Here is a 55,071-nt window from a genome sequence, read left to right on the forward strand (position 1 = left end):
CGCGCCGCCGGCCGGCACGGAGAACGCCCGGTGCCGCCCCGGGGTGCCGCAGACCGCGCAGGCGGTCAACGCCGGCGCCCAGCCGGCGAAGGCCATGCCGCGCAGCAGGTAGGCGTCGAGCACCAGGGTGGTGGCGTGGTCGCCGGTGGCCAGCGAGCGCAGCGCGCCGAGGGTGAGCTGGAACAGCCGCAGCGACGGCTCCCGCTCGATCGGGGTGAGCCGCTCGGCGGTCTCGGCGATCGCGCTGGCCGCCGTGTAGCGGGGGTAGTCGCCGAGGAACCGCTTGCCGTAGAGGTCGATCCCCTCGGCCTGGCTGATGGTGTGCAGCGAGCTGCCGTGGTTGCCCTTGGGGTCACCGGCCAGCTGGAGGTCGACGTGCCCGAACGGCTCCAGCCGGGCGCCGAACTTGCTGGTGGTCCGCCGGACGCCCCGGGCCACCGCGCGCAGCCGGCCGTGCCGGCGGGTGAGCAGGGTGATGATCCGGTCGGACTCCCCCAGCTTCTGCACGCGCAGCACCACCGCGTCGTCGCGGTAGAGCTGTCGGCGGTATCCGGCCATCGGGCCATTCTCCCTCGGGGTGCGATCTCAGGGTCTCCTCGGGGTGGATCGGCGGCCGAACCCCGATGCGCCGCCCGCCCGGTCGGCCGTAGCGTCCTGGCCATGGCTCTGCACCGGACCGCCGTCGCCGCCGCCGCGGCCGCCACCCTGATCGTCCTCGCCGGGTGCGACACCCTGTCGTTCCGCCGCCTCGACTACGACCAGACCGAGAGCGTGAAGATCACCCGGATCACCGTCCCGGCCGGCGGCGCGGGCGACGTGACGATCCGGGCCACCGGTGCGGCCGACCAGGTGCGGATCAAGCGGATCGTCCGCTACCAGGGCGGCGAGCCGGACAGCCGGTACGAGATCAAGGGCGACGAGCTGGTGCTGCCCAGCGACTGCGGCTCCCGGTGCACGGTCTCCTGGGAGGTGACCGCACCGGAGGGGGTGACGGTGCGCGGGGAGGCCAGCTCCGGGAACGTGATGCTGCACCGGGTCGGCCCGGTGGACTTCACCCTCCGCTCCGGCGACATCAACGTGACCGAGGCCCGCGGCGAGGTCCGCGCCACCACCACCTCGGGAAACATCGAGGTGGTCGACGCGACCGGCCCGGTCCGGCTGCGCGCCTCCTCCGGCGACATCAGCGCGCGCCGGCTCGCCGCCGGGGTGGACGCGGAGGCCACCTCGGGCAACGTCCGAGTCGAGCTCGACCAGCCCGCCGCGGCCCGGTTGCACGCCAGCAGCGGCGACGTCGACCTGACCGTGCCCGAGGGCCGGTACCGGGTGCGGGCGGACGCCAAGTCCGGCGACACCAACCTGGCCGTCCCGAACGACCCGGGCGCGTCACTGCTGCTCGACGTCTCGGCCAACAGCGGCAACGTGACGCTCAACGTCCGCTGAGACGTCCGCCGGTCAGCCCGGGGCGAGGTCGGACCGCTCGGGCGCCCGGCGCGGGGCCGGCACGCGGGCGCCGACGGCCGCCAGTTCGGTCCCCGCACCCGCGGGCGCCGGGCTGGCCGGTGCGGCCGCCGCCCGCTCGGCCGGGGTCCGCCGGGTTCGGCCGGGCACCAGTTCCGGGGTACGCCGGGCGGCCAGGTCCTCGACCCAGCCGACCAGCAGGGTGACCACGCCGACCAGCGCGAACACCAGCGCCACCCGGATCGCCAGCCCGAGCGGGTCCTGGTGCGACCAGCCGACCACGTCCACCAGCGGGGTGAGCGCCACCACGAACGGCATGTGCCAGAGGTAGACGGTCAGCGCCCGCCGGTTCAGCACGGTGACGACCCGGCCCAGCGCCGGGTAGCGGTCGACCCAGGGCGCGGCGGCCGGCGCCCGGCCGATCGCCACCAGGATGAACGCCGCCGACCAGAGCGCGTTGCCCAGGTGGATGTCGTTCAGGTCGTGACCGCGCGGGCCGGGATGGGTGAGGATCCAGCCCAGCCCGGCCGCGCCGAGTGCGACCGCGAGCGGGACGAGCACCCGGTTGGCCGTGCGCCGCAGCAGGCCGTCGTGGTGGGCGAAGCCGAGCAGCCAGGCGCCGAAGTACAGGCCGAACTCGCGCAGCACGGCCGGCGGGTTCGCCAGCACGCCGAACTCGATCGCCGCGAGCAGCGCGTACGGGGCCAGCAGGGTGGGCAGCGGCGCCCGGCGGAAGAGCCAGAGGGCCACCGGCGAGGCGAGCACGAACCAGAGGTAGTCCCGCAGGTACCAGATGGGGCTCAGCGCGAGGGCACCCCAGTGGTTGGCCGGCGGGTCGCTGACCGGGAAGAGCCACACCAGCACCTTCGGCGTGAGCGGCAGCCCGGTGAGCAGCATGGCCGGCACGAAGACCGCGGCGAGCACCCAGAGCGACGGCAGCAACCGGCGCAGCCGGCGCGCCACGGCGGGCACGCCGCCGCGGTCCAGCGACGCGGCCATCAGCGAGCCCGCGAGGGCGAACATCACCGACATCGCCGGGAAGATCAGGGTCAGCGTCGCCCATCCGGTGACGTGATAGACGACGACGCGCACGATGGCCAGGAAGCGGAGCAGGTCGAGATAGCGGTTTCGCATCAGCTCGCGGGGGCGTCGGGGGCAGGGAGCAACGCCTCCCTACCCTCCGACCCGGCCCTACGAAACGGTGCGCTGGCCCGGGTCAAAAGTGAAACATCCCATAAAGCCGACCGATCCGGACCAGCCCGGCATGTGTCGGAACGCGAACCGCCGGCCCCGGGAATCCGGGACCGGCGGTCGGGCGTACGGGGTCAGAAGCCGAGCTTGCGCAGCTGCTTCGGGTCGCGCTGCCAGTCCTTGGCGACCCGGACGTGCAGGTCCAGGTAGACGCGGGTGCCGAGCAGCTCCTCGATCTGCCGGCGGGCGGTGGTGCCGACGTGCTTGAGCCGGCTGCCCCGGTGACCGATCACGATCGCCTTCTGGCTCGGTCGCTCCACGTACACGTCCGCGTAGATCTTGGTGACGTTGCCCTCGGGGATCATCTCCTCGACCACCACGGCGATCGAGTGCGGCAGCTCGTCGCGGACCCCCTCCAGGGCGGCCTCGCGGACCAGCTCGGCGACGAGCACCTGCTCGGGGTCGTCGGTGAGCATGTCGTCCGGGTAGAGCTGCGGCGACTCCGGCAGGTAGCCGGTCATCACGTCGACCAGGGTGTCCACCTGGTGCCCGGAGACCGCGCTCACCGGCACCACGTCGGCGAACTCGCCCAGCTCGCTCACCGCCAGCAGCTGCTCGGCCAGCCGCTTCTTGTCCACCAGGTCGGTCTTGGTGACCACGGCCAGCACGGTGGCCCGCAGGCTGGCCAGCTCGCCGGTGATGAACCGGTCGCCCCGGCCGATCGGCTCGTTCGCGGGGATGCAGAGGCCGATCACGTCGACCTCGCTCCAGGTCTCCCGGACCAGGTCGTTCAACCGCTCGCCGAGCAGCGTGCGGGGGCGGTGCAGGCCCGGGGTGTCGACCAGCACGAGCTGCGACTCCGGCCGGTGCAGCACGGCCCGGATGACGTGCCGGGTGGTCTGCGGCTTGTTCGAGGTGATTGCGATCTTGGTGCCGACGATCGCGTTGGTCAGCGTCGACTTGCCGGCGTTCGGCCGCCCGACGAAGCAGGCGAAACCGGCCCGGTAGGGACGCTCCGCGATGTCGCTCACTCGACCACCGTGCCGAGGACGGTGCCGTCCGGCGCGGCCACGTGGATCGGCGCGTCGGCGGAGAGGTCGCGGACCGCGGCGTGCCCCGCGCCGTCCAGCGTTGAGGCCTCGGTAACCACCACGGCCGCCTCCAGCCGCATCGCGCCGGCGGCCGCCGCCGAGGCGACCGCGAGCTGGAGCGCGGTCAGGGTCAGCGACGGCAGCGCCACGCTGGCCGCCGCGTACGTCCGGCCGTCCTGGTCGCGGACCGCCGCGCCCTCCACGGCGCCGACCCGGCCGCGCGCCCCCCGGGCCAGGACGACCAGCTTGCCGTCCTCGGCGCTCAGCTCGGCCGGGTCGGACGGGGTGGGCCGGGCGGCCGGCACGGCGGGTGACTCAGGCATCGGCGGGTTGCCTCTCCTCGGAACGGTTGTTGTTGCCACGGGTGTCGGCCTGCTCGCCGCGCCCCATGCTGTCCGGCGCGTCGCCCGGCTCGACCCGGCTGACCAGCACGGAGTCGATCCGGTTGCGCCGCCCCGTGGTGCCCTCGGCGATCAGCCGGAGCCCGGCCACCTCGGCCTCGGCGCCCGGGATCGGCACCCGGCCGAGCGCCTGGGCGAGCAGGCCACCGACCGTCTCCACCTCGTCGGTGGGCAGCTCGGTGTCGAACAGCTCGCCCAGATTCTCCACCGGCAGCCGGGCGGTCACCCGCACGGCCCCGTCCGCCAGGCGCTCGACCGGCGGGCGCTCGACATCGTACTCGTCGGTGATCTCGCCGACGATCTCCTCCAGGATGTCCTCGATGGTGACCAGGCCGCCGGTGCCGCCGTACTCGTCGACGACGATGACCAGGTGGTTGCGGGCCGCCTGCATCTCCGAGAGCAGGTCGTCGACCGGCTTCGACTCGGGCACGAAGGTCGCCGGGCGCATCAGCTCGGCCACCGGCATCTGCCGGGCCTCCGGGGCGCCCTGGATCCGCCGGATCAGGTCCTTGAGGTAGAGCACGCCGAGCACGTCGTCGACGTTCTCGCCGATCACCGGGATGCGGGAGAAGCCGGAGCGCAGGAAGAGCGCCAGCGCCTGCGCGAGCGTCTTGGAATCCTCTATCCACACCATCTCGGTCCGGGGCACCATCACCTCGCGGGCGATGGTGTCGCCGAGCGCGAACACCGAGTGGATCATCTGCCGCTCGCCGTGCTCGACCACGCCGCGCTGCTCGGCCAGGTCGACCAGCTCGCGCAGCTCGACCTGGGTGGCGAACGGCCCCTCCCGGAAGCCGCGCCCCGGGGTGACCGCGTTGCCGATCAGGATCAGCAGCGACGCGAGCGGGTTGAGCGCCCGGCCCAGCCAGCGCACCAGCGGCGCGACGGCGCGGCCGACCGCGTAGGCGTGCTGCCGGCCCAGGGTGCGCGGCGCGACGCCGACGACCACGAAGCTGACCACGGTCATCGCCCCGGCGGTGACCAGGGCGGCCCGCCAGCCGGCACCGAAGGTGTCCACCGCCACCAGCGCGACAAGCGTGGTGGCGGTCAGCTCGGCCAGCAGCCGGAGCAGGAGCAGCAGGTTGAGGTGGCGGACCACGTCGCCGGCGACCGCCTGGAGGGTACGCGCGCCGCGCGCGCCGTCCCGGGCCAGCTCGGCGGCCCGGGCCGGGGAGACGGCGGCCAGCGCGGCCTCGGTCATCGCGATCAGGCCGGCGAGGACCACCAGCCCCGCCGCGACGGCGAGGAGCGGGAGATCGGGCAGGCCGGCGGGCGCGCCGCCGGCCGCCAGGGTGGCTGTCACTGGGATCGGGTCGACCGCCAGCTGGCCAGCAGTCGGGCCTGGAGACCGAACATCTCCCGCTCCTCCTCCGGCTCGGCGTGGTCGTAGCCGAGCAGGTGCAGCACGCCGTGCACGGTGAGCAGGTGCAGCTCGTCGGCGGTGGAGTGCCCGGCGGTGGCCGCCTGCTTGGCCGCCACCTCCGGGCAGAGCACGATGTCGCCGAGCAGGGCGGGCTCACCGCCGGCCGGGGCGCTCTCCCCCGGGCCGTGGTCGACGCTGCCCTCGTCCATGGGGAAGGCGAGCACGTCGGTCGGGCCGTCGCCACCCATCCAGCGGTGGTTCAGCTCCGACATGTATTCGATGTCGACCAGCAGCACGGAGAGCTCGGCGAGGGGGTTGACCCCCATCTCGTCGAGGGCGTGCCGGGCGACGGCGAGCACGGCGTCGGTGTCGACGTCGACACCGGACTCGTTGGCGATCTCGATGGACAACTGTCTTCCTCTGGTGGATTAGCGGCGCCGGCCGGCCCGGCCGCCCTGGGCGGTCCGCCCGGGTACGGCGTGCACGCTCTGCGCCTGCTGGTTCTCCCGCTCGTCCCAGCGGGCGTACGCGTCGACGATCTCGCCGACCAGCTTGTGGCGGACCACGTCGGAGCTGGAGAGCTGGGCGAAGTGCACGTCCTCGACGTTGCTCAGGATCTCCCGCACCACCCGCAGGCCGCTGGTCGTCCCGCCGGGCAGGTCGACCTGCGTGACGTCACCGGTCACCACGATCTTGGAACCGAAACCGAGCCGGGTGAGGAACATCTTCATCTGCTCGGGCGTGGTGTTCTGCGCCTCGTCGAGGATGATGAACGCGTCGTTGAGGGTCCGGCCCCGCATGTACGCCAGCGGCGCCACCTCGATCGTGCCGGCGGCCATCAGCTTCGGGATCGACTCCGGGTCGAGCATGTCGTGCAGCGCGTCGTAGAGCGGGCGCAGGTAGGGGTCGATCTTCTCGTTCAGGGTGCCGGGCAGGAAGCCCAGCCGCTCCCCCGCCTCGACCGCCGGCCGGGTCAGGATGATCCGGTTGACCTGCTTGGCCTGGAGCGCCTGGACGGCCTTCGCCATGGCCAGGTAGGTCTTGCCCGTGCCCGCCGGGCCGATGCCGAAGACGATGGTGTGCGCGTCGATGGCGTCGACGTAGCGCTTCTGCCCCAGGGTCTTGGGACGGATGGTGCGACCGCGCCGGGAGAGGATGTTGAGCGTCAGGACCTCGGCGGGCCGCTCGGCGCTGCCCTGCTCGAGCATGCCGACGGTACGCCGGACGGCGTCAGTGGTCAGGGTCTCGCCTTTCTCGATCAGTTCGAGCAGCTCGCTGAAGAGACGCTCGGCGAGGGCGTTGTCGGCGGGCGCGCCGGTGATGGTGATCTCGTTGCCCCGCACGTGGACGTCACTGTTGACCGAGCGTTCGACGAGTCGCAGGATCTCGTCGCCCGCGCCGAGCAGATTCACCATGATCTTCTGGTCGGGGACCGTGATCCTGGTCTGCACCCGGGGCGGGTCGGGAGGTGGGGTGCCGGTCATAGGTCGGGCCGTCGGGCCCTACGCCACCTGCTCTCGAACTCGGCGCCGGGCCCTGCTGGCGCGGCGGTCGTGACTCCCATCGTATCGGGTCAACACCGCCCGCACCTCGCCCATTTCCGGCGGTAGGAGATCAACTGCCGGCGCGGAAGTCGTACCTCTCGAAGGTCTCCTGGTGCCGGGAGAAGCGGTAGGTGGCCCAGTGCATCCGGACCACCGCCCCGCGCTCGTCCCGGGTAAGCCGGAGCAGCTCGCCCACCTCCCGGCCGGAGACCGTGCGGAACACGTCCGGACGGTCCGGCAGCGGCGCGAACACCGCGGGCGGCTTGCCGGCCGGATCGTCCGCGCCCCGGGCCCGCAGCGTCCCGTCGTGCCAGGAGAAGACGTACTCGAAACCCTCGCCCCACCAGCGGCCCAGCAGGCCGCGCAGGTGCTCCGGGGCGGGCGCGCCGGGCCGCCACGGCTCGATGTCGGCCGGGTCGTGCTCGGCGGCCGCGGCCAGCAGGCGGTGCGGCAGCTCGAAGACCGGCACGCCGGTGCCGGAGGAGCCGAGGACCGCGCAGCCCATCGCGCCGGCGGTGCCGTCCCCGCCACGCCGGCCGTAGACCGCGGCCAGGAAACCGGGCATGGCCCCGTCGTGCCCCACGTGCATCACCCGCCCCGGCTGCGGCACCAGGATCAGCCCGAGACCGAAGCCACCGGCCCAGAGCGTCTCGTCGGTGGTGGTCAGCGGCCAGCGCATCTCGTCGAGGGTGGCCGGCGCGAGCACCGCGCCCGCCGGGTCCAGCGCGGCCGGGTCGGCCAGGAAGGCCGCCCAGCGCGCCATGTCCGGCGCCGTGCTCCAGAGCTGCGCCGCCGGGGCCACCGCGCCGAAGTCCGTGTCCGGCTCCGGCCGGGCCTCGTCGGAGTACGCGTCGACCAGGTACCCGGTGGCCGCCCGGTCGCCCGGGGTCGGGCCGGTGGCGGTCAGCCCGAGCGGGGCGAGCACCCGCTCGGCCAGCACCTCGGCCCAGGTGCCGCCACGCAGCTGGGCGACCAGCTCGCCGAGCAGCGCCATACCGAGGTTGGAGTAGTGGAAACGCCTCCCGGTGGGCAGCACCCGCTCCACCCGGGCCAGGTCGGCGAGCAGCTCGGTGACGTCGGGCGCGCGCAGGCTGTCCCAGACGTCACCGTGCGGCTCGCGCTGCAGGCCCGCGGTGTGCGACAGCAGCCGGCGTACGGTCAGTTCGCCGTGCGCCGGCAGGTCGAGGTGCCGCCCGATCGGGTCGTCCAGGTCGAGCAGCCCCTCGTCCCGGCACTGCATGACCAGCACGGCGGTGAAGGTCTTGGTGACCGAGCCGATCCGGAAGACCGTCTCCGGCCCGAGCGGGGTGTCGTTGCCGGTCCCGCCGACCGTGCAGGTCCAGAGCGGCCGGTCGGCCCGGTGGAGGGCCGCCGAGACCGCCGGGATCCGCCCGTCGACCTGCGCCTGCCGCACCATCCGGCCGAGCCGGTCATGCACCGTGATCATGAGGGCAGTCTAGGCAGCGCCTCAGCGGCAGAGCATCGGGCCGAGCGGCGCGCCGCCGAGCAGGTGCGCGTGCACGTGGAAGACCTCCTGGCCGCCGTACGGGCCGGTGTTGAACATCAGCCGGAAGCCGTCCACCGTCAGCCCCTCCTCCTCGGCCACCACGGCGGCGGTGCCCAGCACCTCGGCGGCCAGCCCCGGGTCGCCCTGGGCCAGGGTGGCCACGTCCGCGTAGTGCTCCTTCGGGATCACCAGCACGTGGGTCGGCGCCTTCGGGTCGATGTCCCGGAAGGCCAGGGTGGTGGCGGTCTCGCGGACGATGGTGGCCGGGATCTCCCCGGCGACGATCCGGCAGAACAGGCAGTCGGTTCCCATCGGGGCATGGTAAGTCGTCCCGTACCGGCTCAGGCATGATGTGCCGCGTGACTTCTCGGGCGGTACTGGTGACGGGGGCCTCGCGCGGCATCGGCCGCGCGGTGGCGCAGGCGTTCGCGGCGGGCGGGGACCGGGTGGCGATCCACCACCGGGACTCCGCGGAGCTGGCCGAGGCGCTGCGGGCGGAGCTGCCCGGCGACGGGCATGTGGTGGTCCGCGCCGACCTGGCCGACCCGGACGCGGTCCGGGCCGTGGTGGACGAGGCGGCGCAGCGCCTGGGCGGTCTCGACGTCCTGGTCAACAACGCCGGGGTGTTCGGCCCGGCCGACCCGCCGCACCCGGTCTTCGAGAGCAGCTACGAGCAGTGGCGGCAGCGCTGGCGCGAGGTGCTGGACACCAACCTGTTCGGCGCGGCGAACGCCGCCTGGTGCGCCGCCCAGCACATGCGCGAGCGGGGTGGCCGGATCATCAACGTCTCCTCCCGGGGCGCGTTCCGGGGCGAGCCGGCGAACCCGGCGTACGGGGCCAGCAAGGCGGGGATGAACGCGATGGCCCAGTCCCTGGCGGTGGCCCTGGCCCCCTACGGCATCGCGGTGGCGAGCGTGGCCCCCGGGTTCGTCGAGACCGACATGACCAACGAGCACCTGAAGAGCCCCCGGGGGGACGCCGTCCGCGCCCAGTCCCCGTTCCACCGGGTGGCCCGCCCCGAGGAGATCGCCGCCGCCGTGCACTGGCTGGCGAGCCCCGAGGCCGAGTGGGCCTCCGGCACCATCATCGACCTCAACGGCGCCTCCTACCTCCGCACCTGACCCCACCCACCCACCAAGAGTTGATCAAGGGTGGGCGGCCCGCCCGGTTACCAGCGGGACAGGCGGGCGGACAGGACGCTGAGGGCGGCCACGCCGGCCGTGGACGTGCGGAGGACCGACGAACCCAGCCGGACCGGGTGGGCGCCGGCCTCCTGGAAGGCGGTCAGTTCGGTGGGGGCGATGCCACCCTCCGGGCCGACCACCAGGACGATCTCGCCGGCGTCGGGCAGCTCGGCGGTGGCCAGCCGCTCCTCGGCCTCCTCGTGCAGGACGAACGCGGCGGCCGCGCCGGCGATCCGCCGGGCCACCGTGGTGGTGGACTCGTCGGGCGAGCCGGCCACCACCGGCAGCCACGGGCGGCGGGCCTGCTTGGCGGCCTCCCGGGCGGTGGCCGCCCACTTGTCCCGGGCCCGTACGCCCCGGTCACCGCGCCACTGGGACACCGAGCGGGACGCCGCCCAGGGGACGATCTCGTCGACCCCCACCTCGGTCATCGCCTGCACGGCCAGCTCGCCCCGGTCGCCCTTGGCGATGCCCTGCACCACGACCAGCCGGGGCACGGACGCGTCGACGTACCCCCGGGAGGTGACCCGGAGGTCGAGGGTGCCCTTGCCGACGGCGGTGACCAGCGCGGCCGCCGTGCCGCCCCGCCCGTCGGCGAGCAGCAGTTCCTCGCCGGCGCGCAGCCGCTGCACGGTGGCCGCGTGGTGCCCCTCGGGGCCGTCCAGCGTCAGCGTGTCACCGGCGGGCAGCGCCTCGACCAGGAACAGCGGCGCCGACACCTCAGGCGTGCCCGTTGAAGGCGTCGCGCATCCGGGAGAAGAAGCCGCCCTGCTTGGTCAGCTCGGCGACCTCCTCGCCGCGGGTCTTGGCGAAGTCGCGGAGCATCCGCTCCTGGTCGGCGTCGAGCTTGGTCGGGGTCCGCACGTCGAGGTGGACGTAGAGGTCGCCCCGGCCGGTGCCGCGCAGGTGCGGTACGCCCCGGGCGCGCAGCCGCAGCGTGCTGCCCGGCTGGGTGCCCGGCTTGACGTCCACGGTCTCCTCGCTGTCGAGGGTCTTGATGGTCAGCCGGGTGCCGAGGGCGGCGGCCGTCATCGGCACGGTGACCCGGCAGTGCAGGTCGTCGCCCTTGCGCGAGTAGACGTCGTGCGGCCGCTCGTGGATCTCCACGTAGAGGTCGCCGGCGGTGCCACCGCCCGGACCCACCTCGCCCTGCTGGGCCAGCCGGATCCGCATGCCGTCCTCGACACCCGCCGGGATCTTGACGGTGAGCGAGCGCCGGGTGCGCACCCGGCCGTCGCCGGCGCAGGTCGGGCAGGGGTGCGGGATGGTCGTGCCGTAGCCCTGGCAGACCGTGCACGGGCGGGCGGAGACCACCTGGCCGAGGAAGGTCCGCTGCACCGACTGCACCTCGCCCCGGCCGCCGCACGCCTCGCAGGTGGCCAGGTGGGTGCCGGCCGCGGTGCCGGCGCCGGAGCAGGTGGTGCAGAGCACCGCGGTGTCGACGGTGATCGGCGCCTCGACGCCGAACGCCGTCTCGTTCAGGTCGAGCTCCAGCCGCAGGATCGCGTCGGCACCCGGCCGGGTACGCGGCCGCGGGCCCCGGCTGCCGCCCGCGGCGCCGCCGAAGAACGCGTCCATGATGTCCTGGAACCCGACGAACGGGCCGGTGCCGCCCGGACCACCCGGGCCCGCGCCCCCGCCGCCCGGGGCGAGCGGGTCGCCACCCAGGTCGACGATCTGCCGTTTCCGATCGTCCGAGAGGACCTCGTACGCGGCGTTGATGTCCTTGAACTTCTCCTGTGCCTCCGGGTCCGGATTCACGTCCGGGTGGAACTGCCGCGCCAGCTTGCGGTAGGCGCGCTTGATCTCGTCGTCGGAGGCGTCCCGGCTCACGCCGAGAATGCCGTAGTAGTCCCTGGCCACTGCGTTCGGTGTCCTCATGTTTCGTCTCGCGTTGCGCCGGTCGTCGGCCGGAGCCGGCCGTCGGCCCTGACTGGTCAGTTCTGGGCCAGCAGTTCGCCCACGTAGCGTGCCACGGCCCTCACCGTGGCGATGGTGCCGGGGTAGTCCATCCGGGTCGGGCCGAGCACGCCGAGACCACCCACGATGGTGCTGCCCGGGCCGTACCCGGTGCTGACCACCGAGGCGGCGCGCAGGTTGTCGATCTCGTTCTCGTCGCCGATGAGCACGCGGGTGGTGCTCGGCTCGGCCTCCCCGATCAGCTTGAGCAGCACGACCTCCTCCTCGAGCGCCTCGAGGATCGGGCGCAGCGAGCCCTGGAAGTCGAGCAGGCCGCCGCGGGTGAGGTTGGCCGTGCCGGCCAGCGCGATGCGCTCCTCGTGCCGCTCGACAAGCGTCTCCAGCAGCACGCTGGAGAGCGTGGCCATGGCCGGGCGCAGCTGCGGCGTGGACTCGTCGACCAGGGCCTGCACGAGCGGCGGGGTGTCGGACAGCCGGCTGCCGACCAGCTTCTCGTTGACCAGCCGGCGCAGGTCGGTCACGTCGTCGGCGGGGACCGGGCCCGGCAGCTCGACCAGCCGCTGCTCGACCCGCCCGGTGTCGGCGATCATGACGACCATCAGCCGGGTGGTGGAGATCGGCACCAGCTCCAGGTGGCGCACCTTGGAGCGGGCCAGGCTGGGATACTGCACCACGGCGACCTGCCGGGTGAGCTGGGCCAGCAGCCGGACGGTGCGGTGCACCACGTCGTCGAGGTCGACCGCGCCGACCAGGAAGCGCTCGATGGCCCGGCGCTCGGCCGGGCTGAGCGGCTTGACCCGGGAGAGCCGGTCGACGAAGAGCCGGTAGCCGCGGTCGGTGGGCACCCGGCCGGCGCTGGTGTGCGGCTGCCGGATGTAGCCCTCCTCCTCCAGCACCGCCATGTCGTTGCGGACGGTCGCCGGGGAGACGCCCAACTGGTGGCGCTCGACCAGGGCCTTGCTGCCGACCGGCTCCTGCGTGGCGACGTAGTCCTCGACGATCGCGCGCAGCACGGCGAGCTTGCGGTCGTCGAGACCCATCTCCCCACCTCCTGACGCACTTCGTCGCACCCGGCGCGCGGCGTCGGCCGGGCATCTGGCACTCGACTGTAGCGAGTGCCAGTCTACGTCGGCGGGCCCGCCGACGCGATGATCAGCGACGCACCTCCGGTGCGGCCCGCCGCACATCCGACCCACCAGGGCCGAACAGCCGGACATCCCGGGCGATCTCGCTCTGGTGCGCCCTTGTCCCCGGGACCTACCGTGACGTCCATGACTGAACCTCCTCGCCCTCCCGGAGCGGGGGACTCCGGCGCCCCGTCGCCGGAGCCGACCCCGCCGTCGGCACCGTACGGTTCGTCGCCGGCCGACGAGCCCCCCACCGCACCACTGTCCGGGGCACCGGCGCCGGGCGGCTATCCCCCGCCCGGTGGCTATCCGCCGCCTCCCGGCGGCCAGCCGCCGTCGGGCGGTTACCCACCCCCGGGCGGCTACCCCCCGCCGGGCGGCTACGCCCCCTCGGGCGCCGGCTACCCGGGTGGCGGCGCCTACGGGCCGCCCGCCGGCTACGCCAACAACGACGACAAGACCTGGGCCCTGGTCGCGCACTTCGGCGGGGCCGCCGGGATGTTCGTCGGCGGCGGCGTGCTGGGCTGGGTGGCCCCGCTGATCGCCCTGCTCGCCCGCGGCAACCAGTCGCCGACCGTCCGCGCGCACGCGGTCGCCGCGCTGAACTTCCAGCTCATCTGGTCGATCATCGCGCTGGTCGGCTGGATCCTCGTCTGCATCCTGATCGGCTTCGTGGTCGCTCTCGGCGCGATGCTCGTCGGCATCATCTTCGGCGTCCTGGCCGGGGTGAAGGCCAACGAGGGGCAGCTCTACCGCTACCCGATGTCGGCCAGCCTGATCAAGTGACCCGTCCCGGCCGGCTCCCTTCCCGGAGCCGGCCGGTCCGGTCAGGGCAGCAGGTCGCGGACGACCGCGTCGGCGAGCAGCCGGCCGCGCAGGGTGAGCACCGCCCGGCCGGCGGCGTACGCCCCGGCGTCCAGCAGGCCGTCGGCCCGGGCCCGTTCGGCGCCCGCCCGGCCCGCCTCGTCGAGCCCGGACAGGGGCAGCCCGGCGGCGAGCCGCAGCCGCAGCATGACGTCCTCCATGTGCGCCTCGTCGGCGGTGAGCAGCTCCCGGGCCAGGCCGGGTGACTCCCCGGCGGCCAGCCGCTGCGCGTACGCCGTCGGGTGCTTGACGTTCCACCAGCGCACCCCGCCGACGTGGCTGTGCGCCCCCGGGCCCAGCCCCCACCAGTCGGCGCCGGTCCAGTAGAGCAGGTTGTGCCGGCACCGGGCCGCCTCGGAACGGGCCCAGTTGGAGACCTCGTACCAGGAGAAGCCGGCCCCGGCGAGGGCGGCCTCCGCGGCCAGGTAGCGGTCCGCCGCCACGTCGTCGCTGGGGTACGGCAGCTCGCCGCGGCGCATCCGGGCGGCCAGCCGGGTGCCGTCCTCCACGATCAGGGCGTACGCGCTGACGTGGTCCACCCCCGCCGCGACCACCTGGTCCAGCGAGGCGGCGAAGTCCTCGGCGGTCTCCCCCGGCGTGCCGTAGATCAGGTCCAGGTTCACGTGCTCGAACCCGGCGTCCCGCGCCTCCAGGGCGGCGGCGGTGGCCCGGCCGGCGCTGTGCTGCCGGTCGAGGATCGCCAGCACCCCGGGGGCGGCGGACTGCATGCCCAGCGAGATCCGGGTGTAGCCGGCGGTCCGCAGGGTCTTGAGCGACTCCGGGGTGACCGTCTCCGGGTTGGCCTCGGTGGTCACCTCGGCGTCGGCGGCCAGCCCCCAGGTGCGGTCGATGCCGTCGAGGATCCGGGCCAGGTCGTCGGCGGGGAGCAGGGTGGGCGTCCCGCCGCCCACGAAGACGGTGTCCACCCGGGGCGGCGGGGAGTCGCCCAGCACCCGGCCGGCGAGGGCCAGCTCGGCCAGCACCGTGTCGGCGTACGTCTCCCGGCTCGCCCCGCCACCCAGCTCGGCCGCCGTGTAGGTGTTGAAGTCGCAGTAGCCGCACCGGCTGGCGCAGAACGGGACGTGCACGTACACGCCGAAGCCGCGCGCGCCGACGGCGCGGCGGGCGGCAGCGGGCAGCGCCCCGTCGCGCGGGACGGGTTCGCCTTCTGGAAGGACGCCGGGCATGGCCACTAGTGTGCCCGGCATGACCTCTCCGGACGCTCTCGTGCGGGTCGCCACGGCCCGTGGGGTGACCACCCTCACCCTGGACAGCCCGCACAACCGCAACGCGCTCTCCACCCCGCTGATGACCGAGCTGCTGGCCGGCCTGGCCGCCGCGGTCGCCGACGACGCGGTCCGGGCGATCGTGCTGGACCACACCGGCCCGGTGTTCTGCTCCGGGGCGGACCTGAAGGAGACCGCCGCCGCGTACGCCAGCGGGTCGGTGCCGGCCGGGATGCTGGGCGACGTGCTGGTCGCGGTCCGGGAGTGCCCGAAGCCGGTGCTGGCCAGGGTGGCCGGGCCGGCGCGGGCCGGCGGGCTGGGCCTGATCGCGGCCGCGGACCTGGCGGTCTGTGCCGAGGAGGCCACGTTCGCCTTCACCGAGGTCCGGATCGGGGTGATCCCGGCGGTGATCTCGGCTACCGTGCTGCCCCGGCTGCACCCCCGGGCGGCCGCCGAGCTGTACCTCACCGGCGACACCTTCGACGGCCGGCGGGCCGCCGAGATCGGCCTGGTCACCGCCGCCGTGCCGGCGGACGCGCTGGACGCCGCGGTGGACCGCTACCGCGACTCGCTGGTCAAGGGCGCGCCGAACGCCCTCGCCGGGACCAAGGAGCTGCTGCGCCGCCCGGCCGCGACCGACCTGCGGGCCGAGATCGCCGAGTTGGCCGCCCTGTCCACCGGGTACTTCCTCTCCGAGGAGGGCCGGGAGGGCGTCCTCGCGTTCCGGGAGAAGCGGCCCGCGGCCTGGGTGCCCGCCGCAGACTGAGGCCGGAGGTGCGGGGTCGGCTACGCACCGTGAGGCATCCGGTCGGCCGACCCGGACACTGGAGTGAGCGACGTACGCTGGTCGGGCTGTCGGGACAGGGGGTGCGGGTGCGAACGCGAGCGGCGATCGTGGCATCGGGTGTGGTGGTGGCGGTCCTGGCCCTGCTCGGCGTGTGGTTCGTCGCGAAGCAGTTCGGGCACCAGCTGCGGCTGCCGCTGGCGAGCCGGACCTGCACCGTCCGGGCCGACGGCGAGGTCGTGCTCGGCGCCGACCAGATGGCCAACGCGGCCACCATCGCGGCGATCGGCGTGCAGCGCGGGATGCCCGAGCGGGCCGTGGTGGTGGCGCTGGCGACGGCGTACCAGGAGTCGCACCTGCGCAACATCGGGCACGGCGACCGGGACTCGCTCGGCCTGTTCCAGCAGCGCCCGAGCCAGGGCTGGGGCACCCCGGAGGAGATCCGCGACCCGCGCTACGCGGCGAAGAAGTTCTACGCCGCGCTGAAGAAGGTCAAGGGCTGGGAGAAGCTGCGGATCACCGAGGCCGCCCAGCGGGTGCAGCGGTCGGCCTACCCCGAGGCGTACGAGAAGTGGGCGGACGAGTCGCAGGTGCTCACCCGCGCCCTGCTCGGGCACGCGACCGGGGCGGTGGCCTGCACGGTCGGTCCGACGCCGACGATGCGCGGCCCGGCGGCCGCCACCGCCCTGATGCAGAGCCTGGCCCTGGACTGGGGCCTGCCGGAGCTGGCCTCGGCCACCGACCTGACCGGGCTGACCCTGCCGGCCGCCGACACCCGCAACGGCTGGCGGTACGCCCACTGGCTGGTCTCGCACGCCGACGACCACGGGGTGAAGCGGGTCCGCTTCGGCGGCCTGGAGTGGACGGCCGAGCAGGGCACCTGGGCCGAGGTGAAGGGCGATCCGGCGACCCAGGTGCTGGCCGAGGTCTTCGCGGCGGCCTGAGCCGGACCGGCCCGGACGGGGCCGGCGCCCGACGGTCAGCCGGCGGCGGCGCCGAGGCGGCGGCGGACCTTCTCCCGCAGCGACCCGGGCAGCTCCGGCACGTCGAGCAGGCGGGGCAGCAGTTCCGGCTCCAGGGTGGTGGCCCGGAACACCTCCCCGATGGTCACCCCGTGCGCCGGCCGGTCGACCACCTCGACCGGATCGCCGGCGCCCACCTCCCCCTCGCGCAGCACCCGCAGGTACGCCCCGGGCGCGCCCCGGACGGTGAACCGCTTGATCAGGTCGGGCACGCCCCAGAAGCCGGCGAAGGTGGCGCACGGGGTGCGCGGCTTGGTCACCTGGAGCAGGGCCGAGCCGACCGCCCAGCGCTCGCCGATCACCGCCCCGGTGACGTCGACCGCCCAGGTCGTGAGGTTCTCGCCGAAGGCGCCCGGCCGCAGCGCCCGGCCCAGCTCGCCGGCCCACCAGCCGGCGTCCTCCTCGGCGTACGCGTAGACGGCCTGGTCGGGGCCGCCGTGGTGGGCCCGCTCGCCGATGAAGTCACCGGTCACCCCGGCGAACCGGACCGCGACCCGGCCGTCGACCGGCCGCTTGTCGATGCCGCTGCGACCGCTCTCGTCGCCCGCCCACTCCGCCTCGGTCACCACGCCGAGGTTCACCGCCGCCAGCCTGCCCGTCATGGCGGTCAGCCTAGGTGCCGCCGCCAGGCGCCCGGAAACGGGTTTGCCCGGCGCACGGCTCAGCCCTTGACCGCCCCGGCGACCAGGCCGGAGACCATGCGGCGCTGGACCAGCAGGAAGAAGACGATCACCGGCAGGGTGAACAGCGTCGACGCCGCCATCACCGAGCCCCAGGCCGTGTCGTCCCGCCCGAAGAAGAACGTCATGGCCACCGGCAGCGTGTACTTGTGCTGGTCGTTGACGAACGTCAACGCGAAGATCAGCTCGTTCCAGGCGGTGATGAAGGAGAAGATGCTGGTGGCCACCAGGCCGGGGGCGACCAGCGGGAAGAGGACCTTGCGGAAGGTCTGGGCCCGGCTGGCGCCGTCGATCGCCGCCGCCTCCTCCAGCTCCTTGGGCACCGCGGCCACGAAGCCGCGCAGCATCCAGACCGCGAACGGCAGCGAGAAGCCGAGGTAGGTCAGGATCAGGCTGGGCAGGGTGTTGTAGAGCCCGAGCCGCTGGATCATCAGGAACAGCGGGATGACCAGCGCCTCCAGCGGGATCATCTGCACCACCAGCAGCAGGATCAGGAAGGTGGTGCGCAGCTTGAAGCGGAACCTGGCCACCGCGGTCGCGGCGAGCAGCGCGACCAGCCCGCTCAGCACCACGGTGGCCACCGCCACCAGCGCGCTGTTGAGGAAGAAGTCCGTGAAGGTCACGCCCGGGATCAGGTTGCCGGTGAGGATCTCCCGGTAGTGCTCCAGGGTCGGCTCCGCCGGCACCGGGCGCGGCGTGGCCGAGAAGATCTCCCGGTTGGGCTTCAGCGAGGTGGCGACCATCCAGTAGACCGGGAAGGCCGCGAAGAGCGCGACCAGCAGGCCGGCGCCGTTGAGGGCGATCTTCTTCACGACTCGTCCTCCTGCCGCAGCACCATACGGACGTACACGCCGGTCACCACCAGCAGGATCAGGGTGAGGATGACGGCGATCGCGGAACCCAGGCCGTACTTGGGCGGCGGCGAGAACGCCTCGGCGTAGGAGTAGATCGACAGCATGAACGTCGACCGGTCCTGGGTGCCGCCGGCCAGCACGAACTGCTGGGTGAAGACCTTGAAGTCCCAGATCGTGGAGAGCACCACGAGGATGCCGAAGACCGGCCGCAGCATCGGGAAGGTGACGGACCAGAAGACCCGCCACGGCCCGGCGCCGTCCACCCGGGCGGCCTCCTGGAGCTCGCTCGGCACGCTCTTCAGGCCGGCCAGCACGCTGACCGCGATGAACGGGAACGAGTGCCAGACCACCACCAGGGTCAGGATGGCGAAGAAGAGCAGCGGATCGTTGAACCAGCCGTAGCCGGTCCAGTCGCTGCGCCCGAACAGCGCCGTGGAGAGCCCGTCCGGGAGTTTGTTGAACAGCCAGGTGACCAGGCCGCTGGTGTCGTCGAAGATCCACTTCCAGACGATGGTGCCGGTCAGCGCCGGGGTGGCCCAGGCCAGCATCACGCAGCTCGCCACGAAGGTGGCCATCTTCTTCCCGAGCCGGTTGAGCAGCAGCCCGACCAGGGTGCCGAGGATCATGGTGAGGGCCACGTTGGCCACGGCGAAGAGCACGGTGTTGCGCAGCACCGTACGGAAGAACGGGTCACCGAGGATCTGCGCGTAGTTGGCCAGGCCGACCCACGGCCACTCGCGGTCCCCCCGTAGCTGCCGGACGCTGTCCAGCTTGTAGAAGGACATCATCACGACCTGGCCGAGCGGCCAGAGCAGCAGCACCGCGATGATCGCCAGGCAGGGCAGGAGCAACAGGTACGGGAGGCGGTCCACGCGGCGGCGCCGCCGCGCGGGGATCTCCCGCGCGGCGGCCTCGCCGGTGGCCTCGGTCAGCGTGGTCACTTGGCGTTGAGGATGCTTTCCATCTCGGTGGCCGCGTCGGCGGTGGCCTTCTCGACCGTCTTCTGGCCCTTGATGACCGAGCTGTTCATCGCCTGGGTCACCGTCTTGGTCCGGCTGACCTCGACCCACTTCGGGGTGAGCGGGGTCAGCTTGGTCTTCTGCATGGCGGTGGCGAACGCCGCCATCACCTTGTCGTTGGCGTAGTTGCCGCCGCCGACCAGGTCCTTGTAGACCGGGAAGAAGCCGAGGCTGCTGGCGAACTCCTGGTCCTTCTGCTTGCTGAGCAGCACGGTCAGGTAGTCCCAGGCGAGGTCCTGCCGCTTGCTGTCCTTCCAGAGGGCGATGTCGGAGCCGCCGGCGAAGGCCGGAGCGGCCTGGCCGTCCGGACCGGGGATGGGGAACGTGCCCCACACCTTCTCGATGTCCGGGTTGTCCTTCTTCATCGCGCCGCCCTGCCAGCTACCGGCGAACGCCATGGCGGCCTTGCCGGTGGCGAACTGGGTACGGGCGTCGACCTCGTTCCAACCGGCGGCGGCCGGCGGGGCGACCTTGTGCACGGTCACCAGGTCGGTCCAGAACTTGACCGCCTTCTGCGCCTCCGGCGTGTTGTAGCCGGACTTCCAGCTGTCGCCGTCCTTGGTGGCGATCTCCCCACCGGCGGCCCAGAGGAAGGAGTAGAACGGCAGCTCGGAGTTGCCGGGCAGGGCGATGCCGTAGGTGCCGGGCTTCTTGGCCTGGACGGCCTTGGCGGCGGCGACCAGCTCGTCCCAGCTCGTCGGCGTCTTCACGCCGGCCTCGGCGAACCAGTCGGTGCGGTAGTAGATGGCCCGCACGCCCGCGTACCACGGGACGCCGTACTGCTTGCCGTCGAGCTGGGCGTTCTTCACCAGGTCGGGAAGGATGTCCTTGCCCTCGGACCAGCCGTTGAACTTCTCCGTGACGTCGGCGAGGGCCTCCTGCGCCGCCCAGCCCTGGGTCTCGGTGTTGCCGAGCTCGGTGACGTCCGGTCCCTCACCGCCGGCGAGCGCGGCCTGGAACTTCTTCGGCGCCTCGAGCCAGGGGATGTACTGCACCACGACGTCGGTCTCGGGGTGCTTCTTCTTGAACTCCGCCTCGACGCCGTCGAGGAACTTGGTCTGGGCGTCGCCGCCCTCACCCATCATCCAGACCGTCAGCTTGCTGTTGTCCGCGGCCTTGTCGTCGTCGCCGGAGCCACCGCACCCGGACAGCACCATCGCGGCCGAGGCCACGATGGCGGTGACCGGGGCCAGCCGCTTCCACCTGTTCACGCCATATCTCCCTCGGGCCGTTTGGCATTAACCTTCTCCGCCGCACCTTAGTAGGAAAATTTCCTTTACAACAGGGGGTACTCGCGGCGGGCGGCCGTGGCGACGGTATCGCAGCCGTGTGCCCGGGCGGCAGGGGTGCCGTCCGGGCAGCTCAGGGCAGAGACGAGAGCGGGCGCCCGACCGGTCGGTCGGGCGCCCGCTGGAGCGCTTCGGGGGATGGGGGTCAGTAGCGCGAGACGCCGCGGCGGCGACCCAAGCCGGCCACCAGGGCCACGCCGATGGCGGCGAACAGGACCTGCAGCAGCAGCTCCCGCCAGTCGATGCCGGCCGTGTCGGCGAAGCCCGACGCCCGGGCGACGATCGTGCCCAGCAGCGCGGCGCCGACGCCGATCAGCATGTGCAGCCACATCGGCATGTTCTGACGGCCCGGGACGATCAGGCGGCCCAGCGCGCCGACGATCAGACCCACGATGAGCGCGGTGATGATGCCCCAAACGGTGAGCTCCACGGTCGCCCTCCTTCTTCAGAATGAGTCACACGGTGTCGTGTGGTTCCTGTCGTGACCGCTAAGTGCCCGACCCGCCGAAAATCCAAACCGACTCCCGTGACGAATTGCTCCGGACCGCACTGAGCTGGGCTTTCGCGCCCAGATTCGGGCGCGGGGCAGGGGGTTGGCCGGCCATTCGGGAGCTGACCGCGTTCAATGCCCATTCGGGCTCGGCGCGCACGCGAACGCCAGCGGGCGCCCGACCGGCCGGTCGGGCGCCCGCTGAGGCGCTTCGGGGTGCGTCAGTAGCGCGAGACGCTGCGGCGGCGACCCACGCCGGCCACCAGGGCCACGGCGATGGCGGCCAGCACGACCTGCACCAGCAGCTCCATCCAGTCGATGCCGGAGGTCTCGGTCGCGATACCCATGGCGCGGGCCAGGACGGTGCCCAGCAGCGCGGCGCCGACGCCGATCAGCATGTGCAGCCACATCGGCATGTTCTGGCGGCCCGGAACGGCCAGGCGGCCCAGCGCGCCGACGATCAGACCAACGACGAGCGCGGTGATGATGCCCCAGACGGTGAGGTCCACGATCTTCTCCTTCTAAGAAGTTTCACACGGTCTGTGTGCTTCCGTTCGTGACCGGTAAGTGCCCGACCCGCCGAAAACCCAAACCGACTCAGCCCCCGCGCCACCCGCCGGGCCACCGCGCGTCGGTTCCGGCCGCCGGGGATTCCGCAGGTGGGAGCGATTCCGGCCGGTTCGCCGGGCGCGGCAAATCTTTCGGGTACGCGAAACGGCCGGCGCCCCACGCTGCGAGCGGGGGCGCCGGCCGTCGAACCGAGGGCGTTACTTCTTGCCGGGGGGCTTGCCGTCGCCGGAGTCGGAGGAGAGCGCGGCGATGAAGGCCTCCTGGGGGACCTCCACCCGGCCCACCATCTTCATCCGCTTCTTGCCCTCCTTCTGCTTCTCCAGCAGCTTGCGCTTACGGCTGATGTCACCGCCGTAGCACTTGGCGAGCACGTCCTTGCGGATGGCGCGGATGGTCTCCCGGGCGATCACCCGGCTGCCGATGGCGGCCTGGATCGGCACCTCGAACTGCTGGCGCGGGATCAGCGTGCGGAGCTTCGCCGCGATCGTCGTGCCGTAGGTGTACGCCTTGTCCTTGTGCACGATCGCGCTGAACGCGTCCACCGGCTCGCCGTGCAGCAGGATGTCGACCTTGACCAGGTCGGACGCCTGCTCGCCGGACGGCTCGTAGTCCAGCGAGGCGTAGCCCTTGGTCCGGCTCTTGAGCTGGTCGAAGAAGTCGAAGATGATCTCGGCCAGCGGGAGGGTGTAGCGCAGCTCCACCCGGTCGGCGGAGAGGTAGTCCATGCCGAGCAGGCTGCCCCGGCGGCCCTGGCACAGCTCCATCACCGCGCCGACGTAGTCGTTCGGGGTGAGCACGGTGGCCCGCACCGTCGGCTCGTGCACCTCGGCGATCTTGCCGGTCGGGTACTCGCTCGGGTTGGTGACCACGATCTCCAGGCCGTCCTCCTGGACGGCCCGGTAGACCACGTTCGGCGCGGTGGAGATGAGGTCGAGGTTGAACTCCCGCTCCAGCCGCTCCCGGATGATCTCCAGGTGCAGCAGGCCGAGGAAGCCGCAGCGGAAGCCGAAGCCCAGCGCGCCGGAGGTCTCCGGCTCGTACGTCAGGGCGGCGTCGTTGAGCTTGAGCTTGTCCAGCGCCTCGCGGAGGTTGGGGTAGTCGGACCCGTCGATCGGGTAGAGGCCGGAGTAGACCATCGGCTTCGGGTCCTTGTAGCCCCCGAGCGCCTCCTTGGCCGGGTTGGCGTTGATGGTGACCGTGTCGCCGACCCGGGACTGGCGAACGTCCTTCACGCCGGTGATGAGGTAGCCCACCTCGCCCACCCCGAGCGCGTCGGCCTTCACCATCTCCGGCGAGATGACGCCGATCTCCAGCAGCTCGTGGACGGCGCCCGTGGACATCATCTTGATCCGGTCCCGGGCGCTGATCTTCCCGTCGATCACCCGGACGTAGGTGACCACGCCCCGGTAGACGTCGTAGACCGAGTCGAAGATCATGGCGCGGGCCGGGGCGTCGGCCTGGCCGACCGGCGGCACGAACTGCCGGACGATCTCGTCGAGCAGGTGCGGCACGCCCTCACCGGTCTTGCCGGAGACCTTGATGCAGTCCGCCGGGTCGCCACCGATGAGGTGGGCCAGCTCCTCGGCGTACTTCTCCGGCTGCGCGGCCGGCAGGTCGATCTTGTTGAGCACCGGGATGATGTGCAGGTCGTTCTCGAGCGCCAGGTAGAGGTTGGCCAGGGTCTGCGCCTCGATGCCCTGGGCCGCGTCGACCAGCAGGATGGCGCCCTCACAGGCCGCCAGGGAGCGGGAGACCTCGTAGGTGAAGTCCACGTGCCCCGGGGTGTCGATCATGTTGAGCACGGCGGTCTCGCCGGCCCGGTCGCCCTCGCGGATGGTCCACGGCATCCGGACGGCCTGGCTCTTGATGGTGATGCCGCGCTCGCGCTCGATGTCCATCCGGTCGAGGTACTGGGCGCGCATCTGCCGGGGGTCGACCACGCCGGTGAGCTGCAGCATCCGGTCGGCCAGGGTCGACTTCCCGTGGTCGATGTGGGCGATGATGCAGAAGTTCCTGATGCGCGCCGGGTCGGTGGCACCAGGAGCGTTCGCGCCGGGATCGAGCGTCGGTGGCACAGCTGTCCGTTCTGGTCGGCTGACGTGAGCGGGCCGGCGCGCCGCCGGCCCCCTCTATGCTCCCACGTCGCCCGGGAAGTGCCGGTGCTCCCCCGTCACTCGTCCGGCGTCACTCCTCGGGCGGCTCGACGAAGAGGGCGGCGAGCTTCGGCAGGTGCCGTCGCGCCTCGTCCTCGTCGTCGAAGTCCCAGAAGTCGTTCAGGTCGGGCGCCCGGACCGGGTCCCGGTCGGCCGGCAGCTCGGCCGCGGTGGCCTTCCGGTAGGCCTCCCACGGCACCGCCAGCATGTCCTCGCACTCGAACTCCTCGCCGCTGAGCGCGGCGGCTCGGACCTGCGGCAGCTCCGCGAGGGAGTCCGCCTCGGCGACCGCCCGGGCGAACACCGCCCGGCCCTGGGTCATGAGCCAGCCCCGGAAGTATTCGAAGCCGTCGTCCGACGCGCCCCCGTTGATCAGGTAGGCCGCGCCCCAGAGGTCGACCTTGTACGACGCGGCGAGCACCCGCTGCTGGTGGCGGGCGTACCCGACGATCTCCTCCGGGTCCCGCTCGGCGAGCAGGGCGACGGCCCGGGCGGCGACCGCGGCGGGCTCTCCCCCGCCCCCGGCCCGGGCGCTGTCGATCAACTGCCAGAACTCGTCGGTCCTCATGGTCGGCCAGTCTGGCAGAGCACACCGACGTCCCGGTGCGGCAGCATGGGCGGGTGTGCGCGATCTCCCTGCCCCCGGTGCCGTACGACGCCACCGCCGACCGCCCGGGCTGGGCCGAGTTGCCGGCCGGGCTGCGCGACGCGCTGGCCGCCCGGCTCGGCGGGCATCCGGTGGCGGTCCGCCCGGCCGGCGCGGGGTTCACCCGGGGCTTCGCCGCCGTGCTCGCCGGCCCGGCCGGTGAGCCGGTCTTCGTGAAGGCGGCGGCGCTGGCGGAGCAGCGGCACCTGGTCGACTGGTACGCCCACGAGGCCGCCGTCCTGGCCCGGCTCCCCGCCGGCCTGCCGGTCCCCCGCCCGCGCTGGGCGCTCACCGAGGCCGGCTGGTACGCCCTCGCCCTGACCGCGGTCGACGGGCACACGCCCCGGCTGCCCTGGGACCCGGCCGAGCTGGACGCCGCCCTCACCGCGTACGCCGAGGTGGCCGCCGCGCTCGCCGCGCCGCCCGCGGACCTCGTCGCGCTCGGGCTCCCGCGCCTGGCCGACCTGGCCCGGGACGACATCCTCTGGTGGGGCGAGGTGGCCGCCGGCCGCGAACCGGCACCCGAACTGCCCGCCTGGGCCCCACTGCCCGAGCTGGCCGCGCTGGAGTCCCGCCTGCCCGGCTACGCCGACGCCGCCCCCGGGCTGGCCCACTGCGACCTGCGGGTGGACAACCTGCTGCTGGACGCGGCCGGCCGGGCGTGGATCTGCGACTGGAACTGGCTCTGCCACGGGCCGGCCTGGTTCGACCTGGTCACCCTGCTCATCACCGCTCACGCCAGCGGCCTCGACGCGGACGCCGCCTTCGCCGGCCACCCGGCCGCCGCCGGCGCCCCCGCCGACGCGCTGGACGTGACCCTCGCCGCTCTCGCCGGCTACTTCCTCACCGGCGCCGCCGCCGGCCCGTCCACGGCCTCCCCGCACATCCGGACCCACCAGCGCTGGAGCGGCGAGCAGGCCCTGTCCTGGCTCGCCACCCGTCAGGGCTGGGCCTGACCGCGGCGTGTTCCGCTCGGGCGGGCCGGGGCGGCTGAGGCGTTTTGGCTCGTCCCGGGGCGACCTGGTAACCTGGCTTTTCGCGCGGCGATGACGCATGTCCGTCGTGCGCGAAAGCAGACCAACCCGAGCTATCAAGACGAGGCTGTCGCGTGGCGAACATCAAGTCCCAGATCAAGCGCAACCGGCAGAACGAGAAGCGCCGGCTGCGTAACAAGTCGGTCAAGTCGTCGCTGAAGACCGCCATCCGGAAGTTCAACGAGGCTGCCGAGGCGGGCGACACCGAGACGGCCACCACCCTGATGCGTGAGGCCACCCGCAAGCTGGACAAGGCTGCCAGCAAGGGTGTCATCCACGCCAACCAGGCGGCCAACCGGAAGTCGGCGATCGCCAAGCGCGTCGCCTCGTTCTCGGCCTGACGAGCGCCTCAGACCTGACCGGAAGCCCCGGGGTCACCACCCCGGGGCTTCCGGCTGTCTGCGTTTCCGCGGCGGACGTCGGCGCCTCTCTCCGGTCATCGGCTGCCGGCGGTCAGCGGTGCGGGTCGTGCCGGGCCGGGTCCGGCCGGCGCTCACCCTCGCCGGCCACGTCGCCCGGGCGGGCCGCCCTGAGCGTCGGATCGCCGGCGAGGGCCATCCCACCCGGCAACGCCCGGGCCGTGGACGGCACGCTGGCCCGGCCGACCACCGGCTCGATCTGCCGGCGGAACCGGTCCCGCTCCTGCTCAGGCACCTGAGCCGCGCTGCGGATCACCACCTCGGCGACCATGTCGTTGAGCTTCACCATGGCCGCCACCACCGCCGGCAGCACCAGCACCGCCCACCAGCTAACCAGCTCGGCGAGCGCGAGCAGCACGGCCAGCGCCACCGCACCCTCGAAGAAGAGGAAGCAGAGCACCCCGCCCGGGTTGACGACGCGCAGCCCGAGGACCCGGGCGTAGAGCGGCCGGTACCGCTCCTCGTCCGCCGGGACCGTCGACCACGTTCGGGTCACCGGCCGCCACCCTGCCGCGCCGCGGCCACCGAGAACACCGCCCGCTCCAGCGCGTACGCCCGGTCGTCGGCGCCGCCCTTGACGGCGGCGTTGCACTCGGCGGCGGCCCGCATGGCCTCCACCAGGCCCTCCGGCGTCCAGCCCCGGCCCTGCCGCTGGGCCCGTTCGATTTTCCACGCCGGCATGCCCAGGCTGCTGGCCAGCTGGTAGGGGCTGCCCCGCCCGGCCGACGCGACCCGGGCCACCGTCCGCACCCCGTCGGCGAGCGCATCGGCGATCGGCACCGGGTCGACACCGACGTGCAGCGCCCAGCGCAGCGCCTCCAGGGCGCCGGGGACGTCGCCCACCATCGTCGCGTCGGCCACGGTGAAGCCGGACACCTCGACCCGCCCCCGGTAGTAACGGGACACCGTGTCCGCCCCGATCCGGCCGTCGGTGTCGGCGACGAGCTGTGAGCAGGCGGCGGCCAGCTCGCGCAGGTCGGTGCCGACGGCCGCGATGAGCGTCTCGGCCGCGTCCTCGGTGCACTTCCCGCCGAGGCGGCGGATCTCGTCCCGGACGAAGGCCACCCGCTCCCGGTGCCCCTTGAGCTTCGCGGCCGGCACCACGGTCGCGCCCGCGGCCCGCAGCCCGTCGGCGAACGCCTTGCCCTTGGCCCCGCCCAGGTGCAGCACCACGAGCTGCACCTCCGGGTCCGGGTTCTTCGCGTAGCCCAGCAGCGCGGTGACCAGGTCCTTGCGGGCGTCCTGACCGGAGCGGAGCACGAGCACCCGGTGCCCGCCGAACAGGGACGGGCTGAGCATCTCGGCGATCTCCCCCACCGCCAGCGAGCCGGCCTGGTATTCCCGGACGTCCACGTCCGGGTCGACGCTGCGGGCCCGGGCGACGGCTTCGGAGACGGCTCGCGTGGCGAGCAGCTCCTCGTCACCGAGAACGAGCAGAATAGGGGGCAGGCTGGCGGGGGTCACGTCGCCCATATTCGCACGGCCTCCGACCGGATCGTGCCTGGTCATCGGGGACTGTGACGCCACAGCCCGCACTCAGCGCAAATCCAGACATTTGAGTCGATCTACCAGCTATGCCGATAAGCCGCCTCGATCGTCGGCCTGTCTTCCGGAGCTTTCTCGTCGCCGACCAGCGCCACCGCCGGGCGGACCGCGACGAGGAAGCCGCCCGCCTCGAAAGGGGGCGGCTTCGGCTGCTCGTCTACTTCTTGTTCAGGTTGACGATGACGCCCTGATCGGCGCACGCCGTCTGCAGCCCGGCCACGTGGGTGCCCATCGGGCCGATGAACGCCAGCGCCCCCATCTCCTGACCCTCCGGCAGGTTCGAGACCTGCCACACGATGTCGACCAGCGCGGTGCCGTGCTCCCGGAGCTTTTCGTGCCGCGAGTCCTCGAACAGCTCCCGCACCTCCCGGTACTCGGCCTCGGTCATCTTGTCGTCGCCGCCGGACTTGTCGTCGGCGACGGCACTCGTGCCGTCACGCATCGCCTTGCAGGCGGCGACGCCCGAGTCCTCCTTGATGAAGCCCTCGTAGACGGCGAGTCCGGCGGTGGCGAGCAGCAGCACGGCGAGGGCCGCGCCGAGGGCGACGATGAGCGGCTTGCGGCTGCGCCTGGTCGGCGCGGCGGTGAGGTGGCCCGCGGGCTGCGGCTGCCCGGCGTCATCGATCTGGTGGTCGGGCTGGTACTGCTGCGGCGGGTAGCCGGGGCCGCCCTGCTGATAGGGCTGCTGCGGCTGCTGCGTCGCATACGGGTCGGTCATGTGTCTAGCGCTCCCCACGTGATGTTGGCGTGTTGATGCTGGTCGGGAGGGTTCGCTGGGACCACGGCTTGTCGGGTAGGTGACTGTTGTTGTGGCCGGTCAGGCAGAGGTGGGCGGCCGGCCAGCTACATGCTTGTGGGCTCACCGGGCGCATCCCTGGACGCCAGGTGCCCTCTGGCCGTGGGCATGCCTCACCGGTGGCTGTTCCCGCGGATGACCACCGCCAGGTCGGCGCCCGTGTTGACCGCGGCCACGTCGCCGTCGGTGTCGGTGCGCAGCACCCGCGCGCCCGCCCGGGTCAGCCGGTCCAGCAGGCCCGGGTTGGGGTGCCCGTAGTCGTTGTCGGCGCCCACGCAGACCAACGCCACCGCCGGGCGGACCGCCGCGAGGAACTCCGAATCCTGGTACGCGGACCCGTGGTGGGCCACCTTCAGCACGTCCGCCCGGATCGCGCCGGGCGGCACCGTCTCCAGCAGCGCCCGCTGCTCCTCCGTCTCGGCGTCGCCGGGCAGCAGGATCCGCACCCCGTGCACGGTGGCCGTCAACACCAGCGAGTTGTTGTTCGGGTCCGACCGGCTGCCGCGCAGCGGGTACGGCGGCCCGATCGCGGCCAGTTCGACCGCTCCGGCCCGCCACCGCCAGCCCGCGGGCACCGGCGTCAGCACGCTCCCGCCCCGGCGCGCCGCGTCGCGTACCTGGGCGACGCCGTAGGGCGGCTCGGACCACTGCGGGGTCGCCACCGCCGCCACCCGCCGGCCGCGGAACACCCCGGCGATCCCGCCCACGTGGTCGGCGTGGAAGTGGCTGACCACCAGCAGCGACACCTCGCGTACGCCGAGCCGGCGCAGGCACCCGTCCACCCCGGACGGTTCCGGGCCGGCGTCGACCACCACCGCCCGGCCGGCGGCGACCGGCAGCACCACCGCGTCGCCCTGCCCCACCGCGCACGCCACGATCACCCAGCCCGGCGGTGGCCAGCCCGCGGCCAGCAACCGGACGGGCAGCGTGCCGAGCACCACGGCGGCCACGACGACCGCGACCAGCCGCCGCAGGACCGGCCGCCGGACGGCGACCAGCAGCGCCACGCTCACGGCGGCCAGCAGCAGGGCACCGGTCACGCCGCCCGGCCAGGGCAGCGTCCCGGCGGGCAGCCGCGCCCCGTGCGCGGCCACCGTCACCAGCCAGCGGGCCGGCCAGCTCGCCAGCCAGGCGGCGAACTCGGCACCGGCCGGCCAGACCGGCGACAGCACGGCCGCGAGCACCCCCAACACGGTGGCGGGCGCGACCACCGGCACGGCCAGCAGGTTCGCCGGCACCGCGACCAGGCTCACCGTCCCCGAGATCCCGGCGATCACCGGGCCGCACGCGAGCTGCGCGGCCGCCGGCACCGCCAGCGCCTCGGCCACCCCGGGCGGTACGCCGCGCCGGCGCAGCGCGTCCCGCCAGCCGGGGGCGAGCAGCAGCAACCCGCCGGTGGCGCAGACCGAGAGCGCGAATCCGGGGTCCCCGGCCAGCTCCGGGTCGACCAGCACCAGCACGGTGACCGCGGCGGCCAGGGCGGGCAGCGCGGCCCGGGACCGCCCGGCGGCGAGCGCGGCCAGCCCGATCGCCCCCATCGCCCCGGCACGGACCACGCTCGGCGAGGGCCGGACCAGGATCACGAACCCGACCAGGGCGAGTACGCAGAGCGCGGCGGCCGTCCGCGGACCCGCCCGGGCCCAGCGGGCCAGCAGCAGCACCGCCCCGACGACGATGGCCACGTTGGACCCCGACACCGCGTTGAGGTGGGTCATGCCGGTGGCCCGGAAGTCCTCCTCCACCTCCGGCGGCAGGCGGCTGGTGTCTCCCACCACCAGCCCGGGCAGCAGCCCGCCCGGCGCGTCGGGAAGCGGCGCGCAGGCCCGTTGCAGCCCGGCACGGAGCGCGCCGGCCGCCCGCTGCGTCCATGGGGCGGGGCCGTGCCGGATCGGCGGCCCGGTGGCGGACAGCACGGCCGCCGTCAGGTCCCCGCCGCGCGGGGCCGACAGCCGGCCGCGTGCGGTCGCCCGCTGCCCCGGCAGCAGGGTGCGCCAGGCCGGGTCACTCGCCAGCACGAGGCCGCGCACCGTGCCGGTGACCTGGCGGCCGGCCGGGTCGGTGAGGCGTACCAGGTCGGCCCGGATCAGGAGGGTGGCCGGGCGGCCCGCGGCCCCCCGGATCGGGCGCGGGTCGTCGCGGACCACCAGATCGGCGGTGACCAGGGTCCGCTCGGTCACGAGCGCCCGCACGGGGGCGGCGTCGCGGACCGCCAGGCGGGCCGCGGTGGCGGTCGCGCCGCAGACCACGCCGAGCAGCACGGCCACGGCGATCCAGCCGTAGCGGCGGACCGGAGCGGCCGGTCGGCCGACGACGCCGCACAGGTGCGCGCCGGTGAGTAGCGTCAGGCCGGCGGCGACGGCGGCCAGCGTGACGCTCGCCGTCACGGTGGCGTGCAGGCCGGCCAGAGCGGCGAGCCAGGCGGCCACCGCCAGCCCGGCCAGCCGCAGGTCGGGCACTTGCCCCGCCGTCGCGCCGCCGCCGTCCACCGGCGCGCTCACGGCCGCCGCAGGACCAACGGCCGCTCCGGCGGAGTCAGCGACCGGACGAAGCCCTCCGGCTGCCACGCCGCCTTCGGTGGCAACGCGGCGGGGCGGCTCGTCGGTGTTCACACCGTCACCAGGTCCTTGAGCTGTTCGTACCGGGCGTCGCCGATGCCGTCGACCTGGCGCAGGTCGGAGACGGAGCGGAAGCCGCCGTGCTGGTCGCGGTGGTCGAGGATCCGCTGGGCGAGCACCGGGCCCACGCCGGGCAGCGCGTCGAGCTGGGACAGGGTGGCGGTGTTCAGGTTGACCGGGCCGCTTCCCGGCGCCGCGCCGCCGGCCGCGGGTCCGCCGCCAGCCGCCGGACCGGGCGCGGCGGCCTGGCCCGGCGGGGCGCTGACGCCGACGAGGATCAGCTCGCCGTCGGTGACCTTCCGGGCCGGGTTGAGCAGGGCGACATCGACGCCGGGCAGCGCGCCGCCGGCCGCCTCGATCGCGTCGGCGACCCGCGCGCCGGCCGGGAGGCGGACGAGGCCGGGCCGGCGGACCTTGCCGGCGAGCGCCACGACCACCTGACCGGCGGAGCCGCTGGGCGCGGGCGCGGAGGTCTCCGGTGCGCTGACCGCCGCGACCGGACGGACCGGCTCCGCCTGTGGCCGGGAGCGCCAGGCCCAGACTCCGGCGACCAGGACCACCACGGCGGCCACCATCGCGAGTGCGCGCACACCTCGCCGGCCGGGATCGAAGGCACCCGGACCGGGCAGCCGGGAGACCAGCGAAGGTCGCCCACCAACCGCGTCCTCGGCCGCAGCCGGACACGCCGCGTCGGCCGGGCTCGCCAACGGCCACGTATCGCCGGCTGCTGAGTCCGGGTCCACCGGATCCGGCTCTGACCACTCGGGCCTCGAGCTAGACGAAATGACACGCCCCTGCTTCCACTCCTCCTGTTGGAGCGGCGCAACCGGCCCGGGCCAGGGCAGCTCAGGTGCGACATCCCGAGCGATCCGCGAGCCGGCGGCCGGCTCGCGGGCACCGCCGGGCAGAGCGAGATCGTTCACCGGCTCGAACAACCGGGACAGCCGGCGCCGTACCGTGGTCTCCTCGTCGTCTGGCACGGCTCAGCAAGTTACGGCGCGACGCCGGACCGACGCCCGCGCGCAAGCCTCGCCTGTGGACGACCGGCCGACCTGTGGACGAGGCCCTGATCATGCTCGAACTGTGCTAGCGGGCCGGTGACAGCCTGGGCAGAGCGGCGTACGGCGTCGGTGACCGCGGCGGGGACATCAAAGCTGGCCAGGTGCCAGGCGCCCACGATCAGCTCGGTCCGGGTGCCGCCGGAGCCGCGCGAACTTCCGCTAGCCGCGAGCCGAGCGGCCGCATTCGGCCTCGACCCGCAGCATCATCGCCTCGGCGACGCGAACGTGGTTCTCGACGGCCTTCATGCGTTCGGCTCATGCGGGCAAGTTAGTGAGGAGGCCACCCCGGAGACTTCCTCCCGGAGCCGGCGCAGCTCGTCGGCCACTGCGAGCACCGCCCACACCAAGCCAGCCTGCCGGAAGCCGTCAGCCGAGGGGGTCAGTCTTCCTTCCTCCCCGTCCTGCCGTCCCGCCAGGTCGAGGTAGGTCAGGGCCATGTTGCGGTAGTCCGGCTCGGGCACGTCGCGCCTCCTTCTGGCGATCGGTACGTCTCGCGATCCTGGCTGACCACATTGGTACCCCCGGCAGCATTGTCGAATGAACGACAGGTCACGGAGGCGGGCCACAGGTGACGAGGCCCCAGGATCGTCATCGCCACCGGCGTCTCCGTTAGCGGGCCGGGGACAACTCCCGGGCGAAGCGGCGTACGGCGTCGGTGACCGCGGCCGGGGCGTCGAAGTTGGCCAGGTGCCCGGCGTCCGGGATCAGCTCGATCTGGGTGCCGGGGCGGGCGGCGGCGAACGCCCGCTCCCCCGAGCGGAACAGCCGGTCCCGCTCCCCGTTGAGGATGAGCACCGGGGCGCGCACCGCCGCCAGGCTGGACGCGTCGAACCGGCCCATCACGTCCCGCCAGGCGACCGGGAGGGTGTGGAAGGCGTAGCCGTCGGCGATGGTGGCGTCGACGACCTCGGGCGGGTAGAGGCGGCGCAGCAGCCGGTCGTTCCAGCGGGTGAGCCGGGCGGCCGGTAGCCGGGCGACCAGTGCCGCCAGCAGCCGGTACGGGACGGTCAGCGGACCGGTGGTGGCCACGCTCGCGCCCATCAGCACCAGCCCGGCCAGCAGGTCCGGGTGCCGGCGGGCGAGGTGCAGCGAGACGTAACCGCCGAGCGAGTGCCCCACCACGAGGGCCGGGCCGGCGTCGAGGCCGTGGATCGCCTCGGCCACGATGTCGGCGGCCCGGTCGAGGCTCCAGGGTTCGGCCGCCCGGCTGCCGTGCCCGGGCAGGTCGACGGCCGCGACCGGGAACTCGGCGGCGAGGGCGGGCAGTTGCGGCTGCCACTGGCCGCGGGCGAAACGGGTGCCGTGCACCAGAACGATCGCGGGACGATCCACAGTGCCCAGTCTGCCCCGGGATCCAGGCCGCCCACCGGCCCGCCCTCGTCGACCGGCAGCATCCGACCACGCCCCGGGATCCAGGCCGAGCACCGGCCGGCCCCCGTCGACCGGCAGCATCACCCCACCGACCGCGCCTCCGGGTCCAGGCCGAGAGCCGCCCGGCCCCCGTCGACCGGCAGGGTCACCCCGTTGACGAAGGCCGCCCCCGCCGACAGCAGGAAGGCGACAACGTCGGCCACCTCCCCGGTACGGCCGATCCGGCCCACCGGGTGCAACCGGGCCAGTTCCGCCTCGATCCGGTCCGCCTCGACCGGGTCCAGGCCGGCCAGGAAGGCGGCGTGCCGTTCGGTGTGGATCGAGCCGAGCGCGACCGCGTTGGTGCGGATCCCCCGGCCGCCGTAGTCCACCGCGAGGGCCCTGGTGAGCCCCTCGACGGCGGCCTTGGCGGTGGCGTACGGCAGGGCGCCCGGCACCGCCCGGCGGGCCTGGTGGGAGGAGACGTTGACGATCGCGCCGTCGGTGCCGGCGGCCAGGAACCGGCGTACGGCGGTGCCGGCCCCGACCACGGCGGGGCGCAGGTTGGCCGCGATGAGGTCGAACACCTCCCCCGCTGGCGCACGGTGCAGGGCGGCGTCCCGGAACACGGCGGCGTTGTTCACCCAGCCGGCGAGCGGGGCGGCCGTCTCGGCGAGGTCGGCGGCCCGCCCGGTGACCTTCTCGTCGGCGGCGTCTCCGACGACGGGGCGCAACCGGTCGGCGGCCCGGTGCCCCACCAGCCAGTCCAGGGCGACCTCGTCCCGCTCGACGACGACCACGGTGCCACCGTCGGCGGCCAGCCGCTCGACGATGGCCCGCCCGACGCCTCGGCCGCCCCCGGTCACCACGTAGGACAGAGCACTCATCCGACCACCCGAGGCCCGGCAATCCTGGCGAGTTGTCGTTCGGCAGGAACGGAAACTCTCCAAGATCGGACCACCCGAGCCCCGCCGAGCACGGCGGCGGCCACCGCACCGGCCACGGCGACCAGGGCGGCGGCCACGACAGCGAACGCGATCATGGGCGTCGGTGGACGACGACGCAGGCCAGGCCGGGGCCGGCGTGCGCGGCGACCACCGCCCCGGCCTCGGAGACGTGGGTCTCGTGCAGGCGATCCCCCAGCCGCTCGGTGAGCGCGGCCACCAGCTGCTCGGCGCGCTGCGGCGCGCCGAGGTGGTGCACCGCGAGGTCGACCTGGGCGTCGCCGGCCGCCTCGACCGCCAGGTCGACCAGGCGCGCCACGCCCCGGCTGGCGGTGCGGACCTTGTCCCGCACCACGATCGTGCCGTCCGGCATGTGCATGATCGGCTTGACCGAGAGGGCGGTGCCGAGCAGCGCCTCGGCCGCGTTGATCCGGCCGCCCCGGCGCAGGAACTCCAGCGTGTCGACGTAGAAGAAGATGGTGGTCCGGTCGACGGCGTCGAGCGCCGCCTGGCGTACCCCGGACAGGTCCGCGCCCCCGGCGGCGGCCGCGGCGGCGGCGAGCACCGGGAAACCCAGGCCCATGCCGGTGGAGCGGCTGTCGACCACGGTGACCCGCTCGCCGATCTCGGTGGCGGCCAGCCGGGCGGCCTCCACCGTGCCGGACAGCTCGGCGGAGAGGTGCACCGAGACGACGCCGTCGGCGCCGGCGGCGAGCAGCTCCCGGTAGACCTGGGCGAACTGTTCGGGGGCCGGACGGGAGGTGCTCACGGTGACCCGCCGGCCGCTCAGCACGCGGGTGGCGTCGTCCGGGAACGTCTCGACGCCCTCCAGGCCCTCCGCGCCGTTGAGCACGACGGTCAGCGGGACGACGGTGAGCCGGTGCGCGCGGACCAGCTCGGGGGGCAGGTAGGCGGTGGAGTCGGTGACGACCGCGACGGGCATGCCCGGCACGCTAGCCGATGTCACGGCCGCGCGCCGGGGCCGAACGGCTCAGACCGCGTCGGTGAGTGCGGGCTGGGTGATCAGCCCGACGTTGTGCGCCCGCAGGTGCCAGCCGCGGACGTCGTCGTGACGCAGCTCGGTCCAGTGGCAGTTGGCCAGCGACCCGACGCTGCGCAGCACCGCGTGGTCCCAGCCGAGCAGGTGGCCGACGCCCTGCCGGGCGCCGCCGCCGTGCGTGGTCACCACCACGGTGCCACCGGCGGCCAGGTCGGCCGCCTCCTGGAACGCGGCGCCGAGCCGCTTGCCCAGGTCGTCGAGGCTCTCGATGCCCGCGCCGGGGTCGGGGTCGCCGGCCCGCCAGCGGGCGTACTCGTCGGGGAAGCGCTCGGCGACCTCGGTGAGCGCGAGGCCCTGCCACTGGCCGAAGTGCCGCTCGCGCAGCCGGGCGTCGGTGCGGACCGGCAGCCCGGTCAGCGCGGCGAGCGCGGCGGCGGTGTCGGCGGCCCGGCGCAGGTCACTGGCGACGATGGCGTCCGGACGCAACGCGGCCAGCACCGGCGCGGCGACCCGGGCCTGCTCCCGGCCGAGGTCGTTGAGCGGCACGTCGGTCTGCCCCTGGACCCGGCCGGCGGCGTTCCAGTCGGTGTTGCCGTGCCGCCAGATGATCAGGCGGGTCATTCCGCGGTGGCGGTGCCGGCGGCCGAGTCGGCGAGGTCCCGGTCGACGAACGGGATCTGCGGGCAGTCCTTCCAGAGCCGGTCGAGGGCGTAGAACTCGCGCTCCTCGGTGTGCTGCACGTGGACCACGATGTCGACGTAGTCGAGCAGCACCCAGCGGCCGCCCCGCTCGCCCTCGCGGCGGACCGGCTTGGCCTTCTCCGGCAGCTCCAGCAGGCGCTCCTCGATGGCGTCGACGATGGCGAGCACCTGACGCTCGTTCGGAGCCGCGGCCAGCACGAACGCGTCGGTGATCGCGAGCTGGTCGCCCACGTCGATGATGACGATGTCCTGCGCCTTCTTGTCGGCCGCGGCCTGGGCGGCGGCCATCGCCAGCTCGTGCGCGCGTTCGGAAACTGTCACCGTTCTCCTTCGATCAACCATGCGACCCTCCAAGCCTCTCACACCCGGTGGGGCGGCGACTTGTCAGTTCTGGTCGATTACGGGGGCAAACCCTCACGTTCCGGGCGTAATTACCGCTGGTAGAGCCGCCGTTTGGCGATGTACTGCACCACACCGTCCGGAATCAGGTACCAGACCGGCTCGCCGCGGGCGACCCGGGCCCGGCAGTCGGTCGAGGAGATGGCCATCGCGGGCACCTGCACGAGGCTGACCGAGTCGGCGGGCAGGTGCTTGTCGGAGAGCTCGAACCCGGGGCGGGTCACCCCGATGAAGTGGGCCAGTTCCAGGACCTCGTCCAGATCCTTCCAGGACAGGATGCGTTCCAGGGCGTCCGCGCCGGTGATGAAGAAGAGCTGCACCTTCGGGCCGTACTCGGCGTGCAGGTCGCGCAGCGTGTCGACGGTGTAGGTGGGGCCACCCCGGTCGATGTCGACCCGGCTGACCTGAAAGCGGGGGTTGGAGGCGGTCGCGATCACCGTCATGAGGTAGCGGTCCTCGGCCGAGCTGACCGGTTCGTCCGCCTTCTGCCACGGCTGCCCGGTGGGAACGAAGACCACCTCGTCCAGGCCGAACCGGTCCGCCACCTCGCTGGCGGCCACCAGGTGCCCGTGGTGGATGGGGTCGAACGTGCCGCCCATGATGCCGATCCGCCGGATGTCTTCCTCCACCCCGCGATCGTAGGCCGAGGGCCGCCGGCGGTCCGGCGGGGCCGCCCGGCGTCCCACGGACCGTGCCGGGCGGGGACACCTCCCGCCCGGCACGGTCACCCGGGTCAGGCGCCCGCGGCGGCCACCGCCGTCCGGGCCACCAGCGCGCGGCGCAGGTCGTCGTCCAGGTCGACGACCCGCCGGCGCAGCCCCGGCGTGAGGTCGTCGCGGGCCAGCAGCGCCGCGGCCAGTTCCCGGGTGGGCTGCGCCACGGCGTAGCGGGGGAAGGCCAGGGTGGCGACCCGGTCCGCCGTCCAGGGGGTACGCAGCCGCGCGGCGGCCGGCATGTCGGCGAAGTACCGCTCGACGTAGCCGGCGGTCAGCTCGGCCTGCTCGGGCTGCCAGAAGCCCTCCGCGGTCGCCTCGACCAGGCGGTTGGAGAGCTCGGTGTTGCGGGTGACGATCTCCCAGGCGGCCCGCTTCGCCTCGGCGTCGGGCAGCGCGGCCCGGCAACTCGCGGCCCGCTCCGCCCCGGTGGCGCTGCGGTCGGCCGCCGCCTCGGCGGCGATCTCGGGCTCCCCGGCCGCGCCGAGCACGACCAGCCGGTGCAGCAGCGCCCAACGCAGGTCGGTGTCGACCGCCAGCCCCTCCGGCACGCCCTGGCCGGCCAGCCAGCCGGTGAGCAGCCCACTGTCGATGGTGGCGCCGATCAGCCCACGGGCCGCGGCGAGTTGCAGCGAGCCGCCGGCCGAGGCACCGGCCAGCAGGCTGGCGCAGGCCCCTTCGATGCGGAGCAGGGCCGCGTCCCGGGCCAGCGGATCCAGGTAGCGGTCGACCAGGTTGCGGCTGAGGCTGAGCACGTCCTCCGCAATGATCACCTCGGTCTCGGCCGGCAGCGCCGCCGCGATCAGCGCGACCACCGAGGTCACCGGCCGTTCCCCGTCGGTGGCCGCGTCCAGCGCCTCGCCCCAGAGCAGCGCCCGGGCCAGCGGGTCGGCCAGCCCCGGGAGCACCATCGGCACGGCGTCCGCCGAGGCGGGGTCGAGCCGGATCTTGGCGAAGGTGAGGTCACCGGCGTTGGGCAGCAGCAGGCCGGTGGCCGGCTGCCCGACCAGCTCGGCCAGCACGGTGCGACCCCGGTCGGCGGCCGGGTCGAGGTCCACCTCGACGTGGTGCACCGGGGCGTCGGGAGCGTGGCGGGCCACGCCGATGCGGTGCGGGCGCAGCACCGGGTAGGTCTCCGGCGCGGTCTGCACCACCGCCGCCTCGGCCCACCGGCCGTCGGCGTCCACGGCGGTCTCCATCCGCAGCGTGTTGACCTGCGGACGGCGCAGCCAGCGTTCGGCCCAGTCGGCCAGGTCCCGCCCGCTGGCGGCGCTGAGGCTCTCCAGCAGGTCGGCGAGGGTGGCGTTGCCGAACCGGTGCTTGGCGAAGTGCGCGTTCAGGCCGGCCAGGAAGGGCTCGTCACCGACCCAGGCGACCAGCTGGCGCAGCACGCTGGCGCCCTTGGCGTAGGAGATGCCGTCGAAGTTGAGCAGCGCCTGGGCCGCGTCGGCCACCTCCTCGGGGGCCACCGGGTGGGTCGAGGGGCGCTGGTCGGCCGCGTAGCCCCAGGCCTTGCGGCGCATGGCGAAGGTGGTCCACGCCCCGGTGAAGCGGGTGGCCTCGGCGGTGACCCGGGTGCCGAGGTACTCCGCGAAGGACTCGTTCAGCCAGAGGTCGTCCCACCAGCGCATGGTGACCAGGTCGCCGAACCACATGTGCGCCATCTCGTGCGCGATGGTGGTGGCCCGCAGCTCGCGCTGGGTGTCGGTGACCGCCGAGCGGAAGACGTAGTCGTCGCGCAGGGTCACCAGGCCCGGGTTCTCCATGGCGCCGGCGTTGAACTCGGGGACGAACGCCTGGTCGTACTTGCCGAACGGGTAGCGCTCGGCGAACAGCTGGTGGAACCGGTCGAGGCACTGCTTCGTGACGGTGAAGATCTCGTCGGCGTCGGCGTCCAGGTGCGCCGCCAGGGACTTCCGGCAGTAGAGGGCGAGCGGGACGCCGTCGTGCTCGTCGCTCCGGACGTGCCAGGGGCCGGCGATCAGCGTGACGAAGTAGGTCGCCAGCGGCGCGGTGGGTGCGAACTCCCAGCGCCCCGGGGCCGGCCGGGCGGCGACCTGGCCGTTGGCGGCCACCGTCCACTCCGGCGGGGCGGTGACCGAGAGGGTCACCGGGGCCTTGAGGTCGGGCTGGTCGAACGCGGCGAAGATGCGCTGCACGTCGTCGAGGAAGGACATCGCGTAGAGGTAGGTCTCGCCGTCGGCCGGGTCGACGAAGCGGTGCATCCCCTCGCCGGTGTTGGAGTAGGCCATCTCGGCGCTGACCGTCAGCGTGTTGGTCGCGGCCAGCCCGGTCAGCGGCAGGCGGTTGTCGCTCAGCAGGGCCGGGTCGAGGTCCTGCTCGTTGAGGCGTGCCTTGAGGAGTCGCAGGGGTTTGACCTCGGCGAAGGTCTCGGCGCCGGGGGTGGCCCGGAACCGGATGGTGACGGTGGAGCGGAAGCGCTCGGCGTCGCCGGTCAGGTCGAGGTCCACCTGGTAGGACTCGACGGTAATCAGCGCGCCACGCGCGGTCGCCTCTACACGGGTCAGGCTCGGCATCCGCTTATCCTGCCCGATGGGGTCCGAGCGGGCTCCCCCCGATACGCGTGGCGATGGAGGAACAGCGATGGGTCAGCACCCCAAGGGCGATTTCGACCTGTCTCGGGCGGTGTGGCAGCGCGCCGAGGGCGACACGTCCGACAGTGCGGTCGAGGTGGCCTTCGTCGGCGACCTGATCGGGATGCGCAACTCGGCCGAGCCGGACGGCCCGGTGCTGGTCTTCACCCAGGACGAGTGGGACGCCTTCGTGGCGGGCGCCCAGGACGGCGAGTTCGACCTGGACTGAGCCCGGGCGCTCAGTCACCGTCGCCCCAGCCGAGCCCGCCCGGGCCGGGCGCGTGGTGGAAGCCGGGATGGCCGGCCACGTCGGCGCAGCGCTCGCCGTCGGGGCCGACCGCCCCGCAGAAGAGCCGCTCCGCGCGGTGCCAGGCGTCGGCCGGGGAGAGCGCCGCCGCGCCGAGCGCCAGCTCCGGGCGGAGCAGGCCGAGCGCCTCGGCGTACGCGACGGCCGTCTCCCGCGCGGTGGCCGGGTCGGCCGCCTCGAAGCCGAGGTGCACGGTGAAGTGCCGGGGCGGCCGGGCGTCGGCGCGCCGGGGCGGCCCGATCAGCGGCTCCTCGCGGTCGCCCCGCCGCAACCCGGTGACCGCCCGCCGGTGCCGCCGGTGCCTGTTGTCACGCATCCCGTCCTCCCCGTCGCCGGTGGCTCCGCCGGGGTCGCCCCGGCGGAGCGGGGCCGGCCGCCGCCGGCCCCACCCCGAAGACAACCAGCTTTTCCGCGCCCTGGGAGGGGCCAGCTTCCGCGCTCGGCACCGGCCCCTCCCCCCGGCGCGCCGTGCCGCCCGGTGGGGCGCCGACCGGGGCCGGGGCCGAGGATTCGCCCGCGCCGGCCCGGGTAGGTAGCGCAGCGACCGTGCAGGGCCGCCGAGCCGCGTCAGGAGCAGCCGATGAGCACCATTCCCAGCGACCGCAGCCCGGAGAGCACGATGGCGTTCCTCCGCGAGGGCTACCGGTTCGTCGGTGCGCGTTGCGACCGCCTCGGCACCGACATCTTCCAGACCCGGCTGCTGCTGGAACCCACCATCTGCCTGCGCGGTCGCCCGGCCGCCGAGCTGTTCTACGACACCGAGCGCTTCGTCCGGCGCGGTGCCATGCCGATGCGCGCGCAGCGCACGCTGACCGGGGTCGGCGGCGTCCAGGGCCTCGACGGCGCGGCGCACCGGACCCGCAAGGCGATGTTCATGTCGATCATGACGCCGGCGGCGATCCGCCACCTCGGGCAGCTCTTCGACGACGAGTGGCGGGCCCGGATCCCGGCCTGGGCGGAGTCGGGCCCGGTGGTGCTCTACGACGAGGTGGCCCGGATGCTGACCCGGGCGGTCTGGGCCTGGGCCGGGGTGCCGCTGGCGGACTCCGACGTGACCCGCCGGACCGCCGAGATGCACGCGATGATCGAGGGACCGGCCGTGGTCGGGCCCGGGCACTGGCGGGGCCTGCTCGGCCGGCGCCGCGCCGAGCGGTGGGCCGGCGACCTGATCGAGCGGGTGCGCTCCGGCGCCGTGCCCGCGCCGGAGGGCAGCGCGCTGCGGGTCGTCGCCGAGCACCGGGACGAGCAGGGCGCCCTGCTGCCCCGCCGGATCGCCGCGGTGGAGCTGCTCAACGTGCTCCGCCCGACGGTCGCGGTGGACCGCTTCGTGGTCTTCGCCGCGCTCGCCCTGCACGACCACCCGCACCTGAGGGACCGGGTCCGCGGCGACGACGACGCCACCGAGAGCTTCGTGCAGGAGGTACGGCGCTACTACCCGTTCTTCCCGGCCGCCGCGGCCCGGGTCCGGCGCCCGTTCGAGTGGCAGGGGTACGCCTTCCCGCAGGGCCGGCGGGTGCTGCTCGACCTCTACGGCACGAACCACCACCCGGAGCTCTGGCCGGAGCCGGAGCAGTTCCGGCCGGAGCGGTTCGACGGCTGGCGGGGGGACCCGTTCCAGCTGGTCCCGCAGGGTGGCGGCGACCACCGCACCGGCCACCGCTGCCCCGGTGAGTGGATCACGATCGAGCTGATGAAGCGGGCGGTCGGCAACCTCACCGGGTCGATGAGCTACCGGGTGCCGCCGCAGGACCTGGCCGTGGACCTCGGCCGGATGCCCGCCCTGCCGCCCAGCGGCCTGGTCCTCGACGGCGTACGCCGCACCGCATGATCAGCGCGGCGACCGTCACGACGCGACCACGAGCGCCTGCGGGGCGGCCTGCTTCATCCGGGTGCGCAGCCACTTGAGCTGGATGGCGGTCTCCTGCTCGCAGGCCCGCACCACCGCGAGCAGTTCCTCGTCCCGGGCCCCGTACGCGGCCTGCCCGACCACCGTCCAGCAGATGTCGCACTCGGCGGCCATCAGGTAGAGGTCCTGGAGGTCGCGGAGCAGCCCGATCGGCCCGGTCCGGGTGCCGTTGAACAGCTCGGAGTGCAGCCGGTCCGGCTCGGCCGGGGCCTCCTCGGCGTACCGGCGGGCGAAGGGGGCCAGCTTCTCGGCGTGCCCGCGGCACTGGGTGGCCAGCTTCTCGCAGGTGTGGAAGACGTCCGGCTCGTCCCCGTGTGCCTTTCCCACCTCGGTGAACGCGTCACCGAGGCGCTCCTGGGCCTTGTGCAGCAGGCCGAGATAGTGGGCCAGGTGCATGTCACTCCCCCCTCGACGGCGCCTCGGCGGCCGGTCCGCCGACCGTGGCCGGGATCCCGGACCCCTCGGGCGGGGCCGAGCCGCCCACCGTCGGCGCGGGCGAGGGCCGGCCGCCCGAGTCGGCCTCCTTCACCACCCACACCGCCGCCACCTTGAAGATCGGCTGCTTGGAGACCGGGTCCCAGGCCGTGATGGTCAGCTCGTTGGCCGCCCGGTCGTGCCGTCCGGCGCCCGGTTCGGCCCCGTCGGCCGCGTCCCAGTAGCCGTAGTGGAAGGGGAGGAAGACCACGCCGGGGCGTACCCCGCAGAGGCGGGCCCGGGCGCGGACGACGCCGCGCGGCGACTCGATCCGCAGCAGGTCCCCCTCGCCGACGCCGAGCCGGTCGGCGTCGGCCGGGTTGAGCTCCACCCACGACTCGGGAGCGGCGTGCACGAGCTGGGCGGCCCGGCCGGTCTTGGTCCGGGTGTGGAACTGGTAGACGGTCCGCCCGGTGGTGAGCAGCAGCGGGAACTCCGCGCTCGGCACCTCCGGCGACGACTGGTACGGCGCGGCGTGCAGGAACGCCCGCCCGCCGGGCTGTTTGGCCCGGTACTCCTCGGGCAGCAGTTCGGCTCCGGTGGCCAGGTCCTGGCCGTACGTCTCGCAGTAGTCCGGGTCGGTGTTGAACACCCCGTCGGTGTAGAGCCGTTCGGTGCCGTCCGGGTGCTCGTCGGTGCACGGCCACTGGACGCCGCCGGACCGCAGCTTGTCGTAGGTGATGCCGGTGTAGTCGCAGGGCCGGCCGCGCGAGCACTCCTTCCACGCCTCGAACACCTCCTCCGGCCCGGTCCAGGTGATCAGCGGGCCCCCGTCCTTGTCACGGAAGTCCATCCGCCGCGCGTAGTCGAGGAAGATGTCCAGGTCGGGGCGGGCCTCGCCGGGCGGCTCGACCGCCTTCTCGGAGATGTGCACCGTCCGGTCGACGCTGGTGAACGTGCCGGTCTTCTCGCCCCAGGTGGCGGCCGGCAGCACCACGTCGGCCAGTTCGGCGGTCTCGGTCAGGAAGAGGTCCTGCACCACCACGAACAGTTCCGGGTTCGCCAGGATCCGGCGGATCCGGGCCAGGTCGGGCAGGGAGACAGCCGGGTTCGTCGCCGAGATCCAGAGCAACTTGATCGAGCCCTGCTCCGCGTACCGGAAGATCTGCATGGCGTGGGTCGGTGGCGCCCAGTGCGGGATGGTGTCGACCTCGACGTTCCACAGCCGGGCCAGCTCGGCGATGTGCTCCTCGTTGGCCCAGTTGCGCAGGCCGGGCAGGTCGCCGTCGGCGCCGCACTCGCGGTTGTTCTGCGCGGTGGGCTGCCCGTTCATCTGGTAGAGCCCGGCGCCGGGCCGGCCGATCATGCCGCGGATCAGGTGCAGGTTGTTCACCTGGCAGGACGCCGCGGTGGCCTGGTTGGACTGGTAGAAGCCCTGGAGCACGGTGGAGAGCAGCCGCTCCGAGTGCCCCAGCAGCTCGGCGGCGCGCTCGACGTCGGCGGCGCGCAGGTCACAGATCTCGGCGACCTTGGCGACCGGGTAGGCCTCGACCACCTCGCAGAGCTCGTCGAAGCCGAGCGTGTGCGCCTCGACGTAGTCCTTGTCGTACCAGCCCCGGTGGATCAGCTCGCGGAGCAGGCCGTTGAGCAGCGCCTGGTTGGTGCCGTTGCGCAGCGCCAGGTGCACGTCGGCCTCCCGGGCCACCGGCGTGGCGCGCGGGTCGACGGCGAGCATGGCCGGCGGGTTGGGCCCGCGCCGGCGGTCCAGCATCCGCATCCACAGCACGGTCTGGGTCTCCGCGACGTTGTGCCCCCAGAGCGCGATCGCGTCGCAGTGGTCCACGTCGGTGTACGACCCGGGCTGCCCGTCGGTGCCGAAGGACGCCTTGAGCGCCGCCGCGGCGGTGGCGGTGCAGAGCCGGGTGTTGCCGTCCATGTGCGGGGTGCCCAGCCCGGCCTTACCGATCACGCCGAGCGTGTAGTACTCCTCCAGGAAGAGCTGCCCGCTGGTGTAGAAGCCGAAGTGGCCCCAGCCGCCCGGGCCGTCCAGCAGCTCCTTCGAGCGGGCGACGATCCGGCCCATGGCGGTGTCCCAGTCGGTCTCGACCAGCCGGTCCCCCTCCCGGACCAGCGGCCGGCGCAGCCGGTCCGGGCTGTGGTTGGCCTGCCAGCCGTAGAGGTCCTTCGGGTCGACCCGGCCGTGGTTGATCCGGTCCCCGGCCCGGCCGCGGACCCCGACGATCCGGTCGTCGACCACGGCGATGTCCATGGCGTCACCGTTGGAGTGCAGGATCGAGGCGCTCGGCACCCAGCGCTCGACGTCGGTCTCGGTGTGCCCGTCGGCGAGGAAGGTGTCCACCCGCACCGGCCAGCGCTCCCCCGGCCCGTACGGGGTGCGCGGCCCCCAGGGGTCGGCGATCCGGTCCACCATCGCTCATCCCTCCTTCGGCGCCGCCCAGAGCGGCATCAGCCGGCCGGTCGCCCGGTTGAACAGCAGGTCCACCGCGGTCACCAGCAGCACGGCGGCGAACGCCACGACGAGCTGGCCCGGGGTGTGCAGCAGCCCGAGGCTCACGATCAGTGTGGTCGCGCCGGCCGGCGGGTGCGCGGCCTTCAGCAGCACCAGCACGGCGGCGGTCACCGCGAGCGAGCCGGCCGCCGCCACGATCCGCGCCCCGGACACGCCCTCCTGGAGCGCGGGCCGGTGGTCGGCGAGGCCCGTGGCCACCAGGAACGCGTACCCGGCGAGCAGCGCCACCAGGTGCCCGATGACGGTGTTGCGGGGCGAGGACTCCGGCCGGCCGGGCTGCTCGACGTGCAGCATGATCGCCGGCCCGAGGCTGGGGAACAGCCACGGCTGCCGGGTCAGCAGGGCGACCGCGCCGGCCACCACCACGGCGACCGCGCTGCCGGCGAAGGCCCGCGCGGCGGGCCGGGACGGCGTCTCCTCGATCTCGGGGGGCATGTGGCTGCTGTACCCCGCCCCGGCGTTTCGAATCGACGCACGTCCCGGTGATCCGGGCCCGGTCAGGCCGCCTGCGGGTGCAGCACGGCCCGCAGGCAGCCCTCCTCCTTCTTCTGGAAGAGCTCGTAGCCCCGGACGCCCTGCTCCAGCGACATCGGATGGGTGGCCAGGTAGCCCGGATCGATCTCACCGATCGCGATCCGGTCCAGCAGCATCGGGATGTAGCGCTGGGCGTGCATCTGCCCCATCCGCAGCACCAGCGCCTTGTTCATGGCCGCGCCGAGCGGGAACTTGTCCACCAGCCCGCCGTACACCCCGACGATGCTCACCGTGCCGCCCTTGCGGCACGCCATGATCGCCTGCCGGACCGAGGTCGGCCGGTCGGTCTGCAGCCGGGCCGTCTGCTTCGCCTTGTCGTACGCGTAGGTCGGCCCGACGTCGTGCGACTCCATGCCGACCGCCTCGATGCAGGCGTCCGGCCCGCGCCCGGCGGTCAGCTCGCGCAGGGCCTCCAGCACGTCGGTCTCCGCGTAGTTGATCGTTTCCACGCCGAGTCGCTGGGCGGCGGTGGCCAGCCGTTCCGGCAGCCGGTCGATGACGATCACCCGCTCGGCGCCGAGGATCTGCGCGGACCGGGCGGCCATCTGCCCCACGCCGCCGGCACCCCAGACGGCGACCACCTCGCCGCCCTTCAGGCCGCAGAAGTCGGCAGCCATCCAGCCCGTCGGCATGGCGTCGGCGGCGAACACCACCGAGTCGTCCGGCACCCCGTCGGGCACGGTGAACGCGCCGACGTCGCCGAAGGGCACCCGGATGTACTCGGCGTGGCTGCCGGAGAAACCACCGGCCGCGTGCGAGTAGCCGAGGATGCCGGCCGGCGAGTGGCCCCAGAGCTTCTCGGTGAAGACCGGCTGCGGGTTGGAGTTGTCGCAGAGCGAGTACTGCTCGGTGCGGCAGTACCAGCAGCCGCCGCAGGCCACCACGGAGCCGACCACCACCCGGTCACCGACCCTGATCCGCTGCACGTCGGGGCCGGTCTCCACCACCTCGCCCATGAACTCGTGGCCGAGGATGTCCCCCTCCCGCATCGCGGGCAGGTACCCGTTGATCAGGTGCAGGTCGGAGCCACAGACGCTGCTGGCCCGTACCTTCACGATGATGTCGCCGCCCGACCGGATGGTCGGCTCCGGCACGTCGCGCACGGCCAGCCGGCCGACGCCCTCCCAGCACAGCGCCCTCACGGCCGGCCTCCCACCATCAGCTTCTCCCGGACCCGGTCGGTGGCCTGCTCCTGCTTCGGGCTACGGCCCGACGGGTCGTGCCGGGTGTCCAGCACCTGGCCGGTCTCGATCAGCGACTTGATCCGGCGCAGGGCGCTGCGCAGCCCCAGGTCCGGGTCGTCCCCGCCGGACAGGCCGAGCGCCCGGCGGATCGGGCCGGACCGCCAGCGCAGCTCGGCGCGGATCTCGGTGCCCCGGTCCTGCGGCGCGGGCACCAGCTCGACCCGCCCCTGCTGGGCCACCGGTCCCTCGGTGACCCGCCAGCTCAGCCGGCCCGGGCCGTCGACGGTGATCTCGGCCCGCCACTCGGTGCCGCCGCCGGCCGGATCGCTCGCCACGCAGCGCCACCGGCTGTCGTCGATCTGCTCCAGGGTCGCCCACTCGCCGAGCCCCCGGTCCAGCCGTTCCCGGTCGGTCCAGAAGCCGATCACCGCCTCCATCGGCCGGTCCACGGTGATTCCCCGGTGGACGACGTACCAGCCGTCCGCCCGGTCGGGTTGGTGCCGGCGCCGTCGCCGAGCCACCACCCGGCCGACCCCGAGCGCGGTCAACCCGGCGGCGCCGGCCAGCGTCCACCTCGTCGTGTTGCTGCTCATCACGTCTCCTCCACCGGGGCGCCTCGGACCGCCCACATCCCGGAGCGCTACCCGGCCGGGGGGCGTCGAAACGGTGAAACGGTTTGATCACCGAAATTTCGGGCACGCTGCCGGCCACCCTGCCAGACCGGAGAGGGGCGCGCGTGGCCTTTGACCTCGACGAGTACGGCCGGCCGGTGCCGGCCGCCGTCCACGACGCGGCGTTCGTCCACCTCGACCCCGGCGCGGCCGCCGCGCCGGGCCGGCTCCCGGTGGCGTACGTCCTGCCGCTGAGCGGGACCGGCGGCGCCGGCCTCACCGACCTGACCGGGTACCTGCGCGAGTTGAGCCGGTGGGTGGACGTGATCGTGGTCGACGGGTCACCGCCGGACCTGTTCGCCCGGCACGCCGCCGCCTGGCGGGGCCTGGCCCGGCACGTCCGGCCCGATCCCGCGCTGCGCGGGTGCAACGGCACCGCGCTCGGCGTGCTGACCGGGGTCGCGCTGGCCCGCCACGAGCACGTGGTGGTCGCCGACGACGACATCCGGTACGACCTCGCGGGGCTGCGCGCCGTGCACGGGCTGCTCGACCGGGTGGACCTGGTCCGGCCGCAGCCCCACTTCGACCCGCTGCCCTGGCCCGCCTGGTGGGACACCGGCCGGACGCTGCTGCACCGGGCGCTCGGCGGGGACCGGCCGGGCACCCTCGCGGTGCGCCGGAGCACCTTCCTGGCCATGGGCGGCTACGACCCGGACGTGCTCGCCGGGAACCTGGAGCTGGTCCGGACGGTCCGCGCGTACGGCGGCGCGACGGCGACGCCCGCCTGGCTGTACGTGCGGCGGCTCCCGCCGGGCGCCGCGCGGTTCCGCCGGCAACGGGTCCGGCACGCGTACGACGACCTGGCCCGGCCGGGATGGCTGCTCGCCGCGCTGGCGGTGCTGCCGGGCGCGGCGGCCGCGCTCGCCGCCCGCCGGCCGGGGCTGCTGCTGCGGGCGGGGGTGGCGACGGTGGCCCTGGCCGAGCTGGGCCGGCGCCGGGCCGGCGGCACCCGGGTCTTCCCGGCGCACACCGCGCTGGCGGCGCCGGTCTGGCTGCTGGAACGCGGGGTCTGCGCCTGGCTCGCCGTGGGCCGGCGGCTGCGCGGCGCGGAGGCCCGGCCGGTCGCGCACTCCACCCGCGCGCTGCGCCAGCGGCTCACCGAGCGTCGCCCGGACGAGCTGGTGCTCTGGGTGGAGACCGGCGCCGTGCCGGCCCCGGTCCGGGCGGACCGGTCAACGCGCTGAACCGGCCACCCGTACGCGACAGCTCGCGGCCACGTCCCGGCGTGCTGCCGGGTGTGGCCGCGAGCTGCGGCGTACGGGTGTCGTGGTCAGTACCGCACCTGGTCGCGGGACTGCTGCGCGGTGTCCTTGACGTCCTGCGCGGCGGACTTCGTGTCGTCCTTGACGGCGTGCACGGCGTCCTGCGCGGTGGCCTTCACCGACTCGGTGGCCTGCTGCGCCGGCTCGCGCAGCTCCTCCTTCAGCTCGCTGGCGACCTCGGTCAGCTTCTCCTTGACCACGCCGCCGTGCTCGGTCGCCTTCTCCTTGACCTGCGCGGCGACCTGCTGCTCGCGGCGGGTGGCCGGGATCAGCGAGGAGACCAGCATGCCGACGCCGAAGGCGATCACGCCGGCGGCGATCGGGTTGCCCTCGGACTTCTCCCGCAGCACCTGCGGCGCCCGCTGGGCGGCGTCGCCGACGGTCGAGGCGGCGGCGTGCGCCTTGTCGCCGACCGTGGAGGCGGCCGAGGAGGCGTGGTCGCCCACCGAGTGGGCGGCGTGGCCGGTGCTGTGGCCGAGGTCCGAAGCGGTTCCCATCACCTTGTCCTTCACGTTCGTCAGCGCGCTGCGGACGCGCTGCTTGCGGTCGTCGACGATCCGGCTCGGGCTGACCTTGTACGCCAGGGCGTCCACGTCCGAGCTCAGGTTGCTGCGAGTGGCTTCGATCTCCCGGCGGATCTGGTCGGGGTCGGTGCTCATCGGGTGACTCCCTCCGGGTGCGGCTTGAGCGCGTCGGGGATGCGCTGCACGCTGTCGTTGGTCTGCTTGAGGCCACGGATCCGCTCGGCGTTCTTCTTCGCCATCGAGTAGAGGACCCCGGCGATCACGGCCCAGATCACGGCCACGATCAGCGCGGCCAGGCCCGAATCCATCACGTTGTCCAGGAACTGCCACAGCGCGATGGACACGAACAGCGCCACCATGTAGCCGCCGAAGCCGGCGCCGCCGAAGAGGCCGGCGGCCTTGCCCGCCTTCTTCCCCTCCTGGCGGATCTCGGCCTTGGCCAGCTCGACCTCCTGGCGCATCAGCGTGGAGAGGTCGGTGGTGACCTGGCGCATCAGCTCACCGAGAGAGCTGCCCCGGACCTCGTCCGCGCTGTGCGGGGCGCCCGCCGCCTGATAACCGGAGTCCAGTCCGGACCCCTGCGTCGGCATGCTCATGCCGTCGCCTCCCTTCTGCCGGTCCGGCCGGTCACGGACGGTTCACGCCGCTCGACGGCACGCCCGGCAGCGGGTCGGTCCGGCTCGGCGGGGGCAGCGGCTGGCCGGTGCCGCCCTCCGGGTCGGCCCAGGTGTTCGGGGCGCCGCCGGCCGGGTAGGTCGCGCCCGGCGCGGAGTAGCCCGGGTCCGGCTCGGCGTACGTGCCGGGGGTCGGGTCGAGGTAGCCGCCCGGCGGCACCTGCTCCGGCACGGCCCGCGAGGTCGGGATGACCGCGGTCTGGTCCGGGTCGTACGACGGCCGGACACCGTCGCCACCGTCGCCGATCGCTGCGATGTTCTTGGTCAGCCGGCCGGCGACCACGCCGAGCAGGGCGGCGCCGAGCAGGAAGGTGCCCGGGTTGCGGCGGGCGTAGGTCTTCACCTCGTTGAGCAGGTCGCCCGGCTCGCGCTGCTCCAGCCAGCCGGCCACGCCGTGCACCCGGTCGGCGGCCTGGTGGGCCAGTTCGGTGACCGGGCCGGCGCTGCCGCCGTTCTGCGCCATCGAGCGCATCTCCTCGGCCAGCGACCGCAGCCCGCTCGCCGCGCGCTGCTGCTGCTGGCTGGTCTGGGCCGTGACCTGGCTCCGGGCCTCGCCGTAGAGGTTGCGGGCCTGGCGCTTGGCCTCGCCGACGACCTCCTGGCCCTGCTCCTTGGCGGTCTGGGCGACCGCGCCGCCCGCGTTGGCGGCCTCGTTGCCGACCTGGCGGGCCTGGTCACGGACCCCGCCGCCGTTGGTCGACTCGTACGTGCCGGACGTGGATGAGAGATCGTAGGTCATGATGTCCCTTCCGCTCGCTATTCGTAGCGGTTGTGCTCGGGGGATCACGCCGACGTTGCTGTCGGCGTGTCGAATTCCCTACCCCCGGTTGCCGGGTCCATGCCTGATTCGTCATTTCTCTGCGGAAGCGGCCCGCGCCGGTCACACAATGGAGGGTCTGCCCGCCCGGGCGGCGGTGGGCTCCACGGAGGTGACAGCGATGGCACGTGGCGTGCGCGGACGCGCCGGGGCCCGGCCCCGGCCGACGATCCAGAAGGTCGCCCTCGCCGTGGCCGCCGTCTTCGTGCTGCTCGGAGTGCTCGGCTTCGTCCCCGGCTTCACCACCCACTACGGCGATCTGCGGTTCGCCGGCCACCACTCGGAGGCCAAGCTCATCGGCCTGTTCCAGGTGTCGATCCTGCACAACCTGCTGCACCTGCTCTTCGGTCTGGTCGGCCTGGTGCTGGCCCGCCGGATCGCCGGGGCGCGGCTGTTCCTGGCCGGCGGCGGCGCGGCCTACCTGGGCCTCTGGCTGTACGGCTTCGGCATCGACCTGGAGACCGCGGCCAACTTCTTCCCGTTGAACGACGCCGACAACTGGCTGCATCTCTTCCTCGGCTTCGGCATGCTCGCGCTGGGCCTGCTGCTCAACAACGAGGTGGGCACCGGCGGCCGGCCGGACAGCCCCCTCGACCGGCCCTGACCAGCACCGTCACCCGTTCGGGCGCATCGCCCACGCCACACCGGGACCGCGTTTGCCCGATCGCCGCCGGGGGCACGAAGACCACCACGGGGAGTCACCCCGGCGGGACGAGGAGGTCCGGCGATGCCACGGTGGTTGCGGGAGAACGCGCTCACGGTCGCCATGCTCGGCGCGTTCGTGGTCTTCCTGGTGTTGCAGAGCGTGTTCGGCTGGCAGGTGCACAACGAGGAGCTGGCCGAGTACGGCGCCGCGCCGCTGAGCTGGTGGGCGTACCTCGGCACCGGACACTTCGCCGAGGCGGTCTTCGAGAACTGGGAGTCCGAGTTCCTCCAGATGGGCGGCTACGTGCTGCTCACCGCGTACCTGGTGCAGAAGGGCTCGGCCGAGTCGAAGCCGGAGGGGCAGACGGACCGGCCCGAGGACGACCCGCGGCACGGCACCCCGGACTCCCCCTGGCCGGTGCGCGCCGGCGGCCTGCCGCTGGTGATCTACCGGAACAGCCTCTCCATCGCGCTGTTCATGATCTTCGCGGGCTCGTTCCTCGGGCACCTGCTGGGCGGCGTGGCCGACTACAACGAGGAGCAGGCGTTGCAGAGCGGGGCCGCGCCGATCAGCGCCTTGCAGTTCCTCGGGACCAGCGACTTCTGGTTCCAGTCGATGCAGAACTGGCAGAGCGAGTTCCTCGCCGTGGGCGTGCTCATCCTGCTGAGCATCGTGCTGCGCCAGCACGCCAGCCCCGAGTCCAAGCCGGTCACCGCGGCGCACGCCGAGACCGGCGCCTGAGGACGGCTCAGGCGGCGACCGGCAGCCGCTTCGCGAAGCACACGCTGTACGGGTTGTCGACGTACTCGCCGTACACCGGGACGGGCTGGTAGCCGCAGGTCCGGTAGAGGCCGATGGCGGCCGGGAGGTAGGTGCCGGTCTCCAGGCAGACGGTGGTGTGTCCCTGCCGGAAGGCCAACTCCTCCAGGGCGGCCAGCAACTGCCGGGCGATCCCCCGCCCCCGGTACGCCGGCCGGACGTACATCCGCTTCAGCTCGCCGGTGCCGGCGTCGAGGGCCTGGAGGCCGCCGCAGGCGACCGCCCGACCGCCCTCGACCACCGCCAGGTAGCGGATGTCGTCGTGGGTGATCGTCGCCTGCCCGTCCAGGCCGCCGTCGGCCTCGCGCAGCTCGCGCTGCTGGGCGGCGACCAAGGCGGCGATCTCGGGATCGGTCGCGGGACGGGATTCGATCAGCATCCCGCCACGGTAGGTCGCCCGGATTTCACGGAGGTTTCCGGCCAACGTCCCGAACACGGACGGAGCGGAACTACTCCCAGTCCTCGTCGTCGGCGTCGTCCTGCGGGGCGGCGGCCTCCACCTCGTCCGCCGGGCGCACCCGGCGCGCCTTGCGGGCGGCCAGCCGCTCGGCGGCGGAGGCGCGGGTCGACTTGTCCTCCAGCCGGACGTCGGTGCCCCGGTTGCCCGGGACGAAGTCGACGCCGGCGTAGAGGGTGGGCTGCCAGTCGAACTCCCGGTCGCCGATCCGGACCAGGTCGCCCGCCTGGGCGCCGGCCTTGGCCAGCTTCTCCTCCACACCGAGGCGGGCCAGCCGGTCGGCCAGGTAGCCCACCGCCTCGTCGTTGTCGAAGTTCGTCTGCTTGACCCAGCGCTCCGGACGGTTGCCCCGGACGGTGAAGGAGCCGTCCTCCTCCGCCTCGATGGTGAAGCCGGCGTCGTCGACCGCCTTGGGGCGGAGCACGATCCGGGTCGGTTCGGCCGGCGGCGCGGCCCGGCGGGACTGGTCGACCAGTTCGGCCATCGCGTACGTCAGCTCCCGCAGCCCCTCCCGGGTGGCGGTGGAGACGTCGAACACCCGGAAGCCGCGGGCCTCCAGGTCGGGCCGGACGATGTCGGCGAGGTCCCGCCCGTCCGGCACGTCGATCTTGTTGAGCGCGACCAGGCGGGGGCGGTCCGTCAGGCCGCCGTACTGGGTCAGCTCGGACTCGATGGCGTCGATGTCGGCGAGCGGGTCCCGGCCCGGCTCCAGCGTCGCCGTGTCGACCACGTGCACCAGCACGGCGCAGCGCTCGACGTGGCGGAGGAACTCCAGGCCCAGCCCCTTGCCGGTGGCCGCGCCCGGGATGAGCCCCGGCACGTCGGCGACGGTGAAGGTGTGGTTGTCCACCCGGACGACGCCCAGGTTGGGCACCAGCGTGGTGAACGGGTAGTCGGCGATCTTCGGCTTGGCGGCGGAGATCACCGAGATCAGCGAGGACTTGCCGGCGGAGGGGAAGCCCACCAGGCCGACGTCGGCGACGCTCTTCAGCTCCAGCACCACGTCGAGCCGGTCGCCGGGCTCGCCCAGCTCGGCGAAGCCGGGAGCCTTGCGCCGGGCGTTCGCCAGCGAGGCGTTGCCCCGGCCGCCGCGCCCGCCCCGGGCCGCCTCGAAGGTGGTGCCCACGCCGACCAGGTCGGCCAGCACCTCGCCGTCGAGGGTCTGCACCACGGTGCCGTTCGGCACCTTGATGATCAGGTCGTGGCCGTTGGCCCCGTCCCGGTTCGAGCCGGCCCCGCCCTTGCCGTTCTCGGCCTTCATGTGCGGCCGGAAGTGGAAGTCGAGCAGCGTGGTCACCTGCGGGTCGACGACCAGCGAGACGCTGCCGCCGTGCCCGCCGTTGCCGCCGTCGGGGCCGCCGAACGGCTTGAACTTCTCCCGGTGGATGGAGACACAGCCGTGCCCGCCGTCGCCGGCCTGCATGTGCAGGACGACCCGGTCAACGAACGTCGTCACGACGCAATCCTCCCAGCGGGGCACGCCCCCGCACCTGAAAAAGCGAAGCGGGCCGGGACACGAGGTCCACGGCCCGCAACGCCTGCGAATTACTGCTGCGGCACGATGCTGACGGTCTTGCGACCGCGCTTGGTGCCGAACTGGACCGAGCCGGCGGCCAGCGCGAACAGCGTGTCGTCGCCGCCACGGCCGACCAGGTCACCGGGGTGGAACTTGGTGCCACGCTGACGGATGAGGATCTCACCCGCGCTGACGACCTGACCACCGAAGCGCTTCACGCCGAGCCGCTGGGCCGCGGAATCGCGACCGTTACGCGAGCTGGACGCACCCTTTTTGTGAGCCATTGGAGGACGACCTACTTCCCGCTGGAGATGCCGGTCACCTTGACCTGGGTCAGCGGCTGGCGGTGACCCTGGCGCTTGTGGTAGCCGGTCTTGTTCTTGAACTTGTGGATCCGGATCTTCGGGCCCTTGGTGTGCGCGGCGATCTCGCCGGACACCGCGACCTTGGCAAGCTTCGCCGCGTCGGTCACCAGGTCGTCACCGTCGACGAGGAGCACCGCGGTGAGCTTCACCGCGTCGCCGGGGGCACCGGCGAGCTTCTCGACCTCGATCACGTCGCCCTCGGCGACCTTGTACTGCTTGCCGCCGGTCTTGACGATCGCGTACATCGGAGGCGGACTCCCTGTCGTTGAGGCTGCTGGCGTCTTTACCCACCGTTACCGGTCGGTCGTTCCCACGGCGTCTCGCCGGGAGCCGTGACACCGGCGGCGCGGGCACGCGGGAACTCGGCACACCAAAGTGCGCCGCAGGCAAGCGTACGCCATACCCGGCCCGCCGCCCAAACCGGGCCGCCGGTTCAGCGCCGGCAGAGGTCGTCGAGGCGCTGCTGGGGGCCGGTCGAACTCCGTCTCGTCGATCGGCCTGCACGTCGGTGCCGAGCCCGCCCACCTCGGTGGCGAGGTCCGCCAGCGTGGCGCATGTCTCCTCCCCCGGGCCAACCGTCCCGGCCGGGGTCGCCGGAGACGACAGGGCCCCGGTCCCCGGGCTTGTTACCGGGGACCGGGGCCCTGCCAAACGTCGTGCAGGTCAGCGGCTCACGGCCGGGTACGCCGCCGGGCGCCGCCGCGCCGGGACCGCCGCCGGGCGGTGCCGGTCTCGGCGCCCTCCTCGGCCTCCCCGTCGCCGATCGCGTCCGGGTCGTCCGCGGCGGCCAGGCGGGCCGAGTCGCCCTCCTGGCTGTCCGCGACCGCCGGGGCGGCCGCCGTCTGGGTCTCGAACCGGGACAGGTCGTAGCCCTGGGTGTCGTAGTAGTCC

At 73.7% G+C, this 55,071-nt stretch carries 60 protein-coding genes (1 of these 60 only partly in view); 12 read left to right on the plus strand and 48 right to left on the minus strand.

Annotated features, from left to right (window positions below):
* Positions 1-558, minus strand: a 558-nt coding sequence (recO, locus tag ACW0Q9_RS02595) for a DNA repair protein RecO (protein ID WP_456178231.1), incomplete at its 3' end; no start/stop codon positions are given.
* Between the two features lie 102 nt (positions 559-660).
* Between recO and ACW0Q9_RS02600 the strand changes: the two genes are divergently transcribed.
* Positions 661-1,440 (plus strand): DUF4097 family beta strand repeat-containing protein, encoded by a 780-nt coding sequence (locus ACW0Q9_RS02600; RefSeq protein WP_456178232.1) that lies wholly within the window; start codon positions 661-663, stop codon positions 1,438-1,440.
* A gap of 12 nt (positions 1,441-1,452) precedes the next feature.
* On the opposite strand, the gene ACW0Q9_RS02605 is transcribed toward ACW0Q9_RS02600, so the two are convergent.
* The 8 genes from ACW0Q9_RS02605 to ACW0Q9_RS02640 all read right to left on the minus strand — a co-directional run bounded on the left by ACW0Q9_RS02605 (position 1,453) and on the right by ACW0Q9_RS02640 (position 8,867).
* Entirely contained in the window at positions 1,453-2,592 is a 1,140-nt protein-coding gene (locus ACW0Q9_RS02605) for an acyltransferase family protein (RefSeq protein ID WP_456178233.1), read from the minus strand.
* Positions 2,593-2,783: 191 nt separating this feature from the next.
* On the minus strand, positions 2,784-3,680 hold the full coding sequence (gene era, locus ACW0Q9_RS02610) for a GTPase Era (protein ID WP_456178234.1): 897 nt from the start codon (positions 3,678-3,680) through the stop codon (positions 2,784-2,786).
* Entirely contained in the window at positions 3,677-4,063 is a 387-nt protein-coding gene (locus ACW0Q9_RS02615; protein ID WP_456178236.1) for a cytidine deaminase, read from the minus strand. The genes era and ACW0Q9_RS02615 overlap by 4 nt, the downstream gene beginning before the upstream one ends.
* Positions 4,056-5,465, minus strand: a complete 1,410-nt coding sequence (locus tag ACW0Q9_RS02620) for a hemolysin family protein (RefSeq protein WP_456178285.1) — start codon at positions 5,463-5,465, stop codon at positions 4,056-4,058. The genes ACW0Q9_RS02615 and ACW0Q9_RS02620 overlap by 8 nt, the downstream gene beginning before the upstream one ends.
* A complete protein-coding gene (gene ybeY / locus ACW0Q9_RS02625; protein WP_148431472.1) occupies positions 5,441-5,914 on the minus strand; it encodes an rRNA maturation RNase YbeY in 474 nt (157 codons plus the stop codon). The genes ACW0Q9_RS02620 and ybeY overlap by 25 nt, the downstream gene beginning before the upstream one ends.
* An 18-nt stretch (positions 5,915-5,932) precedes the next feature.
* Positions 5,933-6,988 carry a PhoH family protein gene (locus tag ACW0Q9_RS02630; protein WP_456178237.1) on the minus strand — a complete coding sequence of 352 codons (1,056 nt, stop codon included), beginning with the start codon at positions 6,986-6,988 and terminating at the stop codon, positions 5,933-5,935.
* Between the two features lie 130 nt (positions 6,989-7,118).
* Positions 7,119-8,495: a serine hydrolase domain-containing protein gene (locus ACW0Q9_RS02635; protein WP_456178238.1), complete on the minus strand. Its 1,377-nt coding sequence runs from the start codon at positions 8,493-8,495 to the stop codon at positions 7,119-7,121.
* A 21-nt stretch (positions 8,496-8,516) separates the two neighbouring features.
* Complete coding sequence (locus tag ACW0Q9_RS02640; RefSeq protein ID WP_456178239.1) at positions 8,517-8,867, minus strand: histidine triad nucleotide-binding protein; 351 nt, start codon at positions 8,865-8,867, stop codon at positions 8,517-8,519.
* A 47-nt stretch (positions 8,868-8,914) separates the two neighbouring features.
* Between ACW0Q9_RS02640 and ACW0Q9_RS02645 the strand changes: the two genes are divergently transcribed.
* Complete coding sequence (locus ACW0Q9_RS02645) at positions 8,915-9,676, plus strand: SDR family NAD(P)-dependent oxidoreductase (RefSeq protein ID WP_456178240.1); 762 nt, start codon at positions 8,915-8,917, stop codon at positions 9,674-9,676.
* A 47-nt stretch (positions 9,677-9,723) separates the two neighbouring features.
* On the opposite strand, the gene ACW0Q9_RS02650 is transcribed toward ACW0Q9_RS02645, so the two are convergent.
* The 3 genes from ACW0Q9_RS02650 to hrcA all read right to left on the minus strand — a co-directional run bounded on the left by ACW0Q9_RS02650 (position 9,724) and on the right by hrcA (position 12,699).
* Positions 9,724-10,458 carry a 16S rRNA (uracil(1498)-N(3))-methyltransferase gene (locus tag ACW0Q9_RS02650; RefSeq protein WP_456178241.1) on the minus strand — a complete coding sequence of 245 codons (735 nt, stop codon included), beginning with the start codon at positions 10,456-10,458 and terminating at the stop codon, positions 9,724-9,726.
* 1 nt (position 10,459) lies between these two features.
* Positions 10,460-11,602: a molecular chaperone DnaJ gene (gene dnaJ, locus ACW0Q9_RS02655; protein WP_456178286.1), complete on the minus strand. Its 1,143-nt coding sequence runs from the start codon at positions 11,600-11,602 to the stop codon at positions 10,460-10,462.
* A 74-nt stretch (positions 11,603-11,676) separates the two neighbouring features.
* Positions 11,677-12,699 carry a heat-inducible transcriptional repressor HrcA gene (hrcA, locus tag ACW0Q9_RS02660; protein WP_456178242.1) on the minus strand — a complete coding sequence of 341 codons (1,023 nt, stop codon included), beginning with the start codon at positions 12,697-12,699 and terminating at the stop codon, positions 11,677-11,679.
* Between the two features lie 231 nt (positions 12,700-12,930).
* On the opposite strand from hrcA, the gene ACW0Q9_RS02665 reads away from it, so the two are divergent.
* Complete coding sequence (locus tag ACW0Q9_RS02665; protein ID WP_456178243.1) at positions 12,931-13,572, plus strand: DUF4870 domain-containing protein; 642 nt, start codon at positions 12,931-12,933, stop codon at positions 13,570-13,572.
* A gap of 41 nt (positions 13,573-13,613) precedes the next feature.
* Here ACW0Q9_RS02665 and hemW read toward each other — a convergent pair whose 3' ends face one another.
* Entirely contained in the window at positions 13,614-14,837 is a 1,224-nt protein-coding gene (hemW, locus tag ACW0Q9_RS02670) for a radical SAM family heme chaperone HemW (RefSeq protein ID WP_456178287.1), read from the minus strand.
* A gap of 19 nt (positions 14,838-14,856) precedes the next feature.
* Between hemW and ACW0Q9_RS02675 the strand changes: the two genes are divergently transcribed.
* Both ACW0Q9_RS02675 and ACW0Q9_RS02680 read left to right on the plus strand, forming a co-directional pair.
* On the plus strand, positions 14,857-15,642 hold the full coding sequence (locus tag ACW0Q9_RS02675; RefSeq protein WP_456178244.1) for an enoyl-CoA hydratase-related protein: 786 nt from the start codon (positions 14,857-14,859) through the stop codon (positions 15,640-15,642).
* Between the two features lie 101 nt (positions 15,643-15,743).
* Entirely contained in the window at positions 15,744-16,604 is an 861-nt protein-coding gene (locus ACW0Q9_RS02680; RefSeq protein ID WP_456178245.1) for a hypothetical protein, read from the plus strand.
* Between the two features lie 35 nt (positions 16,605-16,639).
* On the opposite strand, the gene ACW0Q9_RS02685 is transcribed toward ACW0Q9_RS02680, so the two are convergent.
* From ACW0Q9_RS02685 to ACW0Q9_RS02720, 8 genes are all read right to left on the minus strand, one after another.
* Positions 16,640-17,284, minus strand: a complete 645-nt coding sequence (locus ACW0Q9_RS02685; protein ID WP_456178246.1) for an MOSC domain-containing protein — start codon at positions 17,282-17,284, stop codon at positions 16,640-16,642.
* Positions 17,285-17,343: 59 nt separating this feature from the next.
* The gene (locus ACW0Q9_RS02690) at positions 17,344-18,174 is read right to left on the minus strand and encodes a carbohydrate ABC transporter permease (RefSeq protein ID WP_456178247.1); all 831 of its coding nucleotides are present in this window, start codon (positions 18,172-18,174) and stop codon (positions 17,344-17,346) included.
* Entirely contained in the window at positions 18,171-19,157 is a 987-nt protein-coding gene (locus ACW0Q9_RS02695; RefSeq protein WP_456178248.1) for a carbohydrate ABC transporter permease, read from the minus strand. The genes ACW0Q9_RS02690 and ACW0Q9_RS02695 overlap by 4 nt, the downstream gene beginning before the upstream one ends.
* Positions 19,154-20,446: a sugar ABC transporter substrate-binding protein gene (locus ACW0Q9_RS02700; RefSeq protein WP_456178249.1), complete on the minus strand. Its 1,293-nt coding sequence runs from the start codon at positions 20,444-20,446 to the stop codon at positions 19,154-19,156. The genes ACW0Q9_RS02695 and ACW0Q9_RS02700 overlap by 4 nt, the downstream gene beginning before the upstream one ends.
* Positions 20,447-20,669: 223 nt before the next feature.
* Positions 20,670-20,954, minus strand: a complete 285-nt coding sequence (locus tag ACW0Q9_RS02705) for a GlsB/YeaQ/YmgE family stress response membrane protein (RefSeq protein ID WP_357341491.1) — start codon at positions 20,952-20,954, stop codon at positions 20,670-20,672.
* A 281-nt stretch (positions 20,955-21,235) separates the two neighbouring features.
* Entirely contained in the window at positions 21,236-21,523 is a 288-nt protein-coding gene (locus ACW0Q9_RS02710) for a GlsB/YeaQ/YmgE family stress response membrane protein (protein ID WP_456178250.1), read from the minus strand.
* A gap of 258 nt (positions 21,524-21,781) precedes the next feature.
* The gene (lepA, locus tag ACW0Q9_RS02715) at positions 21,782-23,659 is read right to left on the minus strand and encodes a translation elongation factor 4 (RefSeq protein WP_456178251.1); all 1,878 of its coding nucleotides are present in this window, start codon (positions 23,657-23,659) and stop codon (positions 21,782-21,784) included.
* Between the two features lie 109 nt (positions 23,660-23,768).
* On the minus strand, positions 23,769-24,305 hold the full coding sequence (locus tag ACW0Q9_RS02720; RefSeq protein WP_456178252.1) for a DUF4240 domain-containing protein: 537 nt from the start codon (positions 24,303-24,305) through the stop codon (positions 23,769-23,771).
* Positions 24,306-24,358: 53 nt separating this feature from the next.
* Between ACW0Q9_RS02720 and ACW0Q9_RS02725 the strand changes: the two genes are divergently transcribed.
* Both ACW0Q9_RS02725 and rpsT read left to right on the plus strand, forming a co-directional pair.
* Positions 24,359-25,339: a phosphotransferase family protein gene (locus tag ACW0Q9_RS02725; protein WP_456178253.1), complete on the plus strand. Its 981-nt coding sequence runs from the start codon at positions 24,359-24,361 to the stop codon at positions 25,337-25,339.
* Positions 25,340-25,491: 152 nt separating this feature from the next.
* Positions 25,492-25,758, plus strand: a complete 267-nt coding sequence (gene rpsT / locus ACW0Q9_RS02730; RefSeq protein ID WP_449863327.1) for a 30S ribosomal protein S20 — start codon at positions 25,492-25,494, stop codon at positions 25,756-25,758.
* 112 nt (positions 25,759-25,870) lie between these two features.
* On the opposite strand, the gene ACW0Q9_RS02735 is transcribed toward rpsT, so the two are convergent.
* From ACW0Q9_RS02735 to pepN, 13 genes are all read right to left on the minus strand, one after another.
* Positions 25,871-26,332 (minus strand): hypothetical protein, encoded by a 462-nt coding sequence (locus tag ACW0Q9_RS02735; RefSeq protein ID WP_456178254.1) that lies wholly within the window; start codon positions 26,330-26,332, stop codon positions 25,871-25,873.
* A complete protein-coding gene (gene holA / locus ACW0Q9_RS02740) occupies positions 26,329-27,309 on the minus strand; it encodes a DNA polymerase III subunit delta (RefSeq protein WP_456178255.1) in 981 nt (326 codons plus the stop codon). The genes ACW0Q9_RS02735 and holA overlap by 4 nt, the downstream gene beginning before the upstream one ends.
* A gap of 229 nt (positions 27,310-27,538) precedes the next feature.
* Positions 27,539-28,099, minus strand: coding sequence for a hypothetical protein (locus tag ACW0Q9_RS02745; protein ID WP_456178256.1), 561 nt, complete (start codon positions 28,097-28,099; stop codon positions 27,539-27,541).
* A 191-nt stretch (positions 28,100-28,290) separates the two neighbouring features.
* Positions 28,291-30,633, minus strand: coding sequence for a ComEC/Rec2 family competence protein (locus ACW0Q9_RS02750; RefSeq protein WP_456178257.1), 2,343 nt, complete (start codon positions 30,631-30,633; stop codon positions 28,291-28,293).
* A 149-nt stretch (positions 30,634-30,782) separates the two neighbouring features.
* Positions 30,783-31,772, minus strand: coding sequence for a helix-hairpin-helix domain-containing protein (locus ACW0Q9_RS02755; RefSeq protein WP_456178258.1), 990 nt, complete (start codon positions 31,770-31,772; stop codon positions 30,783-30,785).
* 323 nt (positions 31,773-32,095) lie between these two features.
* Complete coding sequence (locus ACW0Q9_RS02760; RefSeq protein ID WP_456178259.1) at positions 32,096-32,314, minus strand: hypothetical protein; 219 nt, start codon at positions 32,312-32,314, stop codon at positions 32,096-32,098.
* 148 nt (positions 32,315-32,462) lie between these two features.
* Positions 32,463-33,185 (minus strand): alpha/beta fold hydrolase, encoded by a 723-nt coding sequence (locus ACW0Q9_RS02765; RefSeq protein ID WP_456178260.1) that lies wholly within the window; start codon positions 33,183-33,185, stop codon positions 32,463-32,465.
* A gap of 119 nt (positions 33,186-33,304) precedes the next feature.
* A complete protein-coding gene (locus tag ACW0Q9_RS02770) occupies positions 33,305-34,090 on the minus strand; it encodes an SDR family NAD(P)-dependent oxidoreductase (protein WP_456178261.1) in 786 nt (261 codons plus the stop codon).
* 151 nt (positions 34,091-34,241) lie between these two features.
* Complete coding sequence (locus ACW0Q9_RS02775; protein ID WP_456178262.1) at positions 34,242-35,090, minus strand: DegV family protein; 849 nt, start codon at positions 35,088-35,090, stop codon at positions 34,242-34,244.
* 48 nt (positions 35,091-35,138) lie between these two features.
* Positions 35,139-35,768 (minus strand): histidine phosphatase family protein, encoded by a 630-nt coding sequence (locus tag ACW0Q9_RS02780; protein ID WP_456178263.1) that lies wholly within the window; start codon positions 35,766-35,768, stop codon positions 35,139-35,141.
* Positions 35,765-36,169, minus strand: a complete 405-nt coding sequence (rsfS, locus tag ACW0Q9_RS02785; protein ID WP_456178264.1) for a ribosome silencing factor — start codon at positions 36,167-36,169, stop codon at positions 35,765-35,767. Before rsfS ends, ACW0Q9_RS02780 begins: the two co-directional genes overlap by 4 nt.
* Before the next feature lie 110 nt (positions 36,170-36,279).
* Positions 36,280-36,876 carry a nicotinate-nucleotide adenylyltransferase gene (gene nadD, locus ACW0Q9_RS02790; protein ID WP_091319211.1) on the minus strand — a complete coding sequence of 199 codons (597 nt, stop codon included), beginning with the start codon at positions 36,874-36,876 and terminating at the stop codon, positions 36,280-36,282.
* Between the two features lie 104 nt (positions 36,877-36,980).
* The gene (gene pepN / locus ACW0Q9_RS02795; RefSeq protein ID WP_456178265.1) at positions 36,981-39,497 is read right to left on the minus strand and encodes an aminopeptidase N; all 2,517 of its coding nucleotides are present in this window, start codon (positions 39,495-39,497) and stop codon (positions 36,981-36,983) included.
* Positions 39,498-39,564: 67 nt separating this feature from the next.
* Between pepN and ACW0Q9_RS02800 the strand changes: the two genes are divergently transcribed.
* Positions 39,565-39,783 carry a DUF397 domain-containing protein gene (locus tag ACW0Q9_RS02800; RefSeq protein WP_091269900.1) on the plus strand — a complete coding sequence of 73 codons (219 nt, stop codon included), beginning with the start codon at positions 39,565-39,567 and terminating at the stop codon, positions 39,781-39,783.
* A gap of 10 nt (positions 39,784-39,793) precedes the next feature.
* On the opposite strand, the gene ACW0Q9_RS02805 is transcribed toward ACW0Q9_RS02800, so the two are convergent.
* The gene (locus ACW0Q9_RS02805; RefSeq protein WP_456178266.1) at positions 39,794-40,177 is read right to left on the minus strand and encodes a hypothetical protein; all 384 of its coding nucleotides are present in this window, start codon (positions 40,175-40,177) and stop codon (positions 39,794-39,796) included.
* A 264-nt stretch (positions 40,178-40,441) separates the two neighbouring features.
* Here ACW0Q9_RS02805 and ACW0Q9_RS02810 point away from each other — a divergent pair, with 264 nt between their 5' ends.
* Positions 40,442-41,689 (plus strand): cytochrome P450, encoded by a 1,248-nt coding sequence (locus tag ACW0Q9_RS02810; protein WP_456178267.1) that lies wholly within the window; start codon positions 40,442-40,444, stop codon positions 41,687-41,689.
* A 15-nt stretch (positions 41,690-41,704) separates the two neighbouring features.
* Here the strand turns inward: ACW0Q9_RS02810 and ACW0Q9_RS02815 are convergent, their stop codons facing one another.
* From ACW0Q9_RS02815 to ACW0Q9_RS02835, 5 genes are all read right to left on the minus strand, one after another.
* The gene (locus ACW0Q9_RS02815; protein ID WP_456178268.1) at positions 41,705-42,163 is read right to left on the minus strand and encodes a hypothetical protein; all 459 of its coding nucleotides are present in this window, start codon (positions 42,161-42,163) and stop codon (positions 41,705-41,707) included.
* 1 nt (position 42,164) lies between these two features.
* The gene (locus ACW0Q9_RS02820) at positions 42,165-44,612 is read right to left on the minus strand and encodes a molybdopterin oxidoreductase family protein (RefSeq protein ID WP_456178269.1); all 2,448 of its coding nucleotides are present in this window, start codon (positions 44,610-44,612) and stop codon (positions 42,165-42,167) included.
* A 3-nt stretch (positions 44,613-44,615) separates the two neighbouring features.
* Positions 44,616-45,146, minus strand: coding sequence for an HPP family protein (locus ACW0Q9_RS02825; protein ID WP_456178270.1), 531 nt, complete (start codon positions 45,144-45,146; stop codon positions 44,616-44,618).
* A gap of 62 nt (positions 45,147-45,208) precedes the next feature.
* On the minus strand, positions 45,209-46,387 hold the full coding sequence (locus ACW0Q9_RS02830; protein ID WP_456178271.1) for a zinc-dependent alcohol dehydrogenase: 1,179 nt from the start codon (positions 46,385-46,387) through the stop codon (positions 45,209-45,211).
* Complete coding sequence (locus ACW0Q9_RS02835) at positions 46,384-47,022, minus strand: SRPBCC family protein (RefSeq protein ID WP_456178272.1); 639 nt, start codon at positions 47,020-47,022, stop codon at positions 46,384-46,386. Before ACW0Q9_RS02835 ends, ACW0Q9_RS02830 begins: the two co-directional genes overlap by 4 nt.
* A gap of 143 nt (positions 47,023-47,165) precedes the next feature.
* On the opposite strand from ACW0Q9_RS02835, the gene ACW0Q9_RS02840 reads away from it, so the two are divergent.
* Positions 47,166-48,284 (plus strand): glycosyltransferase, encoded by a 1,119-nt coding sequence (locus tag ACW0Q9_RS02840; protein ID WP_456178273.1) that lies wholly within the window; start codon positions 47,166-47,168, stop codon positions 48,282-48,284.
* 86 nt (positions 48,285-48,370) lie between these two features.
* Here the strand turns inward: ACW0Q9_RS02840 and ACW0Q9_RS02845 are convergent, their stop codons facing one another.
* Genes ACW0Q9_RS02845 through ACW0Q9_RS02855 form a run of 3 tightly spaced genes read right to left on the minus strand, consistent with a single transcriptional unit; the run spans position 48,371 to position 50,299 of the window.
* Complete coding sequence (locus ACW0Q9_RS02845) at positions 48,371-49,021, minus strand: DUF3618 domain-containing protein (RefSeq protein WP_456178274.1); 651 nt, start codon at positions 49,019-49,021, stop codon at positions 48,371-48,373.
* Entirely contained in the window at positions 49,018-49,482 is a 465-nt protein-coding gene (locus ACW0Q9_RS02850; RefSeq protein WP_456178275.1) for a phage holin family protein, read from the minus strand. Before ACW0Q9_RS02850 ends, ACW0Q9_RS02845 begins: the two co-directional genes overlap by 4 nt.
* Positions 49,483-49,513: 31 nt before the next feature.
* On the minus strand, positions 49,514-50,299 hold the full coding sequence (locus ACW0Q9_RS02855; RefSeq protein ID WP_456178276.1) for a hypothetical protein: 786 nt from the start codon (positions 50,297-50,299) through the stop codon (positions 49,514-49,516).
* A gap of 199 nt (positions 50,300-50,498) precedes the next feature.
* Here ACW0Q9_RS02855 and ACW0Q9_RS02860 point away from each other — a divergent pair, with 199 nt between their 5' ends.
* Together ACW0Q9_RS02860 and ACW0Q9_RS02865 are read left to right on the plus strand one after the other, a co-directional pair.
* The gene (locus ACW0Q9_RS02860; protein ID WP_456178277.1) at positions 50,499-50,981 is read left to right on the plus strand and encodes a DUF4383 domain-containing protein; all 483 of its coding nucleotides are present in this window, start codon (positions 50,499-50,501) and stop codon (positions 50,979-50,981) included.
* Between the two features lie 123 nt (positions 50,982-51,104).
* A complete protein-coding gene (locus ACW0Q9_RS02865; RefSeq protein ID WP_456178278.1) occupies positions 51,105-51,764 on the plus strand; it encodes a DUF6766 family protein in 660 nt (219 codons plus the stop codon).
* Between the two features lie 7 nt (positions 51,765-51,771).
* Here ACW0Q9_RS02865 and ACW0Q9_RS02870 read toward each other — a convergent pair whose 3' ends face one another.
* From ACW0Q9_RS02870 to ACW0Q9_RS02890, 5 genes are all read right to left on the minus strand, one after another.
* Entirely contained in the window at positions 51,772-52,221 is a 450-nt protein-coding gene (locus ACW0Q9_RS02870) for a GNAT family N-acetyltransferase (RefSeq protein ID WP_456178279.1), read from the minus strand.
* Between the two features lie 70 nt (positions 52,222-52,291).
* A complete protein-coding gene (obgE, locus tag ACW0Q9_RS02875; protein ID WP_456178280.1) occupies positions 52,292-53,755 on the minus strand; it encodes a GTPase ObgE in 1,464 nt (487 codons plus the stop codon).
* 89 nt (positions 53,756-53,844) lie between these two features.
* Positions 53,845-54,099 carry a 50S ribosomal protein L27 gene (gene rpmA / locus ACW0Q9_RS02880; protein WP_013288010.1) on the minus strand — a complete coding sequence of 85 codons (255 nt, stop codon included), beginning with the start codon at positions 54,097-54,099 and terminating at the stop codon, positions 53,845-53,847.
* Between the two features lie 11 nt (positions 54,100-54,110).
* Positions 54,111-54,425, minus strand: coding sequence for a 50S ribosomal protein L21 (gene rplU, locus ACW0Q9_RS02885; protein ID WP_018787289.1), 315 nt, complete (start codon positions 54,423-54,425; stop codon positions 54,111-54,113).
* Between the two features lie 426 nt (positions 54,426-54,851).
* A protein-coding gene (locus ACW0Q9_RS02890) for an Rne/Rng family ribonuclease (protein ID WP_456178281.1) crosses the window boundary here: on the minus strand, positions 54,852-55,071 show its 3' end. It continues 2,822 nt past the right edge of the window; only the last 220 of its 3,042 coding nucleotides appear in the window; its start codon lies off the right edge, out of view — the gene reads right to left on this strand; the stop codon is at positions 54,852-54,854.

This window comes from Micromonospora sp. I033, from assembly GCF_053890995.1.

Bases quoted from the DNA above. Each gene is read 5' to 3' on its own strand.
- ACW0Q9_RS02600 (WP_456178232.1), top strand. From the start codon at position 661: ATGGCTCTGCACCGGACCGCCGTCGCCGCCGCCGCGGCCGCCACCCTG.
- ACW0Q9_RS02605 (WP_456178233.1), bottom strand. From the start codon at position 2,592: ATGCGAAACCGCTATCTCGACCTGCTCCGCTTCCTGGCCATCGTGCGC.
- ACW0Q9_RS02615 (WP_456178236.1), bottom strand. From the start codon at position 4,063: ATGCCTGAGTCACCCGCCGTGCCGGCCGCCCGGCCCACCCCGTCCGAC.
- ACW0Q9_RS02630 (WP_456178237.1), bottom strand. From the start codon at position 6,988: ATGACCGGCACCCCACCTCCCGACCCGCCCCGGGTGCAGACCAGGATC.
- ACW0Q9_RS02635 (WP_456178238.1), bottom strand. From the start codon at position 8,495: ATGATCACGGTGCATGACCGGCTCGGCCGGATGGTGCGGCAGGCGCAG.
- ACW0Q9_RS02640 (WP_456178239.1), bottom strand. From the start codon at position 8,867: ATGGGAACCGACTGCCTGTTCTGCCGGATCGTCGCCGGGGAGATCCCG.
- hrcA (WP_456178242.1), bottom strand. From the start codon at position 12,699: ATGGGTCTCGACGACCGCAAGCTCGCCGTGCTGCGCGCGATCGTCGAG.
- ACW0Q9_RS02665 (WP_456178243.1), top strand. From the start codon at position 12,931: ATGACTGAACCTCCTCGCCCTCCCGGAGCGGGGGACTCCGGCGCCCCG.
- hemW (WP_456178287.1), bottom strand. From the start codon at position 14,837: ATGCCCGGCGTCCTTCCAGAAGGCGAACCCGTCCCGCGCGACGGGGCG.
- ACW0Q9_RS02675 (WP_456178244.1), top strand. From the start codon at position 14,857: ATGACCTCTCCGGACGCTCTCGTGCGGGTCGCCACGGCCCGTGGGGTG.
- ACW0Q9_RS02685 (WP_456178246.1), bottom strand. From the start codon at position 17,284: ATGACGGGCAGGCTGGCGGCGGTGAACCTCGGCGTGGTGACCGAGGCG.
- ACW0Q9_RS02720 (WP_456178252.1), bottom strand. From the start codon at position 24,305: ATGAGGACCGACGAGTTCTGGCAGTTGATCGACAGCGCCCGGGCCGGG.
- holA (WP_456178255.1), bottom strand. From the start codon at position 27,309: ATGGGCGACGTGACCCCCGCCAGCCTGCCCCCTATTCTGCTCGTTCTC.
- ACW0Q9_RS02745 (WP_456178256.1), bottom strand. From the start codon at position 28,099: ATGACCGACCCGTATGCGACGCAGCAGCCGCAGCAGCCCTATCAGCAG.
- ACW0Q9_RS02770 (WP_456178261.1), bottom strand. From the start codon at position 34,090: ATGAGTGCTCTGTCCTACGTGGTGACCGGGGGCGGCCGAGGCGTCGGG.
- ACW0Q9_RS02775 (WP_456178262.1), bottom strand. From the start codon at position 35,090: ATGCCCGTCGCGGTCGTCACCGACTCCACCGCCTACCTGCCCCCCGAG.
- ACW0Q9_RS02780 (WP_456178263.1), bottom strand. From the start codon at position 35,768: ATGACCCGCCTGATCATCTGGCGGCACGGCAACACCGACTGGAACGCC.
- pepN (WP_456178265.1), bottom strand. From the start codon at position 39,497: ATGCCGAGCCTGACCCGTGTAGAGGCGACCGCGCGTGGCGCGCTGATT.
- ACW0Q9_RS02800 (WP_091269900.1), top strand. From the start codon at position 39,565: ATGGGTCAGCACCCCAAGGGCGATTTCGACCTGTCTCGGGCGGTGTGG.
- ACW0Q9_RS02805 (WP_456178266.1), bottom strand. From the start codon at position 40,177: ATGCGTGACAACAGGCACCGGCGGCACCGGCGGGCGGTCACCGGGTTG.
- ACW0Q9_RS02810 (WP_456178267.1), top strand. From the start codon at position 40,442: ATGAGCACCATTCCCAGCGACCGCAGCCCGGAGAGCACGATGGCGTTC.
- ACW0Q9_RS02815 (WP_456178268.1), bottom strand. From the start codon at position 42,163: ATGCACCTGGCCCACTATCTCGGCCTGCTGCACAAGGCCCAGGAGCGC.
- ACW0Q9_RS02820 (WP_456178269.1), bottom strand. From the start codon at position 44,612: ATGGTGGACCGGATCGCCGACCCCTGGGGGCCGCGCACCCCGTACGGG.
- ACW0Q9_RS02825 (WP_456178270.1), bottom strand. From the start codon at position 45,146: ATGCCCCCCGAGATCGAGGAGACGCCGTCCCGGCCCGCCGCGCGGGCC.
- ACW0Q9_RS02835 (WP_456178272.1), bottom strand. From the start codon at position 47,022: ATGAGCAGCAACACGACGAGGTGGACGCTGGCCGGCGCCGCCGGGTTG.
- ACW0Q9_RS02845 (WP_456178274.1), bottom strand. From the start codon at position 49,021: ATGAGCACCGACCCCGACCAGATCCGCCGGGAGATCGAAGCCACTCGC.
- ACW0Q9_RS02850 (WP_456178275.1), bottom strand. From the start codon at position 49,482: ATGAGCATGCCGACGCAGGGGTCCGGACTGGACTCCGGTTATCAGGCG.
- ACW0Q9_RS02855 (WP_456178276.1), bottom strand. From the start codon at position 50,299: ATGACCTACGATCTCTCATCCACGTCCGGCACGTACGAGTCGACCAAC.
- ACW0Q9_RS02860 (WP_456178277.1), top strand. From the start codon at position 50,499: ATGGCACGTGGCGTGCGCGGACGCGCCGGGGCCCGGCCCCGGCCGACG.
- ACW0Q9_RS02865 (WP_456178278.1), top strand. From the start codon at position 51,105: ATGCCACGGTGGTTGCGGGAGAACGCGCTCACGGTCGCCATGCTCGGC.
- ACW0Q9_RS02870 (WP_456178279.1), bottom strand. From the start codon at position 52,221: ATGCTGATCGAATCCCGTCCCGCGACCGATCCCGAGATCGCCGCCTTG.
- rpmA (WP_013288010.1), bottom strand. From the start codon at position 54,099: ATGGCTCACAAAAAGGGTGCGTCCAGCTCGCGTAACGGTCGCGATTCC.
- rplU (WP_018787289.1), bottom strand. From the start codon at position 54,425: ATGTACGCGATCGTCAAGACCGGCGGCAAGCAGTACAAGGTCGCCGAG.